The organism is Pseudoalteromonas sp. BSi20429 (genome assembly GCF_000238895.1).
In the GTDB taxonomy this organism is placed as follows: domain Bacteria; phylum Pseudomonadota; class Gammaproteobacteria; order Enterobacterales; family Alteromonadaceae; genus Pseudoalteromonas; species Pseudoalteromonas arctica.
Window position 1 is genome coordinate 1 of sequence record NZ_BADV01000011.1, and the last position, 55,839, is coordinate 55,839.

At 38.5% G+C, this 55,839-nt stretch carries 43 protein-coding genes and 7 tRNA genes; 37 read left to right on the top strand and 13 right to left on the bottom strand.

The window, feature by feature from the left end:
- Positions 1 to 700: 700 nt before the first annotated feature.
- The 5 genes from P20429_RS17480 (at position 701) to ihfA (ending at position 6,497) form a co-directional block, all read left to right on the top strand.
- On the top strand, positions 701 to 1,756 hold the full coding sequence (locus P20429_RS17480) for a DUF2066 domain-containing protein (protein WP_007580341.1): 1,056 nt from the start codon (positions 701 to 703) through the stop codon (positions 1,754 to 1,756).
- Positions 1,756 to 2,466, top strand: a complete 711-nt coding sequence (gene hda, locus P20429_RS17475) for a DnaA regulatory inactivator Hda (RefSeq protein ID WP_007580342.1) — start codon at positions 1,756 to 1,758, stop codon at positions 2,464 to 2,466. The genes P20429_RS17480 and hda overlap by 1 nt, the downstream gene beginning before the upstream one ends.
- Before the next feature lie 345 nt (positions 2,467 to 2,811).
- Entirely contained in the window at positions 2,812 to 3,792 is a 981-nt protein-coding gene (pheS, locus tag P20429_RS17470) for a phenylalanine--tRNA ligase subunit alpha (RefSeq protein WP_002960692.1), read from the top strand.
- 15 nt (positions 3,793 to 3,807) lie between these two features.
- Positions 3,808 to 6,195: a phenylalanine--tRNA ligase subunit beta gene (gene pheT, locus P20429_RS17465; RefSeq protein ID WP_007580344.1), complete on the top strand. Its 2,388-nt coding sequence runs from the start codon at positions 3,808 to 3,810 to the stop codon at positions 6,193 to 6,195.
- A gap of 2 nt (positions 6,196 to 6,197) precedes the next feature.
- Entirely contained in the window at positions 6,198 to 6,497 is a 300-nt protein-coding gene (gene ihfA / locus P20429_RS17460; RefSeq protein ID WP_002960690.1) for an integration host factor subunit alpha, read from the top strand.
- 239 nt (positions 6,498 to 6,736) lie between these two features.
- On the opposite strand, the gene P20429_RS17455 is transcribed toward ihfA, so the two are convergent.
- Entirely contained in the window at positions 6,737 to 7,537 is an 801-nt protein-coding gene (locus tag P20429_RS17455; protein ID WP_007580345.1) for a DUF2989 domain-containing protein, read from the bottom strand.
- Between the two features lie 174 nt (positions 7,538 to 7,711).
- Here P20429_RS17455 and P20429_RS17450 point away from each other — a divergent pair, with 174 nt between their 5' ends.
- The 10 genes from P20429_RS17450 (at position 7,712) to ccoG (ending at position 21,098) form a co-directional block, all read left to right on the top strand.
- Positions 7,712 to 9,154 carry a glyceraldehyde-3-phosphate dehydrogenase gene (locus P20429_RS17450; protein ID WP_007580346.1) on the top strand — a complete coding sequence of 481 codons (1,443 nt, stop codon included), beginning with the start codon at positions 7,712 to 7,714 and terminating at the stop codon, positions 9,152 to 9,154.
- 183 nt (positions 9,155 to 9,337) lie between these two features.
- Positions 9,338 to 10,465 carry a M14-type cytosolic carboxypeptidase gene (locus P20429_RS17445; RefSeq protein ID WP_007580347.1) on the top strand — a complete coding sequence of 376 codons (1,128 nt, stop codon included), beginning with the start codon at positions 9,338 to 9,340 and terminating at the stop codon, positions 10,463 to 10,465.
- A 376-nt stretch (positions 10,466 to 10,841) separates the two neighbouring features.
- The gene (locus P20429_RS17440) at positions 10,842 to 12,344 is read left to right on the top strand and encodes a sodium:alanine symporter family protein (protein WP_007580348.1); all 1,503 of its coding nucleotides are present in this window, start codon (positions 10,842 to 10,844) and stop codon (positions 12,342 to 12,344) included.
- A 139-nt stretch (positions 12,345 to 12,483) separates the two neighbouring features.
- The gene (locus P20429_RS17435) at positions 12,484 to 12,810 is read left to right on the top strand and encodes a hypothetical protein (RefSeq protein ID WP_007580349.1); all 327 of its coding nucleotides are present in this window, start codon (positions 12,484 to 12,486) and stop codon (positions 12,808 to 12,810) included.
- Between the two features lies 1 nt (position 12,811).
- Positions 12,812 to 13,093 (top strand): YeaC family protein, encoded by a 282-nt coding sequence (locus tag P20429_RS17430; RefSeq protein WP_007378333.1) that lies wholly within the window; start codon positions 12,812 to 12,814, stop codon positions 13,091 to 13,093.
- Positions 13,083 to 15,764 (top strand): DUF349 domain-containing protein, encoded by a 2,682-nt coding sequence (locus tag P20429_RS17425; protein WP_007580352.1) that lies wholly within the window; start codon positions 13,083 to 13,085, stop codon positions 15,762 to 15,764. The genes P20429_RS17430 and P20429_RS17425 overlap by 11 nt, the downstream gene beginning before the upstream one ends.
- 366 nt (positions 15,765 to 16,130) lie before the next feature.
- Entirely contained in the window at positions 16,131 to 16,685 is a 555-nt protein-coding gene (locus P20429_RS17420; RefSeq protein WP_007580354.1) for a DUF1439 domain-containing protein, read from the top strand.
- A 68-nt stretch (positions 16,686 to 16,753) separates the two neighbouring features.
- The gene (locus P20429_RS17415; protein WP_007580355.1) at positions 16,754 to 18,058 is read left to right on the top strand and encodes an AarF/ABC1/UbiB kinase family protein; all 1,305 of its coding nucleotides are present in this window, start codon (positions 16,754 to 16,756) and stop codon (positions 18,056 to 18,058) included.
- A gap of 93 nt (positions 18,059 to 18,151) precedes the next feature.
- On the top strand, positions 18,152 to 19,570 hold the full coding sequence (locus P20429_RS17410) for a sigma-54-dependent Fis family transcriptional regulator (RefSeq protein WP_007580357.1): 1,419 nt from the start codon (positions 18,152 to 18,154) through the stop codon (positions 19,568 to 19,570).
- Between the two features lie 145 nt (positions 19,571 to 19,715).
- Positions 19,716 to 21,098, top strand: coding sequence for a cytochrome c oxidase accessory protein CcoG (ccoG, locus tag P20429_RS17405; RefSeq protein ID WP_007580358.1), 1,383 nt, complete (start codon positions 19,716 to 19,718; stop codon positions 21,096 to 21,098).
- A 25-nt stretch (positions 21,099 to 21,123) separates the two neighbouring features.
- On the opposite strand, the gene P20429_RS17400 is transcribed toward ccoG, so the two are convergent.
- From P20429_RS17400 to P20429_RS17390, 3 genes are all read right to left on the bottom strand, one after another.
- On the bottom strand, positions 21,124 to 21,543 hold the full coding sequence (locus P20429_RS17400) for a hypothetical protein (protein WP_007580359.1): 420 nt from the start codon (positions 21,541 to 21,543) through the stop codon (positions 21,124 to 21,126).
- A gap of 145 nt (positions 21,544 to 21,688) precedes the next feature.
- A complete protein-coding gene (locus P20429_RS17395) occupies positions 21,689 to 22,612 on the bottom strand; it encodes a M14 family metallocarboxypeptidase (RefSeq protein ID WP_007580360.1) in 924 nt (307 codons plus the stop codon).
- A 114-nt stretch (positions 22,613 to 22,726) separates the two neighbouring features.
- Complete coding sequence (locus P20429_RS17390; protein ID WP_007580361.1) at positions 22,727 to 23,464, bottom strand: hypothetical protein; 738 nt, start codon at positions 23,462 to 23,464, stop codon at positions 22,727 to 22,729.
- Between the two features lie 282 nt (positions 23,465 to 23,746).
- On the opposite strand from P20429_RS17390, the gene P20429_RS17385 reads away from it, so the two are divergent.
- Both P20429_RS17385 and P20429_RS20740 read left to right on the top strand, forming a co-directional pair.
- Entirely contained in the window at positions 23,747 to 26,596 is a 2,850-nt protein-coding gene (locus P20429_RS17385) for a UvrD-helicase domain-containing protein (protein ID WP_007580362.1), read from the top strand.
- Between the two features lie 126 nt (positions 26,597 to 26,722).
- Positions 26,723 to 28,993, top strand: a complete 2,271-nt coding sequence (locus tag P20429_RS20740) for a bifunctional diguanylate cyclase/phosphodiesterase (RefSeq protein ID WP_081473413.1) — start codon at positions 26,723 to 26,725, stop codon at positions 28,991 to 28,993.
- Between the two features lie 77 nt (positions 28,994 to 29,070).
- On the opposite strand, the gene P20429_RS17380 is transcribed toward P20429_RS20740, so the two are convergent.
- From P20429_RS17380 to P20429_RS17370, 3 genes are all read right to left on the bottom strand, one after another.
- Positions 29,071 to 29,469, bottom strand: coding sequence for a hypothetical protein (locus tag P20429_RS17380; RefSeq protein ID WP_007580364.1), 399 nt, complete (start codon positions 29,467 to 29,469; stop codon positions 29,071 to 29,073).
- A gap of 1 nt (position 29,470) precedes the next feature.
- Positions 29,471 to 30,385, bottom strand: a complete 915-nt coding sequence (locus tag P20429_RS17375) for a zinc dependent phospholipase C family protein (protein ID WP_007580365.1) — start codon at positions 30,383 to 30,385, stop codon at positions 29,471 to 29,473.
- Positions 30,386 to 30,481: 96 nt separating this feature from the next.
- Complete coding sequence (locus tag P20429_RS17370) at positions 30,482 to 31,069, bottom strand: hypothetical protein (RefSeq protein ID WP_007580366.1); 588 nt, start codon at positions 31,067 to 31,069, stop codon at positions 30,482 to 30,484.
- A 262-nt stretch (positions 31,070 to 31,331) separates the two neighbouring features.
- On the opposite strand from P20429_RS17370, the gene P20429_RS17365 reads away from it, so the two are divergent.
- Both P20429_RS17365 and P20429_RS17360 read left to right on the top strand, forming a co-directional pair.
- Complete coding sequence (locus tag P20429_RS17365; RefSeq protein WP_007580367.1) at positions 31,332 to 32,969, top strand: hypothetical protein; 1,638 nt, start codon at positions 31,332 to 31,334, stop codon at positions 32,967 to 32,969.
- Between the two features lie 103 nt (positions 32,970 to 33,072).
- Positions 33,073 to 33,321, top strand: a complete 249-nt coding sequence (locus P20429_RS17360) for a hypothetical protein (RefSeq protein WP_007580368.1) — start codon at positions 33,073 to 33,075, stop codon at positions 33,319 to 33,321.
- A gap of 73 nt (positions 33,322 to 33,394) precedes the next feature.
- On the opposite strand, the gene P20429_RS17355 is transcribed toward P20429_RS17360, so the two are convergent.
- The 5 genes from P20429_RS17355 to P20429_RS17335 form a co-directional block, all read right to left on the bottom strand.
- A complete protein-coding gene (locus P20429_RS17355) occupies positions 33,395 to 34,150 on the bottom strand; it encodes a DUF1266 domain-containing protein (protein WP_007580370.1) in 756 nt (251 codons plus the stop codon).
- Positions 34,134 to 36,245 carry a CDC27 family protein gene (locus P20429_RS17350; RefSeq protein ID WP_007580372.1) on the bottom strand — a complete coding sequence of 704 codons (2,112 nt, stop codon included), beginning with the start codon at positions 36,243 to 36,245 and terminating at the stop codon, positions 34,134 to 34,136. The genes P20429_RS17355 and P20429_RS17350 overlap by 17 nt, the downstream gene beginning before the upstream one ends.
- Positions 36,246 to 36,333: 88 nt before the next feature.
- Positions 36,334 to 37,992 (bottom strand): Hsp70 family protein, encoded by a 1,659-nt coding sequence (locus tag P20429_RS17345; RefSeq protein ID WP_007580374.1) that lies wholly within the window; start codon positions 37,990 to 37,992, stop codon positions 36,334 to 36,336.
- A gap of 358 nt (positions 37,993 to 38,350) precedes the next feature.
- A tRNA-Pro gene (locus P20429_RS17340) sits at positions 38,351 to 38,427 on the bottom strand.
- A 110-nt stretch (positions 38,428 to 38,537) separates the two neighbouring features.
- Positions 38,538 to 39,161, bottom strand: coding sequence for an arylesterase (locus P20429_RS17335; RefSeq protein WP_007580376.1), 624 nt, complete (start codon positions 39,159 to 39,161; stop codon positions 38,538 to 38,540).
- Between P20429_RS17335 and P20429_RS17330 the strand changes: the two genes are divergently transcribed.
- The 18 genes from P20429_RS17330 (at position 39,162) to P20429_RS17245 (ending at position 52,909) form a co-directional block, all read left to right on the top strand.
- A complete protein-coding gene (locus P20429_RS17330; protein WP_007580378.1) occupies positions 39,162 to 39,875 on the top strand; it encodes an ABC transporter ATP-binding protein in 714 nt (237 codons plus the stop codon).
- Entirely contained in the window at positions 39,865 to 42,366 is a 2,502-nt protein-coding gene (locus P20429_RS17325) for an ABC transporter permease (RefSeq protein ID WP_007580380.1), read from the top strand. The genes P20429_RS17330 and P20429_RS17325 overlap by 11 nt, the downstream gene beginning before the upstream one ends.
- A 130-nt stretch (positions 42,367 to 42,496) precedes the next feature.
- On the top strand, positions 42,497 to 43,021 hold the full coding sequence (gene ruvC, locus P20429_RS17320) for a crossover junction endodeoxyribonuclease RuvC (protein WP_002960649.1): 525 nt from the start codon (positions 42,497 to 42,499) through the stop codon (positions 43,019 to 43,021).
- Positions 43,022 to 43,023: 2 nt separating this feature from the next.
- Positions 43,024 to 43,641 carry a Holliday junction branch migration protein RuvA gene (gene ruvA / locus P20429_RS17315; protein WP_002960647.1) on the top strand — a complete coding sequence of 206 codons (618 nt, stop codon included), beginning with the start codon at positions 43,024 to 43,026 and terminating at the stop codon, positions 43,639 to 43,641.
- Positions 43,642 to 43,648: 7 nt separating this feature from the next.
- Positions 43,649 to 44,656 (top strand): Holliday junction branch migration DNA helicase RuvB, encoded by a 1,008-nt coding sequence (gene ruvB / locus P20429_RS17310; RefSeq protein ID WP_007580382.1) that lies wholly within the window; start codon positions 43,649 to 43,651, stop codon positions 44,654 to 44,656.
- Between the two features lie 1,139 nt (positions 44,657 to 45,795).
- Positions 45,796 to 46,500 carry a protein TolQ gene (tolQ, locus tag P20429_RS17305; protein ID WP_007580384.1) on the top strand — a complete coding sequence of 235 codons (705 nt, stop codon included), beginning with the start codon at positions 45,796 to 45,798 and terminating at the stop codon, positions 46,498 to 46,500.
- The gene (gene tolR, locus P20429_RS17300; RefSeq protein WP_007580386.1) at positions 46,487 to 46,915 is read left to right on the top strand and encodes a protein TolR; all 429 of its coding nucleotides are present in this window, start codon (positions 46,487 to 46,489) and stop codon (positions 46,913 to 46,915) included. Before tolQ ends, tolR begins: the two co-directional genes overlap by 14 nt.
- A 4-nt stretch (positions 46,916 to 46,919) precedes the next feature.
- A complete protein-coding gene (gene tolA, locus P20429_RS17295; protein ID WP_007580388.1) occupies positions 46,920 to 47,846 on the top strand; it encodes a cell envelope integrity protein TolA in 927 nt (308 codons plus the stop codon).
- A gap of 9 nt (positions 47,847 to 47,855) precedes the next feature.
- On the top strand, positions 47,856 to 49,214 hold the full coding sequence (tolB, locus tag P20429_RS17290; RefSeq protein WP_007580390.1) for a Tol-Pal system beta propeller repeat protein TolB: 1,359 nt from the start codon (positions 47,856 to 47,858) through the stop codon (positions 49,212 to 49,214).
- A gap of 34 nt (positions 49,215 to 49,248) precedes the next feature.
- Positions 49,249 to 49,791 carry a peptidoglycan-associated lipoprotein Pal gene (gene pal / locus P20429_RS17285; protein WP_007580392.1) on the top strand — a complete coding sequence of 181 codons (543 nt, stop codon included), beginning with the start codon at positions 49,249 to 49,251 and terminating at the stop codon, positions 49,789 to 49,791.
- 13 nt (positions 49,792 to 49,804) lie between these two features.
- Positions 49,805 to 50,554, top strand: coding sequence for a tol-pal system protein YbgF (gene ybgF, locus P20429_RS17280; protein ID WP_024590479.1), 750 nt, complete (start codon positions 49,805 to 49,807; stop codon positions 50,552 to 50,554).
- Positions 50,555 to 50,780: 226 nt separating this feature from the next.
- Positions 50,781 to 50,856, top strand: a tRNA-Lys gene (locus P20429_RS17275).
- 70 nt (positions 50,857 to 50,926) lie between these two features.
- A tRNA-Lys gene (locus tag P20429_RS17270) sits at positions 50,927 to 51,002 on the top strand.
- An 84-nt stretch (positions 51,003 to 51,086) separates the two neighbouring features.
- A tRNA-Lys gene (locus P20429_RS17265) sits at positions 51,087 to 51,162 on the top strand.
- A gap of 85 nt (positions 51,163 to 51,247) precedes the next feature.
- Positions 51,248 to 51,323: transfer RNA gene (locus P20429_RS17260), tRNA-Lys, on the top strand.
- A gap of 63 nt (positions 51,324 to 51,386) precedes the next feature.
- Positions 51,387 to 51,462, top strand: a tRNA-Lys gene (locus P20429_RS17255).
- A gap of 141 nt (positions 51,463 to 51,603) precedes the next feature.
- On the top strand, positions 51,604 to 52,644 hold the full coding sequence (gene nadA, locus P20429_RS17250; protein WP_007580396.1) for a quinolinate synthase NadA: 1,041 nt from the start codon (positions 51,604 to 51,606) through the stop codon (positions 52,642 to 52,644).
- A 175-nt stretch (positions 52,645 to 52,819) separates the two neighbouring features.
- Positions 52,820 to 52,909: transfer RNA gene (locus P20429_RS17245), tRNA-Ser, on the top strand.
- Between the two features lie 70 nt (positions 52,910 to 52,979).
- On the opposite strand, the gene P20429_RS17240 is transcribed toward P20429_RS17245, so the two are convergent.
- Positions 52,980 to 55,658, bottom strand: coding sequence for a CHASE domain-containing protein (locus P20429_RS17240; protein WP_007580398.1), 2,679 nt, complete (start codon positions 55,656 to 55,658; stop codon positions 52,980 to 52,982).
- Positions 55,659 to 55,839 lie beyond the last annotated feature (181 nt).

Consider the following 55,839-nt stretch of genomic DNA (forward strand, 5'->3'; position numbering starts at 1 on the left):
CACCTAGCACGCAGGGCGGGCGCAGCGATTCCTGACGCTAAAATCACAACAAAATCTCTTAATATCTCAGGCGGCCAATACAGTAGCATTTACTACGTGACTCTCTAGCTGTGGGTACTACGACATCACCAGGTTTTAAATTGTAGAAAGCCCGAATCTAACGATTCGGGCTTTTTTACGTCTACAGAAAAGTAAAATACGCACAATTAACACACACTACATCAACACATATCACGTAGGTCGGGCGAGTGCAGCGACTCCCGACGCTAAAATCATGAAAAATATCCGCTCAGCAATGAGTGCGCATCATTTTCACTATGACTCTCCACCGCTGTGGGCACTACGACATCATCAGGTTTTAAATTGTAGAAAGCCCGAATCTAACGATTCGGGCTTTTACGTCTGCAGAAAGTAAAATATGAGCCAATAACGAAAAATATAAACCATAACATTATCAAGTACTTACATTAAATACCTTCATGATCTAACTAAACCCGAAAGGTTCGCGTTTTAAAAGTGTAGTAAAGTTAAATGTAGGTAAATAGCGTACAACTCACTCAACTATCTTATTCATATTTAATCTTTTTTACTTTCTATAAAAGCTAATTACTTTCATTTCCTTAGATAACAAATTTAATTTTGCTTTGTTACTGTCTTTGATTTAGGATCAAATCAGTTTAAAACCAAGAACTAACAGCCTGTGTATAGATTATTAATTAGCGCCATATCCATTTTATTTTGTTTTTCTGCGTCGGCAGTTGAAGTAACTGATCTATATCAAGATATTTTAAAAGTGGATGACAAAACACGAGACACTCGATTAGCTGCGAGTCGTAAAGCTTTGCTCAATGTTTTAGTGAAAGTAAGCGGTGATGAAACCGCGGATCAAAATAAATTAGCACAGCAACGCACTAAAGATATTTCTGATTATATGCTTAAGTTTGAATATGACGAGAGAGCAAATGGACAATTGAAACTTGTTGTTAAATTTGAAGCTCGAAAGATCAATGCGTTAATCAAAGAGTTAAACTTACCTTTATGGGGAGTACAACGCCCATTAGTCGCAATATGGTTAGGTATTGAAGACAATTGGCGCAGAGAATTAGTAACACAAGAAAGTTACCCGCAATTAGAGCAGTTAATTTATGACAAAGCTGGGCGTCGTGGTTTACCTGTCGTTGTTCCATTACTTGATTTGCAAGATCGACGTCTAGTAGGTATTCCTGAGGTATGGGGTAACTTTTCAGAACCAGTAGAAGAGGCCTCTAGACGCTACAGTGCTGAGCGAAGTATTACAGCAAGAATGTATAAAGAAGGGGATAGCGAAAATTGGATTTTAGATTGGCGTTTTACTAATGATGATCAATTTGATTCAAATAGATTAACGGGCGATAAGCAGCAAATAGTGAGTCAAATGATTGATACCTTAGCTCGAGGCCTTGCAAGCGAGTACGCTATTGATCCAAATGCTTATTATGAACAAGCCGCGGCCACGCTAACATTAAAAGGCACGCAAAGTTTTGTTGATGTTGAATTAGCAAAACAAAGATTATTGAACTTAAGCGTTGTTACGCAAGTTAAAATTGTTCGTAAAACACCAGAATTTGTAGAATTTAAACTAAACCACACTGGTAACCTAAGCGATCTTAAAAAAGGGTTAGGGTTAGACTCCTCATTTAAAGATTATGAGGATCCACGCGCTTTTTATCATGTTGTTGATAAAAATAGCTTAGAGTATCAATGGATAACGCCATAATGCTAACTTCTGAGCCGATGCAAATGGCATTACCGGTTACCTTGCCGGATGACGAAACATTTGCATCGTACTTTGGTGGGGAAGATTCGTTAGAGGTTAACCATTTAAAAGATAGCTTTTCGAAGTTAGCTAAAAAGTTTCAGTATACTTATTTATGTGGGTTAGGTGATTCGGGTAAGTCTCACCTTTTGTATGCAACCTGCATTAAAGCACAAGAGCGTGGCTTATCTAATATGCTGCTGTCTATGCGCGAAGTAATTGACTTTGGACCTATGGTATTAGACGGTTTAGAAGCACTTGATGTTCTATGTATTGATGACGTGCATTTAGTTGCAGGCAATGATGCATGGGAAAAAGCACTATTCAACTTTTTTAACCGGTTTAACGAACCCGGAAAAATGTTAGTAGTAACTGCCGATTTACTTCCTAGCATGCTCAATATCTCGCTGCCTGACTTAGAGTCTCGCTTAACGTGGGGAACAACCTTTCAAATTCGTTCTATGAGTGACGACGATAAAGCACAAGCACTTGTTAAGCGCGCTCATATGCGCGGGCTTGAATTAAGTGATGAGTGTGCACGCTTTTTACTAACCCGTTTAAGCCGTGATATGCGTGCTTTATTAGATGTACTCGACAAATTAGATCATGCATCTATGGCAGCACAGCGAAAATTAACTATTCCTTTTATAAAATCAACGTTAAAGCTGTAGTAGGTCTAGAATCTAGACCCTTCTTTCAGTTATCATAAGCTATTATCAGAGCGTGTTTACCTTTCCTGATTGGAATTTGTTTAACTTAAGAGTGCTTTAATCGCGTCGTGAGGGCTTTAGCGTAGTATTTATATGCGAAACTCGAACAACAAAGAACGTAGCCTCCGAGATAAACACTTCAAACTGCATGTGTTTGGTCTTTATTTAGCGTTATTGCATCACTTATGTAGGAAACTACAGTCCAATGCTTAACCTTATTTAATAACCAACCACACTGTTGTAAAGCAATCTTGAAAGGCCAACACGCTCTTAAGCAATCACCTTCTGTGAAAGATCAGGTATCGAATGAACTTAGAAAACATATTAGCGCAAGCACTTGAGGCGGTAGCCAGTGCCAGTGAAATAGCGCAGTTAGAAGATATCAGGGTTAATTACCTTGGTAAAAAAGGCGAAATCACTAGCTTACTTAAAACGTTAGGTAAAATAGCACCTGAAGAACGTAAAGAAGCAGGCCAAGTTATAAACCAAGCTAAACAAGATGTACAAGCTGCTATCAACGAAAAGCGTGAGTTGCTAGCAAGTAAAGCACTTGAAGAAAAACTAGCTGCTGAAACTATAGATGTAACTCTACCAGGGCGTGTTATGCCTACTGGCGGTTTACACCCAGTTACGCGCACTATTGAGCGCATAGAAAGCTTTTTCGGTGAGTTAGGTTTTGAAGTTAAATCTGGTCCCGAAATCGAAGACGATTTTCATAACTTTGATGCGCTAAATATTCCAGAGCACCATCCAGCACGTGCTGATCATGATACCTTTTATTTCAATCCTAAATTAGTACTACGTACACAAACAAGTGGCGTGCAAATTCGTACTATGGAAACTGAGCAGCCGCCACTACGCATTATTTCACCTGGACGTGTATACCGTAACGATTACGACCAAACACATACACCTATGTTCCATCAGGTTGAAGGTTTAATGGTTGATACCGATGTTAGCTTTACTGAGCTAAAAGGTATTTTGCATGATTTTTTACGTAACTTTTTTGAAGAAGATATGGAAATTCGTTTCCGTCCTTCATTCTTCCCATTTACAGAACCTTCGGCTGAAGTAGATGTTATGGGTAAAGACGGTAAGTGGTTAGAAGTACTAGGCTGCGGCATGGTACATCCAAATGTACTTAAGTCTGTGGGCATTGACCCAGAAAAATACACCGGCTTTGCTTTTGGTATGGGTGTAGAGCGTTTAACTATGTTGCGCTATGGCGTAAACGATTTGCGTGCATTTTTCGAAAATGACTTAAAATTCCTGAACCAGTTCCGTTAAGAGTGAAACAATAAAATGAAATTTAGTGAAAAGTGGTTAAGAGAGTGGGTTAATCCTGCTATTGATACGCAAGCTCTTTCGGAACAGCTTTCAATGGCTGGTCTAGAAGTTGATGGCGTTGAGCCTGCTGCTGCCAAATTTAATGGCGTAGTTGTAGGTGAAGTTGTTGAATGTGGACAACACCCAGATGCAGATAAACTGCGTGTTACCAAAATTAACGTAGGTGGCGATGAGCTACTTGATATCGTGTGTGGTGCACCAAATTGTCGTTTAGGTATTAAAGTTGCTGTTGCAACTGTGGGCGCTGTACTGCCTGGTGACTTTAAAATTAAAAAAGCCAAACTACGCGGCCAACCTTCAAACGGAATGCTATGTGCTTTTGTTGAGCTAGGTATTAGCGAAGAAGGCGACGGCATTATGGAATTGCCAAGCGATGCACCAGTAGGCACTGATTTACGTGACTACCTAGGTCTTGATGATAATATTATAGATGTTGATTTAACACCAAACCGTGGTGATTGCTTAGGTATAAAAGGTCTAGCACGCGAAGTAGGCGTTTTAAATAGTATTGACGTAAACGTATTAGATATTCCAGCTGTTACTCCAACAATTGATGACAAAGTATCAATTGAGCTAGTTAATGAAGATGCATGTCCTCGTTACCTTGGTCGTGTGATAAAGGGTATTAACCTTGATGCAGAAACACCGCTTTGGATGGTTGAAAAGCTACGTCGCAGTGGCGTACGTTCAATCGACCCAGTAGTTGATGTTACTAACTATGTATTACTTGAACTTGGTCACCCAATGCACGCGTTTGATTTAAATGCGATTGAAGGTGGTATTAAAGTACGTAGTGCAAACGCAGGTGAAGAACTTGTTTTATTAGACGGTAACACCGCTAAATTAAACGACACAACACTTGTGATAGCCGATCATAACAAAGCACTTGCAATTGCAGGTATTTTTGGTGGTGAGCAATCAGGTGTTACAGATAAAACATCTGATATATTACTTGAAAGCGCATTTTTTAATCCTGTAGCAATTGCAGGGCAAGCACGTAGCTACGGTTTACACACTGATGCTTCACACCGTTATGAACGCGGTGTTGATTTTGCTCTACAACATGATGCAATGGAACGTGCAACAGCACTTCTTCTTGAGATTGTAGGTGGTCAAGCAGGTCCTGTAGTTGAAGCTGTTGCGGCCGACAAACTACCAAAAGTGACTGAAGTACGTCTTCGTCGTGCACGTTTAGACCGTGTTATTGGTCATCATATTGAAGATGCTAAAGTAACAGATATTCTTACGCGTTTAGGTCTTGATGTTAAAGTAGAAAATGAAAGCTGGAGTGCGGACGTACCAAGCTACCGTTTTGATATTCGCATCGAAGAAGATTTAATTGAAGAAGTAGCACGTGTTTACGGTTACAACAGCATTCCAAATGTTGCACCAACTGCAAAACTTAAAATGACGACACATAACGAAGCAACTATTGCGCTTAGCAAGTTCCGCAATACGTTAGTGACTCGTGGTTACCAAGAAGCAATTACATATAGCTTTGTAGACCCTAAAGCACAAGCTATTTTACACCCAGAGTGTAAAGCAATGGTATTACCGCACCCTATTTCAATTGAAATGTCAGCGATGCGTGTAAGTTTAATGCCGGGTTTATTAGCGTCTGTAGCGTATAACCAAAATCGCCAACAGCCTCGTATTCGTTTATTCGAACATGGTCTTAAATTTATAAGCGACGAAAGTGCAGAAAATGGTGTTTACCAAGTACCGGTTATTGGCGGCGTTATTACGGGTCTTGTAAATGGTGAACATTGGGTTGAAGAAAAACGTAACGTTGATTTTTACGATTTAAAGGGTGATGTTGAAGCCTTACTTGCAATTACTAATGACGTTACTCGCTTTGAAATTAAAGCCGAGCAGTCAGATGGACTTCATCCTGGCCAATCAGCTGTAATATATGTTGATGGCAAAAAGGTTGGTTTTTTTGGTGCTTTACATCCTCAAGCTCAAAAGTCGTTAGATATCAACAACGCAACTTTTGTTTTTGAAATTGAAATGTCAGCAATAGAAAAAAGAAATTTACCGCAAGCAGAAGGGGTGTCTAAATTCCCTTCAAATCGCCGCGACATCGCGATTTTAGTGGCAGACAGCGTTAAATCCGGCGACATTTTAAGCGTGATCGAAAAAGTTGGCGGAAATCAATTGGTTGACCTAAACTTATTCGATGTGTATAAGGGCAAAGGTATTGAGCCAAATTATAAGAGTTTGGCGATTGCTCTAACACTGCAAGCGGTTGATAGAACACTCGAAGAGAAAGATATCAATCTAGTAGTTGATAACGTGGTGGCCGAATTGGCCGAACAGTTTAATGCATCGTTGAGGGACTAGATATGGCGCTTACTAAAGCCGACATAGCTGAACACCTATTTGAAAAGCTCGGGATCAATAAAAAAGATGCCAAAGATTTAGTTGAAGCGTTTTTTGAAGAAATCCGCTCAGCGCTAGAAAAAGGCGAGCAGGTTAAGCTCTCTGGATTTGGTAACTTTGATCTTCGAGACAAAAAAGAAAGACCAGGCCGCAACCCGAAAACAGGCGAAGATATTCCTATTTCGGCACGTCGCGTGGTGACTTTTCGACCAGGTCAAAAGCTTAAAACCCGCGTAGAAGTGGGCACAAGCAAAGCAAAATAAAAAAAGGCAGCGTAAGCTGCCTTTTTATTTGCCTGAATAACCTAGTTATTAAATTATACCAACCTGCATAAATCTTTGATCAATTTAACGAATTAAATTGCACTATAACGTCGTTAAAAATGTTTTATTTAGAACAACTAGATACAAAAATTTTTGCCTAGTTCTAGCGTAATTTCCTTAACGTTAAATAGACCCCATATATAAGCAGATTGGTATTAGGTTATTTTTGCGATTATAAATTAAAACTCTCGAGGAGATACAAAATCACCTGCCATTATTTGCTGAAATGTTTGCTCTGCAAGTACATCTAGGCTGTCTAAGCTTTTACCATTCGTTATTAATTGCTGCTCAATGTCAAACACGTCAATATTTTCAATCCCCGACATTTGCGCTACTTTAGAAAATATATATGCATGCTTAAATTTATCATGTTTATAAAAAAGACTAATAAGTGATGTATACACTTCAGGATTCGGTACGTTGTCTTTTTTATTGAGCTCTAAAGTTTTATAAAGCAAATCGATGGTTTTTTCATCGTCGAACTTAATATAGTACGATGCTAAAAAAAATTGCATTTCGGCACTTTGAGTTACACTTTTGTCATTTTCTATCGCCAATAATTTAGTCAGTGCGTTTTGGTTATTATTTCGTGACCATTGGTAGTAGAGCAAACCTGGATGGTTCGTATTTTGGGTATCTTGGTATAACCGAGTCATTTCTTTAATGCTCGTTAATTGACCGTCAATACGTGACGTTTTTTTAGCTTTTAACTTAATATGTTCAATTTTGGCAGCCACAGTTATACATTGGTTATAGGATTCAAAGTCTTTGAGTAATTGGTATTTATTTTCATCAGTAGGGCCTTTGTATTCTATGTAACGTTTGATAATTACATCAGAACGCTCATCCTTGCAGTGGCTGTCTTTGTTTAAGTCGCTACAAAAGCCAGGTGTTTCTTTGCACACTTGTGCGAGTGTTAACGCCTCTTCACACCCTGTCAACGTTAGCAAACCCAATAGTACACTTGCTTTTTTAAGCATCCCTTAACCCCAAATGAATATCTACCTTGTTATTCTAACGCAATCATTTAACGCCTAACAGTAGAGAATAACTTCAGATTAAATTAGAATAGCCCTGCCTGAAGTGCATTACTCTCAAAATATAGTGCATTTTTAAAGGCTATCCGTTCAAAATGATAAACTTAGGTAAATAAAATGACCTCATCTCACGAGTTAGAATACACAAATAGTTGGCAAGAGCGCCAAGATTACGCAGAAAGCATGCAACCAATCATTGGTAAACTTTACCGTAATCGTGGTATCGAAATCGCTGTATATGGCCGTCCTCTCGTAAATGCCAGTACTATCGATATTATCAAATCTCACAAAACTGTTGCTCAGTTTGAAGGCACTAAATTACGTTTGCGTGAAAGCTTCCCATTTTTAGAAGCTATCAGCAAAATGGAATTAAACTCTGCACGTATTGATATTGGTAAGCTTGCATATAGTTATTTGTTCACTGAAGCTGCAAAAGGCCGCTCAGTAGAAGAGTTTGTAAAAGATGAACTTGCAGAAATAGCTGACTTACCAGCGAAAGAACCACGCGATGTTGTATTGTATGGTTTTGGTCGTATTGGTCGTTTACTAGCGCGTTTATTAATTGAAAAATCAGGTCCATATTCAGATTTACGTTTGCGCGCTATTGTTGTGCGTGGCGGTAAAGATGGTGATCTTGAAAAGCGTGCAAGCTTACTGCGTCGTGATTCAATACACGGTCCATTCAATGGCTCAATCACTATTGATAAAGAACGTAACGCAATTAAAGCCAACGGTAGCTACATTCAGGTTATTTACGCTAACTCTCCTAGCGAAATTGATTACACTCAATACGGTATCGACAATGCATTAATTGTTGATAACACCGGTATTTGGAAAGACGAAGCGGGCCTTGGCCAGCATCTAGAGTGTAAGGGCGCTGCAAAAGTATTATTAACAGCTCCTGCAAAAGGTAATATCAAAAACATCGTATATGGTGTTAATAACAAAGATATTTTACCTGAAGATAAAATTGTTTGTGCAGCAAGCTGTACAACCAATGCAATTACACCAACGCTTAAAGCACTAAACGATAAGTTTGGTATTAATAATGGCCATGTTGAAACTGTTCACTCGTACACGAACGATCAAAACCTTATTGATAACTACCACAAAGCAGAGCGCCGTGGCCGTGCCGCAGCACTTAACATGGTAATTACTGAGACAGGGGCTGCAAAAGCGGTTTCAAAAGCATTACCAGAGCTTGAAGGCAAATTAACAGGTAACGCAATCCGCGTACCTACACCTAATGTGTCGCTAGCTATTTTGAACCTTAACTTAGCAACAAGCACATCAGTTGAAGAGCTAAACGCATTTTTACGCGATACTGCACTTCATTCAGACTTACGTGACCAAATTGATTACACAGCATCAACGGAAATTGTTTCTACCGATTTAGTAGGTAGCCGTTACGCAGGTGTTGTTGATTCACAAGCAACGATTGTTGAAGATAACCGTATTGTTTTATATGTATGGTACGACAATGAGTTTGGTTACAGCTGCCAAGTAGTTCGTTGTATGCGCGATATGGCCGAAGTGTCATTCCCAAGCTTACCTCGCTAATTTATTTGCAGTGACTTAAAAGCCAGCATATTGCTGGCTTTTTTGGTCGTGTATTATTTTTAAAGCGTATGCCTTGTGATAGGCTTTAATTAAGAAAATGCACATTCGTTTTACTATTTACAAAATAATGTCAGTTCTGTGAATTAATAAGCAGATAAACTTATTTAACCTAAAGGTTTTTTCATGAAAATCAGCAGCAATTTCGACAGTGGTAATATCAAAGTTATTGAAGCCACCGATCCTTTAAATATTCAATTAGAAATTAATAAAGATCACCAGTCTGAATTTTATCAGTGGTTTCACTTTCGTCTTGAAACAACGCCTTACCAATTGCATAAGTTAAATATTAATGAGCTTGATAAATCAGCTTACCCAGATGGTTGGGAAGGGTATCAAGCCGTTGCATCATATGACCGCCAAACATGGTTTCGTGTACCATCAAGCTATGAAAATGGCACATTAAGCTTTGAAATTGAACCAGAGTGCGGCAGCGTGTATTTTGCTTACTTTGCGCCATACAGTTACGACCGCCATTTAGATTTATTATCTTGGGCACAAAGCCAAGGTGCTTGCCAATTAATAACACTTGGTGAAACACTTGATGGCCGCGATATGAGTGTGCTTAAAATTGGTGAGCCAAGTGAAGATAAGAAAAATATCTGGATCACAGCACGTCAACATCCAGGTGAAACAATGGCAGAGTGGTATGTTGAAGGTCTACTGCACAAACTTCTTGATGACGAAGACCCACATGCAGCTGCGCTTCTATCAAAAGCAGTATTTTACGTTGTGCCAAATATGAATCCAGATGGCAGCGCACGCGGACATCTCCGTACTAATGCTAAAGGCGTTAACTTAAACCGTGAATGGCAGACACCAAGTATGGAAAATAGCCCTGAGGTTTACCTAGTACTAAATAAAATGCGCGAAGCTGGCTTAGATATGCACTTAGATATACACGGAGATGAAGCTATTCCGTATAACTTTGTGGCAGGCAGTGAAGGTATTCCAAGTTATGATGCTCGTCTTAAAGGCCTTGAAGATAGCTTTAAAGCTGCGCTTTTAACTATTACTCCAGAGTTTCAAGATGAGCATGGCTATCCAAAAGATGAGCCCGGCAAAGCTAACCTTACGGTAGGTTCATCAGCTACTGCTGAAGAATTCAAAGCATTAACGTACACAATTGAAATGCCATTTAAAGACAACAACGATTTACCTGATCCAGACTATGGCTGGTCAGACCGTCGTTCGTATCAATTTGGTCAAGATACGTTAGCGGCAATTGTTAATGTTGTTGATAATTTAAGATAAAACATTTATTTGAAGGGTATCAATAGTTTTGATGCCCTTTTTGCTTTTAGTAAAACCCCTTTTACAAAAAATAATAATCATATAGCAACTTCACTCCAAAACGTTTTTAACGTTTCTTCGCCGCGTATCATCACCGTATCGGTACAAATCAATCTACTTTCCTTTAAATACTGCTGATGCAGTGCCTTACAATAGCTACGTAATTAGATATTTTGAAAATTAAGTGTTAACAAAGTTGGGGTACTTAAGTTAAGATTAATTAAATAATGAGTCGGGACGGGAGAGGTAAAACCTTATTTCGTGAAACTTATGTTGCGTAGTAGCTAAAGCAGAGTCTCGTAATTAAAAATAATAAATATAACTATAGAGGATATCCATGGAAGCTTTTGTAAGCGCTGTTAATGATGTTGTTTGGAGTAATGCACTCATCTATTTATGCCTAGGCGCAGGCTTGTTTTATTCAGTATTAACTCGATTTGCTCAAGTTCGACATTTCAAAGAAATGTGTAAGTTATTATTTAGTCCAAACACGTCTGATAAAGGTATCTCATCTTTTCAAGCCCTTGCAGTATCGTTGTCTGGACGAGTCGGTGTTGGTAATATCGCAGGTGTTGCAGCAGCTATCGGTTTTGGTGGACCAGGTGCTATTTTTTGGATGTGGGTTGTTGCTTTTCTAGGTGCAAGTACCGCATATGCAGAATCTACTTTAGGCCAAATTTATAAAACAGAAGAAAACGGGCAATATCGTGGCGGCCCAGCGTATTATTTTGACCGTTGTTTAGGGCAAAAATGGCTAGCTGTTTTATTTGCTGTTTCGGCAATTATTGCATGTGGTGTTTTTCTGCCAGGCGTACAAGCAAATGCGGTAGGTAATGCATTTACTCAAGTGTTTGGCAATGGCAATATGGTTTCTACTAGCTTTGGTGACGTAGGCAGCTTTAAATTGGTCGCTTTGGCAATTATCCTTATTGTTTTGGCGTTTATTATTTTCGGCGGAATAAAGCGTATTGCGAACTTTACGCAAATAGTAGTGCCATTTATGGCGCTTGGTTACATAGTATTGGCACTAATCGTAGTATTTTTAAATTTAGATAAAGTGGGTGATATATTTTATTTAATTATTAGTGATGCGTTTACTGCGCAGGCCGGTTTTGGTGCTGCTATTGGTTGGGGCGTTAAACGCGGTATATATTCTAATGAAGCAGGCCAAGGTACTGGGCCTCATGCAGCAGCCGCTGCAGAAGTTGATCACCCTGCTCAACAGGGGTTAGTACAAGCTTTCTCTGTTTACGTTGATACCATCTTTGTGTGTACTGCAACAGCATTAATGATTTTAATAACGCAGCAATACAATATTGTGGGTGAGTTACCAGCAGGACAATTTATTGTTCAAAATGTTGATGCAGCCACTGAAGTGGGTTCAGCAGCCTTTACGCAAATGGCTCTATTTAGTGTATTTGGTAGCTTTGGGCAGGCATTTGTTGGCATCGCATTGTTCTTCTTTGCTTTTACCACAATACTTGCTTATTACTTTATTGCAGAGACTAATATTGCTTACTTAAATCGTTATTTTAAAGGCAGTATTCCGCTTGTTATCGTGAAGTTTGTGATTATGTTTATGGTTGCATACGGCATGGTAAACAATTCAGGTTATATCTGGACTATTGGTGATATTGGCGTTGGCTTAATGGCCTGGATCAACATACTAGGTATTTTAGCTATTTTCTTCGTAGCTAAGCCTGCTTTGTTATGTTTGAGCGATTATGAAGAACAGAAGAAAAAAGGCGGAAAGATCATATTTGATCCAGTTAAATTAGGCATTAAAAACGCCACGTTCTGGGAAAAACGCTTAGAGAAGCAGTCAAAAGACGCAGAGTAATTAAACTTAGTGGGCAACTTAGAAAATTATCGCCCCAAAATTAGTTATTGGTTTGAATTCAAAAAAGACAACGAGAAATAAAACAAGTACAATAAAGGCGCCGAAAGGCGCTTTTTTTATGCGTAGTATGGAGAGAAGTATGGCGATTATTCGTTGCCCAAAATGTGCAAAATCAATTTCAGATAAACATAAGCAATGTCCGCATTGCGAAAGCAACATTGCAGAGCTAAACGACGAGCAAGTTTTGCAACTTCAGCGCGAACAGCGAATTAAAAAAAAGCAGATGTTTATAAATCACTCCTTTTTGGCGCTTATCTTATTTTTAGGTGGTTTTTTCTGTTTGTACTTTTTACAACCGCAAGAAAAAACGCTTCAGTGGTATGCTTATACTGCGGCTATTGGCGTAGGGTGTATTTGGTATCTTATAAACCGAATTGTTTTAGTGACTCTAAAAAAGAAAAAATGACATGAATATCGACAATCTTGTACAAAATATTACTCCCGAATTATTCGAACGCTTACAATACGGTGCATCAACTGGCAAATGGCCAGACGGTACCGTTTTATCAGACGAGCAAAAGCAACAAACAGTGCAGTTGGTTATGTTGTATCAAGCAAAAGTGGCTCAATCAAACGAGCAATTTACGATTGGTGCTAATGGTGAAATGATCCAAAAGACAAAAGCTCAACTACAAAAAGAATTTAAATCAGACAACGAAATAGCTAGGTTTAGTGAACATGATCTTTAAGCACCTTTTTACACCGAAATGGAAACACCCTAAGCAACAAGTACGTCTTGATGCTATCGAAAAATTAGACATTGAACGTGATGCAACCATATTAAACACGTTAGCACTTGAAGACAGCTCAGCTGAAATACGCCGCAAAGCACTACAAAAAGTAAACGAGTTACCACTTTGGTGGAAAGCATATAAACAAGATCAAGCATTAAAAGATATAGCAGAGCTTCAAATATCTAATGCTGTTTTAAATAGCGAAAGTGCACTAACACCGCAAATTAAAAACGAATACATAGAGCGTTTTGCACCCGTTAAAACACTCGAAAAGTTAGCGTTTGCAGAAAAAGAACTGCAAGTACGCGTTAAATTATTAAAACGTTTAGCAAATCCAAAACTAGTAGAAAAAGCATTTAAAGAAGGTAGCGAAGAGCTACAAACTCAATTAGTTGAACTTGTTATTACCCATCAATTAATTAAGCCATTAGTAAAGCATGCAAAGGATGGTGCAAAAGCAGCACTTGAAACGCATATTGAAAATGAGCGTTTAGCAATAGAAATGCCACTGCAGGTTGAAAGTGCAACACGTGTTATTTTAGCTAAGTTAAATGCTTTACGTGAAAAAACAGATTTTGGTGTTGTAAATCCACAAGCCGGCGAATTAATGGCCCAGTGGCAAGCACTTGAGCTCAAATGGCTAAGTGATGAGCGTGTTAAGCTTCTTGACGAAAAATATATTTCGATTACCACTAAGTTAGATGCACACATTGAACAGCTAAAAGCGATACACGACAAAGAGCAGCAAAAATTAGCGCTACAACAGCGCCAATTGCTAGCGCTTGCAACTGTTGAAGCGTTAAGTGAAGAAATAGAAAACGCCTTACAGCTAGGCCTTGAAACACCAGAGCAAATTCAACAAGATTGGCTTGATGCAAAAGTAGCGCAAGCTAAGCAAGCTATTAGCGAAACAGAACTTGCTAATAATACGCAATCTAAACTGGCTGTAAGCAAGTTAGAAAAGCTATTTACTCAAGTTGCTAAATTACCTGAGCTAACAACGGCTATTAAAGAGTACAAACTCGCTTTTGCAGCATTATGCGAAATTAAGCCAGCAGAAGATTTAGCGCAATACGATGCAACTCTAACTGAATTTAATAATGGTTTTAAAGCAGCGCGTAGTCATTTAAATATTTTAGATGGTGCACTGCAAAGTACCTTTAAAACACAGTTAAATACGCATAAAAAGCAATTTTTAGCACCAATGAGTGAGCTAGTTAAGCCACTTGAAAAAAACCAAAGCCAAGCAAAACGCAAAGCTCGTGATGTTAAACGCCTAATTGAAGAAGGTCGTTTTAATGTTGCCTTTGGCGTGTTTAAAGGGTTTGAAGAGTTATTTAATACACTCACTGAGCAATATCAACAGCCGCTTGTAAATATTAAAGCGGAACTTGAAGCGCAACTTGCAGATGCTAAAGATTGGCAAAAATACGCTGCAGCACCAAAGCGTGAAGCTTTATTAGAAGAAGTAAGTGTATTAGTAAGTGAAGAGTGTACTGACCCACAACAACGTGCAGAGCAAGTAAAAGTGCTACGCAAACGTTGGAATGAGTTAGGTCGCTTAGATACAGATGAAGAAAAGCAACAAGGCGTACAGTTTGATGAAAAAATCGAGCTGTTATTTGCACCTTGTCGTAGTTACTTTGCAGAGCAAGAAGTACAACGCGAAGCGTCAAAAGCACAACGCGAAAGTATTATTAGCGACATGCACGCGCTTCATTTACAGCCTACGGCTGAGGATGACTTTGATTGGAAGCAATATGAAAGCCAATACAATCGTTTAAACAAAGCGTGGCGCAGTGTAGGTAAAGTTGACCCTAAAACATACCGTACACTAAACGATCGTTATAAAAGCGAGCAACAACAAGTACTGGCTTTATTAAACGCATTTCATAAAAGTAATGCCGTACTTAAAAATGAATTAGTAGAAAAAGCGCAGCAATTATCACAAAGCGATGATTTAGCCGCTGCGTGCCAAGAGTTGAAGCAAATGCAGCAGCAATGGCAAACAATTGGTTTTGCAGGTTTAAAAGCTGAAAATGCGTTATGGCAAAAATTTCGTCAATTTAACGATGAAACATTTACTAAACGTAGTAGTGAATTTGAGCAGCAAAAACTTGATCAAAATGAGTCAGATAAACAAGCAGTTGCAGAACTTGCTGAGCTTGAAGCAGCACTTAGCGATGTAAATCAAAGAGCACAGTTGCATGACCTAGAAACAAAAGTGAAAGGGTACACGCAATTTAGATCGTTAGCGCCAAAAGTTACTAAGCTACTAGCAGCTATTGACGATAAACTTGCATTGCTTACAAGCAAATCAGAGCAAGCTAATCTAGATGCGTTAATTACAGCACTTGAAAACAATGAAGCGTTACCAAGTCAGTATCAAGCACCGCTTAAAACAGCATTAAATACAGATCAACTTATTACGCGCATGGAAATATTAGCGAACGTAAGTTCAACCGATAAGTCACTTAGAATGGCAGAACAAGTAGCCATGTTAGATGACAAACATCGTGGCGAACATGCTGATTTAAACTATTATTTAAAACAGTTATTAGCGCTCAGTGCTGGTTCAGTTGAACCTGACACACTAACGCGACTTAAAGCGACACTTGCAGCTTAATGCACTAGGGCGTGTTGACCTTTCGTGGTTGAATTTGCAGCAGACTGTTTGGTATTTAGGCAAGGCAGAGTCTATGTAGTGTGGTTATTCCCCATAAATAGGCGATAACGCAGCATAAATGCCAAACATGCGCTGCCCTTTGGGTTCTTTCTAGGGACGATTAACTCTTTGTTGCTCGGTTTTGACTTAGCCCGCTAGGTTACAAACCTCACGCCGCGATTAAATCGACCCTAGATTGAACGAATTTCAATCCACAAAGGTCAACACGCCCTAGAACCAGCGTAATATATGCTGGTTACTATTTTAATAAGCCGCTTTAATAGCGGCTTTTTTATGTACCACTAATTTATAAACAAAAGGGTTCTCATGAGAATTTTAGTTATTATTGCAGCGTTATTTTTAACTGCCTGTAATACCACGCAAGGCATATCAGTATATTCATTTACTAACTCTGAGCTTGAGTCTGTACTGGGTAAGCAATTACCAAAGTTAAGTGAAAAAGTAAGCTTAATGGGTTTGCCGGTTCAGTTTGATGTAAACGACTTAAGTGTAAATATTGGACCTGATAACCGCGATGTTGTTGTTCTTGGTGCCGATTCAAGCGCTGAAATTAATGCATTCGCACTTAAATACCCAGTGCGTTTAAAGCTACAAATTGAAGGTAGCCCATTCTACGACAGTGAGAAAAAAGCAGTGTTTTTACGTAATATTAAATTACTTGATTCGAGTGTTGATGCCGGTGGTTTCAAAGGTAATTTAGGTGCACTTGATAGCCAAGCTATGGATGTTATTAATGCTTTTTTAGCGGTTAACCCTGTTTATACTCTAAATATGGACGACCCTAAAATGATGCTACTCAGTAAACTTCCACTTGATATGAAAGTGGTTGAAGGTGCAATTAAGCTAGTACCTCGTCTATAAGTAGATCTACCTACTTACAATATACGTATTAATTAGCCTGACTTTCAGGCTAATTAGGTTTTAATATTATGGCGGCTCCTCGTACTGTTCCCACTTCTCGGCTTTCTCGCTTTGCAAAATTAGGCTCACTCGCAACAGGTGTTGCTACCAACATGTTAGTTGATGGCGCTAAGAGCGCGCTAACCGGTAAAGGTTGGGACAATAAAAGCTTGCTACTACAACCTAAAAATATTGAAAAGCTAGCCACACAGCTATCTCATTTACGTGGCGCTGCAATGAAGCTCGGGCAATTACTTTCAATGGATGCCGGTGATTTACTTAGTCCTGAATTGGCTCAGTTACTTGCTTTACTGCGCTCGGACGCGAATCCAATGCCTCATAAGCAGCTTGTTGAGGTGTTAAAAGAGCAATGGGGGGATGAGTGGCTAGCGCGCTTTTCTCATATTGAGTTAAGGCCATTTGCAGCGGCTTCTATAGGGCAAGTTCATTTAGCTTATAGAGAAAATGGCGATCAGCTTGCTGTTAAAATTCAATATCCTGGTATTGCAAAAAGTGTAGTAAGTGATGTAGATAACGTTATTTCTTTATTAACGATTTCTCGATTATTGCCAAAAGATCTTAATATTAAACCACTTATTAGTGAGGCTAAAGCGCAGTTATTAGCCGAGGCTGATTATAAGCGGGAGGCTCAGTACTTAATACGTTATAAAAATGCACTAGCAAGTAATCCCCACTTTAAAGTGCCTAACGTATATCCAGAGCACAGTACACAACAAGTACTTACTATGGAATATATAAAAGCAGAGCCCATTGAGAGCATTACAGAGCTACCTGATAGTCAAAAAAGCTTTGTTGCAGAGCAACTGATTGATTTGTTTTTTAAAGAAATGTTTGAATTTAAATTAATTCAAACCGATCCTAATTTTGCCAATTTTCATTATCAGCTTGATACACAAAAAATTGTTTTATTTGATTTTGGTGCAACGCGAGAAATATCAACCGAGCTTAGCCGCGCTTATTTAGCTTTATTTAAAGCGGGTAGTGAAAACAACAGAGAAGGTGTACTTAGAGCGGCTTCACACATTGGTTATTTTAAAAATGACTTAGTTGATGAGTACAAAAACAACGTCATTGATTTATTTTTAATGGCGTGCGAGCCACTGAGAGCAGAAGGGGAGTTTGATTTTAAAAATAGCGAACTAGCGCTCAAAATTAAAAATGCAGGGCTTGCCCTCAGTGCACAATCTCAGCAATGGCATACACCGCCCGTTGATGCGCTATTTATTCACCGAAAACTTGCAGGACTTTACTTAATAGCCGCAAGGCTAGGTGCAAAAATAGATGTAAAAACGCTATTTCAGCACTATTTATAGCGTTTTAATTTACACGTAAGTGCATTTTAAGTAATGAGTGCACTTAATGTATAAAATTGCCATAATGCTCGCGATATTTCGCGAGGTGCATTTATGATAAAACAATTTTTAAACGATCCTAAATTATTGCTAAACGCAGTAGGTGAGGGCATATACGGTTTTGACCTGTCGGGTAATGCGGTGTTTGTTAATCCTGCCGCTGAGCGCATGACAGGCTGGCGAGCAGACGAGTTATTAGGTAAAAAAATACACCAATATCATCACCATACTCATGCTGATGGCACACCTTATCCCGCTGATGAATGCCAAATTTACTGCACCATGTTTGACGGAAAGCGTCGTGAAGTTAAAAATGAAGTTTTTTGGCGTAAAGACGGTAGCTCATTTGCAGTGGAATACACCTCAACACCTGTTTATAAAAATGATGAGTTAATTGGTGCTGTAGCGGTATTTCGCGACATATCACTGCAACAGCAAACACAAAATGCACTGCAAGAGGCACTTGAGCAAGTAAAGCATTTAAGTGAGCAGCTAAAAGATGAAAACAACTACTTAATTGCAGAACTTAACGAAGATTGGCAAGACTCAGGGCTAGTTGGACAAAGTCATATATTTCAAACCATGTTAGATCAAATAAAACTGGTGAGTGAAACCGACAGCACAGTGCTTATACTTGGCGAAAATGGCACGGGTAAAGAATTAGTAGCTCGTAATTTGTATCGACTAAGCAAGCGTAGCGAACAAGCCTTTATAAAAGTAAATTGCGCCGCATTTACCGCAAGTTTGCTAGAATCGGAACTTTTTGGCCATGAAAAAGGCGCGTTTACAGGTGCCAATGAACGCCGTAAAGGGCGTTTTGAACTTGCTGATAAAGGCACCTTGTTTTTAGATGAAATAGCAGAGCTTCCACTTGAGGCGCAAAGTAAACTACTTAGAGTCCTGCAAGAACAAGAGTTTGAACGTGTGGGTGGCAGCAATACGCTAAAAGTAAATATTAGAGTGATTGCAGCGACTAACCGCGACCTGTGGGAAATGGTACAAAAAGGCACGTTTAGAATTGATTTGTATTATCGGCTTAATGTATTTCCTATAAAAGTACCCGCCCTTAAAGATCGAAAAGAAGATATTCCTTATTTATGCGCTAATTTAATTGCGCAGATAAATAAACGACTGGGTAAACACTTAAAAGGGCTAAGTAAAAAAGCAATTACGCAGCTGCAAGCCTACAATTGGCCAGGCAATATTAGAGAGCTGCAAAATGTACTTGAACGCGAAGCTATTTTATCTAATCAAGCGATACTTCAGCTAAGTCAGCCTTTGCAAGCGGGTGGTGAAGTAGTTATTAACCCTTCACTTACGCTTGATGAAGCGCAAAAACAGCATATAACCTCTGTTCTCGCGTTATCGCACTGGCAAATATCGGGTGATAAAGGGGCAGCAGTTAAATTGGGCTTACCTGAGAGTACACTACGCTCAAAAATGCGAAAGTTAGGAATTGCTAAAAATTCGTGATATATCGCGAAGCGCGTTTAATGTCGCGAATTTTATTTTATTGCGTTGAAATAAACTGTTTAATATCAATGATGTAAATAAAGTTTCAGCTTGGTCTGAAAGTTGCAAATACTTGCATAATACCCGTCATTATGAAGCAAGTACTATGAAGTTTGATATTAAAGAAGAAGACATGATCATTAAGCCCTATAACACCGAAGGGCCAATTTATATCCGCGAGCAAAAAGGATTTTTTCAGCGCATACGCCGTAATTTAGGTTGGCTGTTAATGCTAACTTTTATTGCAATACCGTGGATCCAATATAACGGACAACAAGCTGTGCTGCTTGATGTGGCAACGCAAACCTTTACTATTTTTGGTTTAACACTCCTTCCTCAAGATTTTATGATTTTAGCTCTGCTATTTATGGTGGGGGCTTTTGCATTATTTTTTGTAACTAACTGGCTTGGTCGGGTTTGGTGTGGTTATACGTGCCCGCAAACTATATGGATGCTCATGTTTTCGTGGGTAGAGCAACGCATAGAAGGCACTCGAAATCAGCGAATTAAATTAGATAAATCACAGTGGACGCTAAGCACTTGGCGCAAAAAAATAACTAAGCACAGTGCGTGGATTGTTATTTCAGTTTTAACCGCCACCTCGTTTATGGCATATTTTATTCCGGCAAAAAGTTTGTATATGGAAATGCTTACGTTTGAGTGGTCAGGTATAACGAGCTTTTGGGTGTTTTTATTCGCTTTTTGTACTTATGGCAATGCAGGGTTTTTACGCGAAAAAATGTGCACTATTGCTTGCCCGTATTCTCGTTTTCAGGCTGTTATGTTTGATAAAGATACGTTGCTTGTTACATATGATAGCGAACGTGGTGAAAGCCGAGGACCACGTAAACGCAAAGCCGATCCAAAAGAGCTTAACTTAGGTGACTGTGTAGACTGTAACTTGTGTGTAGAGGTATGCCCTGCAGGAATAGACATTCGAAATGGATTGCAATATGAATGTATAAACTGTGGCTTATGTATTGATGCCTGCGACGATACCATGGAAAAATTTGGTTACGAAAAAGGCTTAATTAAATACGCGAGTGAAAAACAAATGGAAGGTAAAAAAACCAATCCATTTAGGTTAAAACTAGTAGGGTACGGCGCATTAACAGCTTTGTTAATCATTTCGATGTTTGCATGGATGCTGCAACGTACACCAATAGAAGCCTCAGTACTACGCGATAGGAATGCGCTTTATAGAGTGAACTACGAGGGCCTTGTAGAAAACCCTTATACACTTACTATTATTAATAAAACGCAGCAAGCACTGCATTACAGTATTGCCATAGAGGGTTTACCAGGAGCAATGCTCTCAAGTCCGAGATCTACGCTTGTACAACCGGGTGCGATGAAAAGAGTCCCCGTTACTGTAACAGCCGATGGTTACGATATTGAGCGTAAAGTGAGTAAGTTACAATTTATTGTAACAGCGCAAGAAAACGCCAGCATTACGATAACCAAAGATAGTCAGTTTTACAAAAACTAAGATTGATAAAGCAAGGTCAATTATTTTATATCAGTTGGCCTTGCTTACTTTTTAAGTTGTGAGAAATAAACTGTTTAGCGCTATCTAAATCGGTAAATAGGCACTCACTAAAATTAACGTTTCTTTTTGCACACTCTAAAATGCGCTTCATTTGATTTATAGCGATAGCTGATGTGAGTACAAACGCGCTACTTAGGCAGTTGTTTGCTTTCATTAAATGGCTAATATTTATCATTTCTTTTTCTGCCTCAGGCGTTGCAGCCAAAACATCAAAAGAATCACTAATATAGGCCCAAGGCTGATTTTTGAGTGACTGTATTTTTTCGCATAGTTCAATTTTAAACGCACGAAGAAGCCCTGAGGTGATGTATCCCGAAAAGTGAGCGATAACAACGTTATTTTCAGTATAGAGGCTTACCTGTCCATATTTGTTTTTAAACCCCAATGTATACTCCTTGAATTTGAGGGAAGGCTAACCTTATACCTTTAAATTCAATAAAACCAGTTCTTTTGGGTTGTTTTTTGTTATCAGATTGTTTCTTGGTTGGGGCGGGTACTTAATTTAATGAGTACCCGCTCTTGAACAGTGGTTAATCTTTTGTAGAGGTTGTAATGTAATTTAGCGCGCTCGTTATAACGGCTACTTGTGCCAAAATACATTCTTCATCGGTGGCTGTTGGGCTATCTGGGTACACTTCTGTAGTAGTTACATAGGGTGCATCAGTAAAGCCCATACATAAACCTAAATCGCGTGCTGCATAGTTAATCACGCCAAATTGCTCTTGAGGTACGCCTATTAGCTGGTTATTTTCATCGCTCGGTGCAATATGAGTTACCTTTGCAACGCTTTCTATAATGACTTTTTGAAACTCCGGCTCAGGCTTTTTGGTATCTGCAACTAAATAAAACCCGTCAGGTATGTTCCAGTTAGTATTTGTAGTGCCTTCACGCGCAGCGAGTGCGGGTCTAAATTCACTGTTATCGCTATCTGTTGTTTCGTGTAAATCAATATGAGCGATTAAGTCAGTACCTAATGATTTTACAAACGCCATAATAGCGGCTGATTCTTGAGCTGGGCTGCCCTCGTAAAATGAGCGATTAGGATCAATAGCGTCTGGGTTCCAGCGGTTTATAGTCTCATATCCCCAAGGGCTAATGCAGGGGGCAACAATAATATTAAACTGTTCGCAATATTGCATAGCCGATGTTTTAGCAAACCTAAGTGCGCCATGTACGCCACTGGTTTCGTAGCCATGTACACCACCGGTGATTAAAACAGTTGGTTTATTAGCATTAAAGTTAGGCGTTTTTAATATATATAATGGGTAAGTGCCAGCGGTGTAATTAAGCTCGCCGTATTGCTCTATATCTAAGGTGCTCTTAAGGTCATTAATTAGCGTTACGACTTCGTTTTGGTAACTGCGTTTAATGTTTTGGCGTGTTAACCACTGGGCTTTATCGTTGTCATTCCATTTTTTGCCAGGTGTGCCAATAGGGTATGTGCTGTTAGTCATAATAAACCTTTATATCAATTGTTATTAGCTTTCCTATAAATAAGGAGGGCAATTACAATTGGTAGAGTTACTTAATAAAGGCGTAGCTTAACGCTGAGTAAATTAGCGTGCAAATTAAAACGTTAAAGTCATATTTTTTATAGCGCGCGATTGCTGGGATTTAATATAGCTTTGGTTTGCGTATTCACCCGAAATACTACCGAATCGATCGCGTTTCACACTAATTGTTAAATCACACGTTTTACTTTTATCTACTTGCGAGCTGCTAAACATATCTAAACTTTGCAGATCTATTTCAAGGCGCGAAGTGTTAAGCGCAAAAAGCGTTGATTGTAAAAGTGTTTCATTATTATTGTTAGTGCAGCTACTGCTAAGTTCTACTTGGCTAGTACTATTAGGATCAGTGCCATCTAACTGAACTGTAAGGGGACTATTAATATCAAAATTTTGATTGTTACTCGGGGTTAAAATAATAAAATTTAAAGGCAACTCCACGCTCGAATTAGCATTTATGCCATCATCCCGTTTAAATTTTATATCAAACTGTTGGTTATCGTCAGTGGCATTTATATACGCTTGGTAATCAACGTCTAAAAAGTCGGTATCTTTTGTAAGTACAATAGCAGTGCTATTAACAACAGCTTGTAATGAGTCGCTATCGCTTAAAACAATGTTAGAGCCATTAGCATCGCCTGCATTTAGTTCTGCGTTAACACGCGTGCGGTTACCGTCAGAAACTAGTTCAAAACCTGCCCAAATACCTTGTGTTTTTACTAAATCCGACTCTGTTTCTGACGTGCAAGCGCATAATGCTAAAATTAAAGCCGTTGTGGTAATGCATTTTTTAAGCATGTTAGCTCCTTTAAACCACTTAATTAGGCTGTAAATAATTGTTTAATTGGGGATATACCTAACAATTATATGAAGTGTAAGTTTGTATATGTGCATTGTTACACAACAAGCTATCTATAAATGTTTAGATTTGTTAATGGTTGTAAATAAAATATTAATCACCAGGTTTAAAAACTAACTTACCAATTAAATTGTTTACTAAGTAAGCATCGATTTAGCGCTAAATGTATTACAAAAGAGTATGTTACAATCAAGGTAAAGCATATCTTCATATTGAGTATTATGGCGCAGTATATTGCTACTCCAAGTTGGCTAGGCCGTTTTTTTACCCGTATTAAACACGTAGCTATTGAAAAAGAGCGCCTTGTTGTGCATTTTAGAGGTGCTCCCGCACGGACATTTTTAATTAAAGACTTTTATAATTACTCAATACTTAAAAACCGTTTATTTAGCGCCAAAATTAATTTGTGCGACAGTAGCAATACATCAATTAGCTTTTTAAACAAATCACAAGCGAACGCTTTAAATACTGCCCTTAACACGCGGTTTTCAGCCCTGCTTGAGCAAAAGGTAAATAACGCAAAGATTTCGCTCAAGCGCTATGCTTTAGATGAGTTTTTACGTGATAGTTCCATAAAAACACTTAATAATGATGTGTTTTTGCTTACCAAGCAGTACGCTAAAAGTACAAGTGTGTGGCAACAGCACTTATCGCCAAGTAGTATTAAATTTTTAAATATACTAAGCACCACACCCAATACTCACGATGCAATTGTACAGTTGCGCCATAAATATGAAAAAAAACAACTAACTCTTAAAAATGACTTTTTTAATCAAGTAGAGTCAAATCCATTAACAACAGAGCAGCGCTTAGCGGTAATACGCGATAACGATAAAAATTTAGTATTAGCGGCAGCAGGCACAGGTAAAACATCTGTGATGGTAGCAAAGTCTTTAGATTTAATAGCATGCAATATTGCCAAGCCTGAGCAAATTTTGGTGCTGGCCTATAATAAAACAGCAGCAAATGAGCTTAAAGAGCGCTTTATTGAACGCGCCACGCATGCAAAATTGCATACCAAAGCACCCACTATTTTAACATTCCATGCGCTTGGGCTTAAATTACTACAAAGTGCCAAAAAGCCAATCGAGTTGTCAAAATTTGCAACTGACCCAGTTCAATTAAATAGTTGGTTAACTGGGTGGGTAAGTAAAAAAATACAAACCGAGCCACAGTTTTTAAAAGCATTTGTAGATTTACTCCATGAGCCGATTGATATATTTAGCTTTAAAGATAATGCACAGTACGAGCGGTACGTACGCGATAACGAATACCGTAGCCTTGCGGGTCATAAAGTAAAAAGTTATCAGGAAGTGCTTATTTCAAACTGGCTGCATTTGAATTGCGTACCGCACAGTTATGAGGTGAATTATCACTTTAGCCAAGGCGCAGAGTTAAGTGGGCAATACCAACCAGACTTTTATATACCTCAATATGATATTTACCTAGAGCACTTTGGCATTGATAGGCAAGGAAATACACGTGCCGATATAGATAAAAAACACTATAACGAGCAAATTGCATTTAAGCGCAAACTGCATAAACAAAATGGCACCACCTTACTCGAAACCTTTCATTACAACTGGGTAGAAGGAAAGCTAGAGCAAACCCTCGCAAAGCAATTAAAGCAGCATAATGTTGAATTAACACCTTTAAGTAACGACGAAATATTTCATACTTTAAATAACTCAGGGCAGTTACAGCAAGGCATTAATAAGTACATAAAATGTTTACAAGCTATTCGAGTGGAGCAACTAAGTAATAAGCAAATAGCGCAGCGCATCAAGCAAAGTGGTATTAAAAATTACCAGCAATATGCAAACTTGTTAGTGCAAATTCATGATGCTTATATAAATGAACTAAACGCGCAAAGTGCCATTGATTTTGACGACATGATTATTCAAGCAACAAAGGCGATAGTAAGCGGAGATTTTAATATTGTGTGGAGCCACATTTTAGTTGATGAGTTTCAAGATATATCAAGCGCGCGTATGGCTTTCATAAATGCCATATTAAAACATGGTAACGGAATACGCTTTACTGCGGTTGGTGATGACTGGCAAGCAATTTATCGGTTCTCGGGTGGTAATTTAGCGCTTACTACACGCTTTAATGAATTAGTGGGCAGCCACTCACTTACTATGTTGCAAAAAACATTTAGATATAACAATAGTATTAGTGATGTAGCAGGGCGTTTTGTAATGCAAAACCCTGAGCAATATAAAAAGCAGATCAGCACACATACACAAGTAACCACACCACAAGTTATTTTATTAGACGATTTATACCAAGGTACTAAATCGATAGAAATGAAAGTACAACAGAGCATAAGCACTATTCAAAAAAATGATGCATCAGCGAGCATTGCCATACTTAGTCGATATAGATACATGTTAAATAGCGTGCAGCAGCATTTAAAAGATAAAAAGCATACAAACTCTCTTTATTTTTGGACATTGCATAGTGCCAAAGGACTTGAAGCCGATTACTGTATTATTATTGGTTTTGAACAAGGTAAATTAGGGTTTCCTAGCGATAATCAAAATAATGTGCTGGTGGAGGCGTTATTACCAGAGCAAGATGAATTCACTCACTCAGAGGAAAGGCGTTTGCTTTATGTAGGTATTACTCGCGCTAAACATAAAGCGTATTTAATTGCAGACCCTTATGCATGCTCAGCGTTTGTAAAAGAATTAGTAAATGACAATTATCCCATTCAAATCGCTTCAACGTTGTTTAATAAGTCGCAACTAAAGCAAAGAGAGTGTAGTACGTGCAGCGACGGTTTAATAGTGCCAAAAACGGGTCAATATGGTGATTATTATAGTTGTACTAATACGCAAATTTGCGAAACTAAATTACGAGTGTGTAAAAGCTGTAGTGGCCCATCGATTGATAAAAACACGTACTCACAATGTGTGAATACAGAGTGTAAAACGCAGCACCCAATTTGTGAAAAGTGTGGTCGCGAAATGCGTAAACGCAAATCTAAGCACGGTGAATTTTTAGGGTGCAGTGGTTTCGCTCTTAAAGAAGATAACTGTAAAAACACACGAAAAATGATTGTTTAACGGCTAACAGGTAGGTTTACACTTGTCTATTTTATAGAACTATGTAAATAGAAATTACATTCATTAGATTGATTTTAACAAGCTATCAATGTCTAATAGAAGAATGAGCTTTAACTGTTGTTTATTATGCATTTTTTCAATAGATTCTTTTTATTAAATGACCATTATTCAGCCCCTGGTCAGGTTGCTAATTGGCGAATAAGTGCACTGCGCATTATTCTATCATTAGTAATGGTGTTATGTTTTGCTGTGGCGTGCCACACGTACACAAGCGCTATTGAATTTAACTTAATTTATATTGTTGTATTAACAAGCAGCTTTCTTGCTACTGCATGTGGTTTACTTATAGCAAGTAAGCGTTTTTATCACTTTAGCGCTCATGCACTTTTAATAGCCATTGTAGCTGCTAGCGTGTCAATGAACTTATTTTTAACAGACCTAGAGCTTGCTAAAGTGGGCTCTATGTATATGTATTCTTGCCCGATAATCGCACTTATGCTACTTGGTTATAGAACAGCTCTTGCTTATGGCGTATTAAATATTGCGCCGTTTTATATGATCATCAATAACGTTGATGTCTCGGGTTTAACCGGCATAGCTCAACAACTTCCCGACGCTGACTTATACATTACAGGGCTTATATTTTTATTTTTTAACATTTGTATTCCCCTTGCTGTGGCGCGCACAATTGTGGCTGCTAAGCGTTTAAACAAAACAATGATAAGCGCTAATACACACCTTAAAGATAAAAATGAGCTTTATCGAAGCCTGTTCACCGAATCAAATAAAGCTAAAATTATTGTTGACGAAAATCTTGTCATTACTGATTTTAATCAACATGCTATTGATATGTTTGGTATAAAAAAAGAATTAAAAGAAGGAAGCGTTAATCTTTCTCATTTATTTCCGGCCTTAGTTTTTGACGACTCTAATGCTCAAAATAAAATTGTGAAGTACAAAAAAAGTTATTTTAAAGCCAGTTATCAGCAAATAACAATGAGTACAAACTACCGTGTATATGACTTTTACGATTGCACGCAAGAGCAGCTCATTAAACAAAATTTATCGATGATGGAACAAGAAAATAAACGTTTACGCTTTAGAGACTCGCAAACAAAACTACCTAATAGAGAATGGTTTGAGCTGCAATGCGACAGATTAACAAGCAAATACCAAAAAGGTTTTTATATCGTTGTTGCGCAAAGTGCAAATAGTGAATACTTAAATTTGAAGCTCACTAAAGCCGACTCTCAAGCATTACTTATTAACGCGTACAAGCGTTTAAAAGCGATGCCAGATGGGCCGCTGTTGGGTGCTCATATAGGAGTAGGAAAGCTTGCTTTTATAATTGGCGCAAACTCGCAAAACGAGCTAGAAGATAAGCTATTAATGCAAATAAAAAATACATTAGATAAAACATATAATGTATTTGGTACTAAGTGTCAGCAATCATTTTTATTTGGTTTTGCAAAGTATCCTGATCATGGAAAAAACAGCGCAACAGTACTTAGCAATGCATGCGAAGCACTTAAGCTAGCAAATTGTAATATGGCCCTTAGTGGTTATAACGAAAAACAATCACAAGCTTTTATCGAAAAATACGAAATTTCAATGTTATTAGATGAAGCGCTTCAGCAGGGCGATTTGTCGGTGCACTATCAACCTAAAGTAGATGCAACGGGTCAATGTATAGGGCTTGAAGCCTTAGCGCGTTGGAACAGTCCAATACTGGGTAATGTGTCGCCAGTGGTATTTATTCCTATTGCCGAAGAATACAGAATGGTTAGTCGGCTAACCGACCTGATTATTCAAAAGGTGTGCGCTCAAATTGCCGATTGGACCAAGGCGGGTTTACCGAGTGTGCCGGTGGCAATAAATATATCTCTAATTGATTTTAGCCAAACCGATTTTATGTCAAAACTGGTTAAATACCTTGCCGACTTTAACGTAAAGCCACCTCAAATTGAGTTAGAACTGACTGAAACCTCTCTTGAGGCAAACCAAGCGCATTCGCTAAAGCTTATGCAAACGCTGCAATCGTGGGGTTTTACTATTTCGGTCGATGATTTTGGGGTCGGTTATTCTAATATTGCACGCCTTGCCGATTACCCTATTAACAAGCTCAAGTTAGATCGCTCATTAATAAGCCAAGTAACGAGCTCCACGCGTCAAAAAAGTTTAGTTAAAGCGGTGCACGTTATGTGTGAAGAGCTTGATATTAAGTGTGTAGCCGAAGGAGTAGAAACCCAAGAGCAAGTAGCAATAATGACGCAAATGGGGTGTAAAGAATTTCAGGGCTTTTACTTTGCGAAACCAATGCCGGCCGAAAATTTTGCAGAGCATGTTAGTCGCCATGGCTTAGTGTTTAACCCTAAAGAGATGACGGCTCAACTTTAAATGTATTTAGTGGGCACTATATAGAACATATACACCTAAGGTATGTATGTTCTATAAAACTAGTTGGGTTTTATTACCTAATTACAGAGCTGTTGGGCGTTTATGGTTATTTCACAATGATGAATAGCCTCAGCTCCCCAATGCTGTATATCTGATTGAGCAGTGCAGCCTGCATCTTCAATTAAAGCAGTATTGGCATCACATAAGAGTAGCACTGCGTTATCATCTTGTACGTTCACGATAAGCGTGTATTCCCCAAAGGGTGCAAGTTTTCTTAAATCGTTATTAACAGCAGCTTTTAATAACTCATCAGTTGTAGAGTAGGGTGTTTCACTAAATTTTAATGTGCCATCAACGGCTGTAGCAATATCTTTTAATTGCGAGGCTAAGTCGGCCATCACTTCTGGATTGTTATTTTTTGAAGTGTAGCAACCGCTAAGTAATACTATGAGGCTTATACAAAGTAAGTGTTTCATTTTATTTGCTCCATACCGTCATCGTGTTGTGTTCATCGTAGCCTGTATCTAGGTTCCAATTTTTAATTGCACTGCAATCAGTATCTAAAAATACGGCATTGGCAATAACGATTATGTAGTGCTGAATATTACTCACGGCAAAGTCAAAAATATCGTTGTAATGCATAGGCTCGTGCGGCGTTTTTAGTTGTTCAATAAAAGTGGTGTCTACTTCGTTTGGGCGAGGATAAAACAAACCTAAATCAGCAGCAACATGGCGTGCACAGGCAAATAATCGATAGCTTTCTTCAACATTATTTACTACAAGCTGAAAACCGTTATGCCATGAATTAAAGTTAGGAGCGTGTTGTGCAGCGTAGCTTGGGTGAACCGTTAATAAAGCATGTTGCCAAATTTTTGCAATATCGGTATCAAAATTATCGTCTTTGTTAGTACAAGATCCAATGTTTTGTTGCACGCGGTCAGCATAACCTAACTCACCTAAATTTAAACGCTGCCAAATAAATGCATCTTGGTTCATTTCGCAGGTACGGTGCGCCGTTTGATTTTGCTCATACGGGCCTACTTTTAATTCAACAACTGGATGCACCGTTATATCCGCAGCAACATGGGCCATATAACCGCATAACCAAGCAAAACACTTTTCAAATGCTTCACTTTCAAGTGTTTTGCAGTATTCAATCATGGCTTTAAGTAAATCGCCTGTGTGCTCATAGTGCATTAGGTCGGCCCACGCATTTTGGCTAGGCTGCGCTACTGCTAAGTAAGGATAATCGGGGGCTACACAGCCTAGTTCAAGGTATGCTTGGCGTTGGCTTAAAATAAGTTTTGCCTTTTTAGGCATATCCATTTTAGCGAGTGATTTGGTTTGCGTTGCAATATTAACGGCTGTGATGTGCGCAAAAGCACCTGGCATTGTCATATCCTTATGATTTATTAATAGGGGGACAGATTAACATTGAGAGGGGGTTAAATAAAGCCAAGTGAAGTGCTTGTGAGTGTTTAAAAGGGACTAAATTAACTGTTCAATTAGTTGTCCATCTTCGTACAGCTTAGCATATTGGCGTTTATGTTCTTCAAACAGATAGGCGCGTAATTGCTCTTGTCCGCTATGAATCTGAGTGATTTTTGCTGCAATCCCTAGGTTACTTTGCCTAACGGGTTCTACATCTATCGATATACTTTCTTTGTTGGGTAAGGTAAAGCTCATGTGCTGTAATTTTTTTAAGCTCTCTCCACTTTTTAACGGTTTTAAAAATATTCCAGTACTGGAAATCGATTCAATATTAAAACCTTGGCTTTTAATATTTAGCTCACTCCAGCGCCAACTACGTTGAGTGCCCTTTGTATCAATTACTTCTGGTGCGCTCAAAGTGGGGTTAATTACACCTAACTCATCAATTTTTAATTGCAAGGGAAACCAAAGTTGGTAATTAGCAACTTCAGCAAGCAAAGTTAGATTAGCGTGGGTAAAAAGGTGAGCAATACTCGCGGGTATAGAGCTTTTCATTGTAAGCATATGATCGCGAGGGGAACGTTGTTTTGTATTTGGTTTGAATAACTCAGCTAAAAAATTTACCTCTTCATTAGAAAAGTCCATATTTCACCCTAGTTACATAAAACAATGCACCACCGTAATTTAAACAATGAATTTGATCAACAAATGCTCTGTTTAAATTTGTTTAGTTAATATTTACAAGGGCAAGTATGTAAGCTAAACAATTTATTTAAATGAAGTGCTTAACGCTATCGCTTTTCAGGGGCTTGAATTATTTAACATTTATAAAAATATATTTAGGCTCAAGTGGCTAGCTGTTAAACTACAACATATTAGTTTTATAATTTATATTAGAGTTTACATTATGATATGTGCATTTTTACGTGATCAACAGCCAAAGTTACTAGGTATGTTAGTGGCATTGTTTGGTGTTGGATATTCAATAAATGCAGTGGCTCAAGAGCAAAACCAAACTTTAATTTTAGTGGGGTCAGAGCTTACTACCTGTACTAGCGCAAAGCTTAACAATTGCCAAAAAGAGACTGCTATTGATGGTAAGTCACATAATTTATATGCTGTTAGCAACGCTCAAATAAAAAACATCACGCAGCACTGGCCTAATAATAACGTTGAGGCAAAAACGGCTGTATTAAAAACACTTAAAACCTTGCTAGGTAAATCGTCAAATAGCGTATCTAAAACAGATTTATTATGGTTATGGCGCGATATAAATAACCAGCAATTAGAAAGCCTGACTCAGCAAGAATACAACTTTGTATTTGATATGCTAGAAGTGCCGCTACTTGATAAAAACGCTGAGCGCTTAAAAGAGCAAGTAAATACCGATTTTAATATTGAGGTCGCGACTAATAGTATTTTACAATTTGTGTCGGGCAGTTTAAAAGTTAATAACGTAAAACCCACCATGCTTGCTATTACGGCATCGAGCCGCGACCCTTATGAGTCGGCAGATGTAGCGCAGAGTCTTTTAGCACAATCAAATATAAACACTCAATGGTTAGCACTAACGCCAGCACTTGCTAAAGCGATTACGAGTAACTCGTGCGATGAATTACCCGCTCTCAGAAATACATTAATGAATGTGTATAACCGGGAAGCAATTTATCCAGAGTACACAAAGGCCGAATACGCTTTATGCAAAAGTGGCACTAATGCACTTGTATCACTTATTAAAAATAGTACCGGTGTGATGTTTAATAGCGGTAATGCAGCATTAACTCACAAGGTATTATTTGATCAAAACAATAATCCATACCCGTGGACGCAAGCATTGCAAACTCGCCCAGTAATTGTAGGTGAAGGCGCGGGCGCAGCAATCCAAAGTAAAGTGACGGGCATGCTTACAAATACGACAAGCCTTGAGGCACTTCGCAAAAATGAAAATAACACTAATGCTGGTGGACTTGGCAGCTTTAATTTTGGTGTACTAGATACTCAGTTTAGCGAACAAAACCGTACATTTAGGCTCGCAGCGGCGTTAAATAAAAATGAAGTAAAAAAGACTAAAACAGAGATTCAACATGGTTTTGGTATTGATGAAAATACGGCTTTGGTTGTTATTAAATCGCCAGAAGGTAGTTTAATAACCGTAATAGGCAAAAGTGGTGTAGTGCATTTAGCTAACCAAGGTAAAGCACAACCTGAGAGTAAGAGCTATAGCTACTCGTATTGGCCTACAAGCAGTGTAATTGAAATTACCAATAACACGTTTACTCTAAGCAAGCGCACAATAGATGAGGCGTTACCCGCTATAAAAATACCTCCACTGCCAGTGCAGCGTTTTGGCTCAATTTTAACAAATTCAAAACTGCGATCACTTACTCAAGCTATGTGCCTAAGCCAAGAGCAAAGTGCGGTAGCTCAACAAGATGAGTTTATAATTAGCCTTACAGCAACGAGTGACACACAGTATCATCGCGTTAATGCAAAAGAGTTTGGTTGTGCACTAAGCAATTTAGAGTTAGCTATAAAGTCTATTTAGTTACTAACCTGAGCCAAGGGTTTAAGTTTTTGGCTCTTCTCTATAAAATAGCCACCATAATGATTTAAAAGCCTAGCCAAGGCCTTACTAAAAGAGTTTTAAAATGAATAATGAAAATGACGTAATTGATACTTTAGCCGAACTAGAAAGCTTTTTAATAGATGTCGAAAACGGTGGTTTTGGACTTAAAGGTGTTGCCGGTGTTGGCATGGCTACTAATAACAAAGATGGCAGCCGTTTTGTTGCTGTGTTTGACGATAATCAAAAGCTACTTTTAGCACGCATGATTACAGAAGACGTATTCCAAACAGGGCAAGACATGGTACGAAATGGTGTAGGGCGCAAGCACTAACATTAACTTTACTGAATAACGACACTGCAAAATGCGTTATTCAGTAAGTATTTATAAAATCAAAATATTGAAATTAAAAGTCCATTTCCCAATCTAGTTGGCACCATGGGTGCTCGTCATCAGCTAATATACTTTGCAATGTAGCAGCCGTATCATTTATTTTCTCAAATAAATCATGGCTAAAATTAAAGTCAGGGTTTGGCTCGCTGTACGTTTCTTGAGTTGTAATCTTTTGCCATATACACCGACCAACTACATAACTAGTTGCATACTCTTGCCAGCTAATAAATAAGGTTTGTGCCAGTTTTCCAATAGGCTTAAGGTAATGCCATGCTTCTTCTTCGGTTAAAAAATTAACGCTAACACCACAACGACATAAAAAAGCATAGCGGCCAATATCAAAAGCTCTAATACCACAACGAGCCAGTGAGAATTTATGTATTCCTGCCCAGTCCGACATAATACCTATAGGCGTATTTTGATAGGCAGTAGATTTATTCTCAATGTAGTATCTTGCTAATAAATCATTTCTGGTGAGTTCAGCCATACAACTCATGAAAACTTGGCTATTTGATGTGTTATAAAAAACATTTAAAGTTTCAATTAACTCTTCTTTTGTTGTAACGCCATAAGCATTATCTAAAATACTTAAATTACCGTTAGCAACTGACTCGTCAGTGTAGTTTTTATTGTGATGCTTTAAGGTATTCAATGAATAGCCATTTTGCATTGAAAGGTGGCCTGAGAGGCTAATAAGCCATAATTTTTGTTCTGAACTTAAGGTCGCATCATCCGTAATTACACAAGCTACTTCACTTTGATTGTGCATCTACAATCTCCTTTGTTGTTTGCAGTTTGAGGCATATCTCATTGTAATTAGGATGCATTGGTTGTCCATGTTCAACGAGCTTTTCACAACACTCCACTGCAAATTCAAGTGAGTACATCCCAAGCCTCTGATGTCCGTATTTATCTGCGGCTAATATTAATATAGGTATTGCTGCATCATATTGATCTAAGGCAGCTAGCGATCGCCCTTTGTAATAGTAGGTTTGTGGTAAATTAGAAAACTCGCTCATCGTGATGTTTGCGAGCTTAATACAGGTATCAAAATCATCTATATCAAAAGCTATGTGAATAAACTTTAAGCTCCAACTTGGTTGGTGTGTGATTTTTGGCATAGCTTGCTTAATAGCATAAATAGCGGCTTGTTTTATTTGCTTCACAATCGCTTTATCTTCGAAGTTTGCCAATTTAGCCATTAACGCATGTAGCATTGCCCAAGCATATTGCTGTTTATAGTCTAAATCAGCATAGAGGGCGTAACCCATGGGTTTATTGGGTTTTCCATCATGATCAGTCGCTGGAAGATCTAATGTTTTGAGTTCTAATTGTGAGTATATATTCTCTTGTACAGAGCCTAGTACGCGAGGGGTTTTATAAAACTTGTTAGGAGATGGTTGTATTTTTTTTGCGATAGTTTCCATTATCAAATTGAAATCAATTGAGTCTGGGCAATATATAAATAAATCAACCAGTAGAGGCCAAGGATCTATCTGTTTTTGTAAATGTAGATTCATAAAGGCGATAAAAACGTCAAATGATTCATCTAAGCGTTCTAGCTTAGCAAGGCATAAAGCCTGTAAATAATTGCAATCAGCGTGAAAAATTAGAGGGTATGTTTGAGTCGTTATTAAAGCATCTTTGTAGCGACCATTTTCAAATTGTAACGTCGCTATTTTAAGAGCGTTACTTTCCTCATTTTTTTTAAGATCTTTTATGTAGTATCGACGGGCGATAATCAAAGCAGAGCGAAGGTCTATATCCTCAGGGCTAGTATAAAAATAAGAGTTTAAATACGTATATGCTTTTTCATAATTTTTAAGGTGCAAATAACACAGACCAATCTCTTTAGTCATATTCATCGCATAAAAACTTTTCATAAGTTCTCGCTGCGCAAGATAAATAGTGAGTGCTATATCATAGTTTTTAAGCTTAAATTCTGCGTGTGCTTGTAAATCTCGCAGCTGATCTATGCTTGCATCTGTAGGCTCTGGCAATGAGGCAAGTAACTTACTAATTTCTGTGTATGCACCCAATGTCCATAAATAGTTAGCAACATAAAGATAAAGTGACTCGTCATTATAAAATACCAAATTGATTCGCTGCATAAGCGTAATTAGCTGCTCAGCTGTAAGCTTAGAATATATACATTGCTCTTCTATTAAATTACGTAACTGAAGATGCTGCTGCAGTTGTTCAAAGCTAATATTGTGATCAATGTTAGATAGGGCATCGATTCGCAGTGGTAGGCTCTGAATATAATGATGCAGTGCAATAGCAAGTTCACGGTAGTGATTATTTTTATTGGTTACTAACTCACTAGAGATTTTCATACTCTCATCTAAAAATTTAAATACCGTGGCAGATAAAAAGTAATTCTCTGAAAAGAAATCAATTAAAGTAAATGAGACTTGCTGACTTTGATCGACATCCCAAAATAATGGCGACGAAAATAATAACTTCCATTGTTCAACATCGCTGCGAGATATCACATTACAATATAATTCATTGAGTGCTACTTGCAGCTCTGAAATAGAGCGAATACAATTTAACTCGATAGGTTGAGGCTTAACTATTTCAGCTTCTGTAGGTGCGGGAGAGTGCTCTTCTTCATCAAAAAATGACTCGTTAATAACGCCTTTTTTTTCGTGCTCATCTTCAAATATTTGATTGGGTGCTGTGTCTTCATTTTTAGCAGGTCGTTTAGCCTCTTTAATAGCTAACTCATATGCTTTTCGTAAATCTTTAAACTCTTCGGGAAACTCTGTTGGCGATGTTTTTTTTAGAATCTCTGTATAAGCGAGTTTAATAAGGCGTTTATCTGTTGTGGCTTCAATGCCTAATATTTTCCAATGGTTCATTACTTCACTCTTTATTTAATGCATGTAATTTTTTAACTGAAACTATTTTTTATTAGCTAACTTTAATAACTAACTTTAATAGCTAATTTTAATAACTAAGATAGCGCTTTATATTTTCGATCATACGCTCTATTTTGTGGTTATCGTGTGTTTCTAACACTTCCATAAATTGACCAATCGCCTCGCCAATCTCTCGCCTTTTATCGCCTAGATTTTCTTGGAATAAACGCTCTAACTTTGCTTTAAATGCAGTATTTACAAGTTTGTCTTTAGGCAAAACCTTAAGTGCGTTAAGTCGTGAAAAACGTTCACGTAACTCACTTTCACTCAAGCTTTCTTCATTTTCGCCTACATAAGTGCGGTATTTTTTGTCACTTGCAACATTAGTCACTTCAACCTCAAGTACACCATTAAGATCGTAGGTATATGTTAAATATAACTCTTGTATTATATTTAACGGCTCAAGATTTATTTCTAAATCGCCTAAAAACACATTATCTTTAGGGAGGTAATGTTCACCCTGATAAATTTTAATGAGTACTTTTTCTTGTTCAGGGTGAGCTGAATAAACAGAACGAGTTTCGCTTACAGGAATCGTCGCGTTACGTTCTATAATAGGCAAAAACTCAGACTGACCATGTTTGTTGTTTACCTCCACGCCTAAAGTGAATGGGCAAACATCAGTCATTATTACGTCTTTCAATTCTTTAGCACGTGCGCTCATACCTGCCTGAATTGCAGCACCAGTAGCGATAGCATGGTCAGGGTTATATTGAGTTTGCGGTATACGTGAAAACACACGGCTAATTTGCTGTTGAAAAATAGGCATACGCGTAGCGCCGCCAACAAGAATAAGTCCATTAACGTCTTCAAGTGTTAAGTCAGCGTCAGACATCGCACGGTTAATAGGAAACTTAATTCGCTCAATTAACTCGCTACACAATGTACGATAATCTTCCAGAGTGAGGGTATATGAATACGTTTTTTCTTTATATTCAAAATTAAAGCTGGCTGTTGACTCGTTAGTTAATTGGCACTTTAAACGCTCGCACAACGACCAAATATTACGTAGTTCACTATCTGAGAAAAAACCTTTGTACAAATCGTTTTTCTTATAAAGATCTTCTTCAATAACGTTAGTAAAGTCGTTACCGCCTAAGTAGTTATCACCCGATGAGGCGTGTATTTCAAATATGTCGTTAAACACCTCAATAACCGACACATCAAATGTACCGCCACCAAGGTCCAGTACTAAGTAAGTTTGCTCACAGTCTTTATTATCGAGCCCATAAGCGAGTGCTGCGGCTGTGGGTTCATTAAGTAATCGCTCAACTTTAAGGCCTGCAAGTAAAGCCGCTTGTTGCGTTGCTTGGCGTTGTTTATTGTTAAAATAGGCAGGTACCGAAATAACGGCTTCAGTAATAGGCTCTTGTAAATAATGTTCGGCTTGCTCTTTAAGGCTTTTTAATAAAATGGCTGATAGTTCAGTTGCGCTATAATCTTGCTCGCCCAATGAAAAGGTTTTATCAGTGCCCATAAAACGTTTAAATTCACAAATTGTGTGTGCGGGGTGGGTTGCTAATCGATCCCTAGCTGCTTGGCCTACAAGAATATAATTGTCTTCCGACAAGCCAACAATTGAAGGAACGAGCACATTACCCTCCATATCCGGAATCAACTTAACCGCGTTATCTTGCCATATTCCCACTACGCTATGAGTTGTACCGAGATCTATCCCTATTTTCATTTTATTTCCCTTACTGAATGACTTAAATCATCGCTATGCTAAGTTACTTAATACAGAGCCTTAAATTCAACTTAGTTTTGCATCGGTGCCATTGTACAGTTTAATTAAAAACCTATTATTAATATCTGATTGAAAATTATACGCTTAACTTTATTTTATTAAAATAGGTAGCGGTTCTTGATGAGAGCAAAGAGGTCTTTAAAAGAATACATATTGGAGAGGTGCAAGCAGATTAGTATTAAGGTTGATAACAAAAAAATATGGATCTAGATATAGAGTATTATCGAATTGCTGGAAGTAAAGTTTACTGATGGTTAGGTTTAGATTAACGAAGATTGTTATTTTTAAAGGAATTAATTGGTCGGTATGGAGAGATTCGAACTCTCGACCCCTGCCACCCCATGACAGTGCGCTACCAAGCTGCGCCACATACCGATTCGTATGCAATAGTACGTGTATTTTTTTAAAAATCAATAAGCGATTGTTTGTTTGGGTGTTTATTACGCAAGAGGCCTAAAAAGGCGCCCTTGCGGTGTATTAATTAGCTAGTCTTTATTTAACCACTTTTTGATCGAGTCATACATCTCATCTCGTATTAATGGCTGAGCTTTTTTGTTAGGGTGTAAACTATCGTTTTGCATTAGCTCAGGTTGACCAGCAACATCGAGCATAAAAAAGTTCATTAAATGCGCATTTGTTTCTTCGCTAACGCGCGAAAAAGTGTCAGTAAACATTTTACTGTAACGCGGGCCGTAATTAGGGGGAATGTAAATCTCCATTAAGGCGGTCATCGCATTAGCTGCTTGGCTTTTTTGAATAAGAGACGTTAAGTTAGTTTGCATTTTTTTGACTGGAAAACCACGTAAACCGTCGTTAGCACCTAGCTCAATAAGTACATGAGTGGGTTCGTATTGCTCAAGCAGTGCATCTAAACGGCGTAGGGCTCCACCAGATGTTTCGCCACTAATACTGGCGTTGATAAGTTCAATGTCGGCTTGTTCGTCATCGTATTTATCTTGTAATAATTTTACCCAGCCTTCTTCTTGTTGAAGTCCGTAGGCTGCGCTTAAACTGTCACCGAGTATTAAAATCGTGTTGTCGGCTGCTGCGCTCAGCGGTTTGATAACTAAAAATAAAATGAATACTAAACGAAGGATTGAATGAGTCATATGTCAGCGCTTTCTCAATTAAATATAATTCAGGTTAATGGTTTGTCTAAAGTAGTCTCTACCTTTGAAGGCGAGCTGCCCATCCTCAGCGACATCAGCTTTAATGTCAAGCATGGCGAGTCTGTTGCTATTGTTGGCACGTCGGGCTCTGGTAAATCAACGTTACTCAGTTTATTAGCAGGGCTGGATACCGCAAGCAGCGGCGAAATATTTTTAGATGGCGAGCCATTACACAATTTAGATGAAGAAGAGCGTGCTGCACTGCGCGCGGCTAAAATTGGATTTGTGTTTCAATCGTTCATGTTAGTACAAAGCTTAACTGCACTAGAAAACGTTATGCTGCCAGCAGAACTTGCTGGCGAAAGTGATGCAAAAGAGCAAGCAATTGTTTTGCTTGAAAAAGTAGGCTTGAGCCATCGAATTGATCATTACCCGTCGCAACTCTCTGGCGGTGAACAGCAACGTGTTGCTATTGCGCGAGCATTTATTGGTACGCCTAAAATATTGTTTGCTGATGAGCCTTCGGCTAATTTAGACAGCAAAAACGGTAAAATGATTGAATCCTTATTATTTGATTTAAACACGCAACACGGCACCACGCTTATTTTGGTTACTCACGATGAAGGGCTTGCACAAAAATGTGAGCACATTATTCAAATAGAAGCGGGTTTACTGGTAAAAAGCCAAGTAGAGGACGTTGCTAATGTGGGTTAAGTTAGCGCTTAAGTTATTTTCGCGAGAATTTCGCCGTGGTGAGCTAACAGTTATAAGCGCAGCTATCGCCCTTGCTGTTTTAACCGTGCTTACACTGTCTATGGTTACTGAGCGAATAGGGCAAAGTATTGCGCAAAAAAGCAGTGCTTTTATTGCAGCAGACCGTGTACTTGCAAGCGATCATGTTCTCGACACTGCTTTTATTACTAAAGCACAGAGCCAAAATTTAAAAACGGCGCAAATGGTGTACTTCGACACTATGTTGTTTGCCGATGATGAAATGCAGTTTAGCTCAGTAAAAGCGGCATCTAATGCGTACCCGTTAAAAGGGCAGTTAAAAGTTAAAGATACCTTAACCGGTGAAACTAAGGTTGCTAATAGCGGACCAACGCCTGGTAATGTGTGGCTAAGTGAATCAGTATTTTACAGTTTAAACATTGATATAGGCGCGCAAGTAGAGCTTGGCGCTGCATTATTTAATGTTTCAAAAGTTATTGTAGAAGAGCCCGATGCGCCATTTAATGTATTTTCGAGTAGCCGCCGCGTGCTTATTAATATTGACGATGTGGCAAAAACCGAAGTTGTGCAGCCAGGTAGTCGTGTTTATTATCGCCAACTTTATGCAGGTAATGAGGCCGATATAAATAGCTTTTACGAGTGGCTTAAACCACAAATGAAAGAAAACCAACAATGGTACGGCGTTAAAGACCGTCAATCACCTATTTCAAATAGTTTAAACCGTGCAGAGAGCTTTTTATTACTTGCCGGCCTATTAGGTATTATTTTAGCCGCAGTGGCTATAGCCGTTTCAGCAAAACGTTATTGTGAACGCCAATACGATCCAGTAGCGATGATGAAAACGCTAGGCGGTAGCCGTTCAATGATCCGCAAAATATACATGCTCCATTTATTGCTTGTATGTGCAATGGCGGTAAGTATTGGGCTGTTAATTGGTTATGGCTTGCAAGAAATAGCAACAAGTTACTTATCGAAAAGTATGGGCACAGAGCTACCTTTAGGTGGCTTTAAACCTTGGCTGGTGGCTATAAGCACTGGCGTAATTTGTGCCGTTATGTTTTCTATTAAACCGTTATTTGATTTATTTGATATTCCACCGCTTAGAGTGCTGCGCCGTAACTTAGGTGACAAGTTGGCAGTAAGTCGTGTGCATTTAGGCATGAGTGCGCTAACTGTGTTTTTATTAATGTGGTTATTTAGTAACAACATAAAAATAACGCTTATTTTGTTTGCCTCAACGCTTGCGCTAATTGGTGTGTTGTTTTTGATATCTAAATTAATATTTGGTGGCGGTCGAAAATTAGGGCTTAAGCCAGGTAACAGTTGGTCGCTTGCAATTGCATCTATTCAAAAGCGTGCAAATGTGAACGCGGTACAGTTAATTAGTTTTTCATTAGCGATTAAATTACTGCTGTTTTTAGTGGTACTTAAAAACGACATGATATCTGATTGGCAGTCGCAACTTCCAAGCGACGCGCCTAATGCGTTTTTAGTTAATATTACGCAAAATGAGCTTGAGCCAATTAATGAGTATTTAGCACAAAAAGATATTCAGGTATCAGAGTTTTATCCCACTATTCGTGGACGCGTAAATGCGGTAAACGGCGAGTTGGTAGCACGTTCTGTATCGCTGCAAGACAACGAGAAAAAAGACGAAGAAGCACGTGCAGGTATTGGCCGCGAGCTAAACCTTACATGGCTTAAAGATGTGCCTGACCAAAATGAAGTAACACAAGGCACGTGGTTTGGTGAAAATGCGATGGCTGAAGCCTCAGTAGAGGAGTCGATGCTTGAGCGTTTAGATGTTGAGATAGGCGATACGCTCACATTTTTAATTGGTTCGCAGTCGTTCGATGCTAAAATCACCAGTGTGCGCAAAGTTAATTGGGCCACGCTTAAACCTAACTTTTTTATTATTTTAAGCCCAGATGTACTTGCAGATTTTCCGGCAACGTATATTTCGTCGGTACGTATAAACCCAGATCAAAAGCGTGATTTTAGCCAGTTATTGCGTACTTACCCTACTATTACAGCGATTGATATTGATAACTTTGTTAAGCAAATACAAACAACTATTTCGCAAGTATCACTCGCCATTGGCTTTGTACTTGCAATTGTTGTGCTGTGTGGCGCGCTTGTACTTATATCGCAAGTGCAAGCTAGTTTAGGTGAGCGTATGCAAGAAATTGTCATACTGCGAACGCTTGGCGCTAAAAGCCGATTAATTAAAAACGCGACCTTGTACGAGTTTTTATTACTCGGCGGTTTAGCTGGCTTAGTTGCTGCATTTTTTAGTGATATAGCGCTTTTAATTGTGCAGCAACAAATGTTTGATTTAGCAGGTAAGTTACACCCGCATATATGGATTATTGGTCCGGTAGCTGGCGGTGTATTTGTGGCTGGATTAGGCTATTTAATGATTGCACGAACACTTAAACAAAATACCCAAGGATTAGTGCGTGCCCTAGGGTAAGCTTAAACTAACATGCTCCTTCAAATGCCCGCCTAACACGTGGGCATTTTTGTTTTTCTTTGCACTGGTAATTTATACAGTGCTCTGGCATTATTAGCGTAATTTAAAAATAATAACAATGGAGTGCTGTTTGGCCATTATTTTAGGGATCGATCCTGGTTCACGTTTGACCGGATATGGCGTTGTTGCCCACCAAGGTTCTAAATTTACATACTTAGGCAGTGGTTGTATTAAGTTAGCCGATCATCCTTTTCCGGTTAGGCTTAAAATGATCTATCAAGGCATTACACAGCTTATTGAGCAGTTTTCGCCAGAAACCTTTGCCATTGAAAAAGTATTTATGGCGCATAACCCCGATTCTGCTTTAAAGCTTGGCCAAGCTAGAGGCGCTGCTATTGTAGGTGCTGCAATGGCCGACTTGCCCGTATTTGAATATTCAGCTAGGCAAATTAAGCAAGCAGTAGTAGGTAACGGTGGCGCTGATAAAACTCAAGTGCAACACATGGTAAAAAATATTTTAAAACTACCAGGTACGCCACAGGCCGATGCAGCTGATGCACTCGCTATTGCGATTTGCCACGCTCACTCAGAACAAAATTTAATTAAACTAGCGGGTAGCGCAAGCAAAACCGTTAGAGGACGTTTAAGGAAATAACTATGATAGGCCGCTTAAATGGTATTTTAGTCGAAAAACAGCCACCAGAAATATTACTCGAAGTAAGTGGTGTCGGTTACGAAGTACAAATGCCAATGACCTGTTTTTACGATTTACCAAAAATTGGTGAAAACGCGATTGTTTACACCCACTTTGTAGTGCGTGAAGATGCTCAGTTATTATTTGGTTTTAATAATAAAGTAGAACGCGCTTTGTTTAGAGAGCTATTAAAAGCAAACGGCGTTGGGCCAAAACTTGGCTTAGCTATTTTATCGGGCATGTCGGCAAAGCAATTTGTAAGCTGTGTAAATAACGAAGACTCAACGTCGCTAGTTAAATTACCCGGTGTAGGTAAAAAAACAGCCGAGCGTTTAGTACTCGAAATGAAAGACAGATTAAAAGATTGGGGTAATGATTTATTTACGCCATTTAGCGACAGTGCAGTAATAGAGCCAATGAGCGATGCGACAATAGCTAATAACGCAGCCGATGATGCCGTATCGGCACTGCTTGCATTAGGTTATAAATTGCCACAAGCTCAAAAAGCAGTAAAATCGATAAGCAAACCCGATATGTCTACTGAGGTTCTTATTAGAGAATCTTTAAAATCAATGTTGTGAGTAACCCATGATTGAAGCGGATCGCTTAATTGATGCGACTGAAAAAACAAATGAAGACTCTATAGATCGTGCAATAAGACCAAAACTTTTAGCCGACTACAGAGGCCAGCCTCATGTTAAGCAGCAAATGGAAATTTTTATTGAAGCTGCCCGAACCCGTGGTGAAGCGCTCGATCATTTATTAATATTTGGCCCACCAGGGCTTGGTAAAACCACGCTTGCAAATATTGTAGCCAACGAATTACACGTAAGTATTAAAACAACATCCGGCCCTGTACTTGAAAAAGCAGGCGATTTAGCTGCGTTACTTACTAATTTAGAAGAAGGCGATGTACTGTTTATTGATGAAATACACAGGCTAAGCCCGCAAGTTGAAGAAATACTGTATCCAGCAATGGAAGACTACCAGCTTGATATAATGATTGGTGAAGGCCCAGCTGCGCGTTCTATTAAATTAGACTTACCTGCATTTACACTTATTGGTGCCACTACGCGAGCAGGCTCGCTAACATCGCCACTGCGTGACCGTTTTGGTATTGTGCAGCGATTAGAGTTTTATTCTGTAGAAGATTTGTCGCACATAGTAGGGCGCTCTGCACATTATCTTGGTTTAGAAATGTGTGACGACGGCGCAACCGAAATTGCACAACGTTCACGTGGTACACCACGTATTGCAAACCGTTTATTACGGCGTGTACGCGATTACACACAGGTAAAATCTGACGGCACAGTAAACGCCGAAGTAGCTAAGCAAGCGCTTGATATGATTGATGTAGATAAAAGTGGTTTTGATTATATGGATCGCAAATATTTACTCGCAATAATTGAAAAATTCATGGGCGGCCCAGTAGGACTCGACAATGTAGCTGCAGCTATTGGTGAAGAGCGTGAAACAATAGAAGATGTAATAGAGCCGTTTTTAATTCAGCAAGGGTTTATTCAGCGTACTCCGCGTGGGCGAATAGTGTCTGACAGTGCATACCATCACTTTGGTTTACTTCCTAAAAAAGACTAGCCTCATACATATTACTTGCTGTGGTTTATTGCGCAGCAGGTAATTGACTCAGTATCCCTTTCTTTCAAATATTTATACGGCTGGTATTTTACCCAAAACCTCAGCACACTGTTGCAAATGTTATTTCAAAATACTTATACGCTTTATAGTTAACTGTTAATTCACAGGGCGTTAAGACTCGCGAAGCTATCCTGCGTACCATTCAAACTAGTAACCGAATTACTTATTGTAAAATAGGTAGGGCAATTATTAGTTTATAAATAATACCAATCTGCTTATATATGGGGTCTACTTAACGTTAAGAAAATTACGCTAGAACTAGGCAAAAGTTTTTGTATCTAGTTGTTCTAAATAAAAAATTTTTAACGACGTTATAGTGCAATTTAATTCGTTAAATTGATCAAAGATTTATGCAGGTTGGTATAAAACATGTAGCGCACTAAATTGTAGGCAAAAAAAAGCCCGCAAAAAATGCGGGCAAACAACAAGTTGAAGGAAGTAATCCAGGGAACTACGTTTTACTGAATTTGGTTTTATCCAGAAAGAGTAAAACAATGTAATACGATAAAATATCCTATTACTAAGAACTTGGCTTAATGAAACTATCTCATTCGGTGCGCTAGTTCGGTATGGGAGAATAATACGTAAGATCACCTTTTTATTCAAACTAGAAAATTTGTATTTTCAGATTAGAAAAACTAATTCGGTGAATTTTATTGTTGTTTGAATCTTGCGCGTTAATTAATCGTTAAATTTATAAGTTGATGAAATTTCTAGCTTAAGTAATTTCTTTTGATGTGGCTCGGTATTAGTTTTACTGTTACGTGAAGGTAAGGCTTATAGGTTTTGAGTGTTTATGCTCTTATTTTGAATAAACGGCGCATTTTATGACGTTTTACTTATATATTTACGCATATTTATAGTTAGCGAGTTTATTTAAAAGATTAAATAAAATACTGAGGCAAAGGGAAATGCCAACTAAAGCTGTTTTTTAACGTTTTTTGTTGCCTATTCATAGCAATACCGTTGTCAGCTTGAAATGGACTAGATACACTAGATGCAACTTTTGACCGTATAAACGGTCATATTTACACAAATTAACCAATTTGCCGTATTTTGAAATTACTTAGGAGTTTAACGTGGGATCAGGGCTTAATTTTTTAGACCTAATTTTAGAAGCAAGCTTGCTTGTTCAGTTAGTGATGTTAGGGCTAGTTGCCATGTCTGTAATGTCGTGGACAATTATATTTCAGCGTAAAAAAGCAATATCAGATGCACTATCAAATGCTAAGAAATTTGAGCAAAAATTTTGGTCTGGTATTGATCTAAGTAAATTGTATAACGAAATATCGTCACGCAGCGGTCAGTCTCAAGGTATTGAAGCCTTATTTACTTCAGGCTTTAAAGAGTTTGCTCGTCATAAAAAGAATACATTTCAAAGTGCGAGTATTGTTATGGAAGGGACGCATCGTTCTATGCGTGTTGCGCTTTCTCGTGAAATTGAAAAAATTGAATCTAGCTTATCGTTTTTAGCAACGGTAGGTTCTATTAGTCCGTACATCGGTTTGTTTGGTACAGTGTGGGGTATTATGAATGCCTTTATTGCACTAGGTGAAGTTAAGCAAGCTACATTACAAATGGTAGCACCCGGTATAGCAGAGGCACTTATTGCGACTGCTATGGGTTTATTCGCGGCAATTCCGGCCGTTATTGCTTATAACCGCTTTTCAAACAGTGTTGAAAAGCTTGAGTCTCACTATATTAACTTTATGGAAGAGTTTGCTAATATTTTACACCGTCAAGCAGCTACACAAATAGAGGCACAAGCGAATGTATCAGCGTAAAAAGCGCCGTCCGGTCGCAGAAATTAATGTAGTACCTTACATTGATGTAATGTTGGTATTACTTATTATATTTATGGCAACAGCACCGCTTATTACACACGGTGTGAAAGTTGATTTACCTAAAATGGAAGAGTCTGATTTAGTTGATACTAAAGATACTCCGCCCATTATTGCTTCAATTGATGCCGAGGGTAAATATTATGTAAGCGTAGGTACTGATCCTGAAGAGCCTATGGAAGCACTTGATGTTGCTGCGGTTATAAAATTACAGTTAATGAAAAACCCTGACGTGCCAGTTATGATTAAAGGCTCGGGTAAGGTGTCGTATCAAGAAGTATTATTACTAATGGATTTTTTGAAAAATGCAGGCGTACCATCAGTAGGATTAATGACTGAATCCTTTGAGGGGAAGTAGCTGTATGAATAGTTCAGTAGTAAAATCGATAGTACTTCATTTAGGAATTGGTGGTTTTTTGTATGCGTCTGCAAACATTCATCCGCCAGCACCTAAAGTAATGGAAGTAACGCTTAATTCGGCTATACCTACGCCAGATAAAGCAGTATCAGCCGTTACAGTTGATCAAAAACAAGTTGAGCAAAAAATTGCTGAACTTCAAAAGAAAGAAAAAGATAAAAAAAGTGCTGAAGACAAACGTATCCGCGATTTAGAACGCAGAGCGGCCAATGCACGTAAGCAACGCGAATCTGAATCTAGGCATATTAAAAAGCTAGAGCAAGAACGTAAAGCTAAAGAAAAAGAAACAGCCGAGGCGCAAGCACAAGCTAAAAAAGCACGTGCCATTGAGCAAAAAGAGCGCGCTAAAGCTAAGCAAGCTGAAAAGCAAAAGCAAGAAGCTGAAAGTGCAGCAAAAGCTGCTGCTGATAAGCGTAAAACCGAAGAAGACGCACTTAAAAAAGCAGAAGCTGAACGTAAAAAACGTGAAGAAGAAGCAAAAGAGCGTGCAGCCGAGGCCGAACGTAAACGCCAGCAAGCAATGCAAGAGCAAATGTTACAAGAGCAACTTGCCAAAGAGCAGGCTGCCCGTAGTAAAATACGTCAACAACAAGTGGTAAGCGAAGTTGATAAGTACCGTGCATTAATTATGGCGCGTATTCAGCAAAACTTATTGATTGATGAAAAAATGAAAAACCAACAGTGCCGAGTAAATATTCGTTTAGGTTTTAATGGTTTAGTAACGCAAGTTAAATCATTAGGTGGCGATAAGTTGGTATGTGAAGCTGCATTAAGAGCAGTGCGCATGGCCGACACATTACCGGTATCTAAAGATAAAGACGTATTCGAACAACTTAAGAATATTAATTTAACAATCAAGCCAGAATTTTAAAGGAATGATATGTTCAACAAAATAAAAATAGCCTGTTTAGTTTTACTGTTTGGGTTTGTGGGTGTTGCTAATGCAGCACTTGAAATTGTAATAACTGAGGGTGTAGACGGTGCAAGGCCCATTGCTATAGTACCTTTTAAGTACCAAGGTGTTGGCCCAATCCCTGAAAAATTAAGCAGTGTTATTGCTGCCGATTTAATGCGCAGTGGTAAATTTAAACCTGTAGATGTAGCGCAGATGCCACAACAGCCAACCAAAGATAGCGAAATTGATTACGCATCTTGGGTTAATAAAGGTGTGGAAGCGATATTAGTGGGCGAAGTTGAGCAGCAAACTGATGGGCGTTACTTAGTGCGTTATGAGTTAGTTGACGTGATCCGCGGCCAAATTACCGGTGGCAATACACAAATGATGAGTAATGGTAAGCTAGTTAAAAGCCAAGATCATATTTTGGAAGCGCGTGAAAGTGTTATTGGTGAAAGTGGTTTTCGCCGTTACTCTCATCGAATCAGTGACGTTATTTATGAAAGATTGACTGGTGAAAAAGGCGCATTTTTAACTAAAATTGCCTATGTAATAGTACGTGATAATGACCCTAAGCCTTATCAACTCGTTGTTGCAGACTATGATGGATTTAATGAGCAAGTATTACTTCGCTCAAAAGAGCCTTTAATGTCGCCAGCGTGGTCACCAGATGGTACTAAGTTAGCGTATGTAACGTTTGAAAACCGTCAAAGCCAAATTTACATTCAAGATATATACACAGGTAAGCGCGAAATAATAGCAAGCTACCGTGGTATTAACGGTGCACCGCAGTTTTCGCCAGATGGTAAAAAGCTATTATTAGTGCTTTCTAAGGACAAGACGGGTGCAACAGAAATTTACTTGCTTGACCTAGCTACACGTAAAGAAACACGCTTAACAAATCACCGTAGCATAGATACTGAGCCATCTTGGCACCCTAATGGTCAAGATATTGTGTTTACATCTGAAAGGGGTGGTAATGCTCAGATTTATAAGTTAAATTTAAAAACTGGTAGGTCACAGCGACTCACCTTTGATGGTGATATGAATCTTGCTGGTTCAATAACACCAGATGGAAAAGAATTAGTGATGGTTAACCGTACCAACGGGCAGTACCATCTTGCTAAGAAAGAGCTGGCTACAGGCGCGTTCCAAGTATTAACGAGAACACGCCTAGATGAATCACCGAGCATAGCGCCAAATGGTTCGATGATTATATATAGCACGCTTCATAATAATAAACAGGTACTTGCGCTAGTATCGATGGACGGCCGCTTTAAGGCACGGTTACCTGTGCTAGACGGACAAGTAAAGGCACCAGCTTGGTCGCCATACTTACAGTAATATTACTGGTTTACTCAAAATAGGAATCTACTCAATGAAACTTAACAAAATACTTAAAGGCCTGCTAATTGCTGTGCCAGTAATGACATTAGCAGCTTGTAGCTCATCTTCAGATATTGATGAAGGTGCTGCAAACCAATCAAATCAAGGCGTTGTTGAGCAATCAACTAACACTGATACGGTTGAAGTTGCTACAATTTCTCCTGAGCAACAAGCAGAAGAGCAACTTCGTCAAAAGTACGAAGCACTTCGTCAAGAGCAAGTAATCTACTTTGATTTTGATACTGCGACAGTTGAAAGCAAGTACGCAGACTTACTTCGTGCACATGCTGAGTTTTTAGTTCAAAACTCATCAGTTAAAGTACTAATTGAAGGCCATGCAGATGAGCGCGGTACTCCAGAGTACAATATTGCACTAGGTGAGCACCGTGGCCAAGCAGTTGAAAAATACTTATTAAGCCTAGGTGTTTCAGCTAGCCAAATGTCAGTGGTAAGCTACGGTGAAGAGAAGCCAATGGTTAAGTCTCGCACTGAATCAGCTTTCGCTAAAAACCGCCGTGCGGTACTAGTTTACTAAGATAAGAGATATTATGAAGCCGAAAATTATTTTGGCAGCCATGATATTGAGCGGGAGCACCCAGTTAATGGCTGCTCCCGCTCCTGTTTCAGAAGCTGCGAGTTCACAATCAAGTATTGAGAAGCGATTAGCGTCGCTTGAGAATATGATGCAACAGCGTAACTTTTTGCAAGTTGAGTTACAGCAACAGCTTAACTTGTTACAAGACGAAGTAAGCCAAATTCGAGGTGTAACCGAAGAGCAAAGCTACAAGCTTGAAAAAGTACTGCAGCGTCAGCGTGAGTTGTATCAAGAAATTGAAAACCGCGTGAGCCAGGCTTATACACAGCCAGCAGCAGCTCCCGCAACTGATTACACGCAACAAAGCAATGCACAGACCTATAGCAGTGACTTATCTGAAAATGAAGCCTATGAGCGCGCTGTCGCGTTAATAATGAAAGATAAACGCTATGACCAAGCGATTCCTGAATTTCAAACGTTTTTAACTACCTACCCAAACTCTGTCTATGCGTCTAATGCGCATTATTGGTTAGGGCAGTTGCTTACTATTAAAAATGATGGTGTAAAAGCAGTAGAGCACTTTAAAGTCGTTGTGAACGAATTTCCAAATTCTAATAAACGCCCAGATGCGATGCTAAAGTTAGGCACACTTTTACAAGATCAAGGTTCAGCGGCGCAAGCGCAAAAAATATTGAGCGATCTTATCAATCAATACCCAAGTACAACCGCTGCAAAACTAGCAACTGATCGTTTAGGAAACTAAAGTTCACTAGCGATTAAATTTCTAGTTAGGGCGAGCAAACTACATGGAAACCCTCGAAGAATCTTGGATTTGCATGTAGTTTGAGCACAAACGGTTTAATTTTGTGCATCTAGACATAAAAACTTAAAAAAAGAGACAATTTCGGTTGCACTCATTTTATAAATAAGTATTATAAGCGCCCGCAGCAAACGAATGGTTACCCCACTCGAAATGCGACAAAAAGAGCGGGTTATTAGCTCAGTTGGTAGAGCAGTTGACTTTTAATCAATTGGTCGATGGTTCAAATCCATCATAACCCACCATTCTTTGAATGGTCTTTTATCGGCGGATTTACGTAGAATACTAAGTTGTTATAAAACGCAACGTCAGAGCGGGTCATTAGCTCAGTTGGTAGAGCAGTTGACTTTTAATCAATTGGTCGATGGTTCAAATCCATCATGACCCACCATTCTTTATTCCTTGTGAATAGTGTGTGGCATCAATCGGCGGATTTACGCAGGCTTTAACTTAGAAATAAGTTAGCAACTGGAACGGGTTATTAGCTCAGTTGGTAGAGCAGTTGACTTTTAATCAATTGGTCGATGGTTCAAATCCATCATAACCCACCATTCTTTATTCCTTTGAATAGTGATTGGTTCCAATCGACGGATTTACGTAAAGTAGTAAGTTGCATTTAAAACGCAACAATAGAGCGGGTTATTAGCTCAGTTGGTAGAGCAGTTGACTTTTAATCAATTGGTCGATGGTTCAAATCCATCATAACCCACCATTCTATGAAAGTTTTAATCGGCGGATTTACGCAGCTTTTTACAAAGCAGATTTATATTAGAGCGGGTCATTAGCTCAGTTGGTAGAGCAGTTGACTTTTAATCAATTGGTCGATGGTTCAAATCCATCATGACCCACCACTCTCTAATACTTTCCTTTATATTCTTTTTTAAATTCCCATTCTATTTTTTATAAACAGCTTAACTAGTTTGCTGTTATTTATGTTTATATTCTCGTATAATTCGCCCTAATTAATGCACTGTAGATAAGTGGTCGAGAACATGAGTCTAGCTCAAACTATTATGCCTGAAGGTTATATTTTCCCCCCTAAGCCAGCACCGTTAACAAATGACGAGCAAGGCGAATATAAAGCGCGTATAAAACAATTACTAAAAGATAAAAATGCAGTACTTGTTGCACATTATTATACCGATCCTGAAATTCAAGCACTTGCAGAAGAAACCGGCGGCTGCGTTGCCGATTCGCTAGAAATGGCACGTTTTGGTGCACGTCACGATGCAGATATGATCATCGTCGCGGGCGTAAAATTTATGGGCGAAACAGCCAAAATTTTAACGCCAAATAAAACGGTTGTTATGCCAACGCTTGAAGCGACGTGTTCGCTAGATATTGGTTGCCCGATAGACGAGTTCTCAGCGTTTTGTGATGAGCACCCTGACCGTAAAGTGGTTGTGTATGCAAACACCTCTACCGCAGTTAAGGCGCGTGCAGATTGGATTGTAACCTCATCATGTGCACTTGAAATAGTAGAGCACCTTGATGAGCAAGGCGAAAAAATTATTTGGGGCCCAGATAAGCACCTTGGTAGTTATATTCAAAAAAATACCGGTGCTGATATGCTTATGTGGAATGGTGCATGTATCGTACATGACGAATTTAAAACTAAAGCCTTAAAAGATATGAAAGCACTGCACCCAGATGCAGGCGTATTAGTTCATCCTGAGTCACCAGCAGAAATTGTTGCACTTGCCGATTCCGTTGGATCTACGAGCCAATTAATTAAAGCTGCGCAAACAATGGACAATAAAAAGTTTATTGTAGCAACCGATCGCGGCATCTTTTATAAAATGCAGCAACTATGTCCAGATAAAGAGTTTTTTGCGGCTCCAACGGCAGGTGAGGGCGCTTCATGTAAAAGTTGCGCACATTGCCCTTGGATGGCAATGAATGGCTTAAAAGCGATTGAGGAAGCCCTCATAAGCCCTAAAGGTAAAGAAGTATTCGTTGATATGGATTTACGCGAAGGCGCACTTAAGTCACTTAATCGCATGCTTGAATTTACTGCGAGCATGGCTAAGTAATTTTAAAAGTATAAATTAAAACGGTTAGGTCTTAGATTTAGCCGTTTTTTGTGCCTATAGATAAGCTATTGCTTGATAAGTAAGCATTTAAAGGCTCATATTTAAAAATGCCTTGCACCTTAAGGGTCTATTTCATACTATAGCGCGCTGTTGCATTACACAATTGCAGCACTGTGGAGGGATGGCTGAGTGGCTGAAGGCGCACGCCTGGAAAGTGTGTTTAGGTTTATCCCTAACGAGGGTTCGAATCCCTCTCCCTCCACCATTATTCTTAGAACCCAGTTACTAATATCGAAAGGTATTAGTAACTGGGTTTTTTAATGCCTTCGCAATGACTAACTATTAACTAAATAGAGTGTTGATAACATGCCTACAAGTTCATGTTTTTCAATTGGCTTTGAAACGTAACCATCAAATAACTGCCTGTATATTTCTTTTTGCTCTGTAAAAACATTAGCGGTTAATGCGATAACAATTTGTTCGCTATTAAGCGCCTTAATTTTTTTACATGCCTGAAGACCATCCATTTTAGGCATTTGAATGTCCATAAAAATGATGTCTGGCTTGTGTGACTCGTATAATGAGATTGCTTCTAACCCATTGTTAGCAATAATAATGGTTGCTTTTGTAGGCTCAAGCATCGCAGATGCAACAAGCTGATTTATTTTATTATCTTCAGCTAATAAAATAGTTTTTCCAGATAGGTCAGGAAGCTCAACATTTTTTGTTATTAATGTGCTTTCATCAATCTGTGCTTGTTTTAATGGTAAGTACACATAAAACTGACTACCTGAATCTAATTGGCTTGTTACTTTAATTTCGCCATTCATTAAACCTATTAATGATTTAGTAATAGGTAAGCCAAGACCTGTACCGCCATATTCACGCGTAGTTGATTGCTCTGCTTGTTCAAAGCGCTCAAACAATCGCTCTATAGCCTGCTCAGAAATTCCAATTCCGGTGTCTGATATACAACAACATATTTTGTTTTCGTCGGTTAGCCTAAACGTTACTGTAACGCCACCTTGCGACGTAAACTTAATCGCATTAGATATTAGGTTTAAAAATATCTGTCTGAGTCTAACGGGGTCGCCCACCCAGTACTTATGCTCAATATTAATTATAAATTTAAGGTATATATTTTTATCACTGGCTTGCAGGCCAAGATCAGACTCTAAGTGGTGAATAAGTTCAAAAAGGTCGAATGATTTATATTCTAATGAAAGCTTCCCAGCTTCAATTTTAGAAAAGTCGAGGATATCATTAATAATAGTGGTGAGTGAGCGGGTCGAATAAAGTGATTTTTTTAAATACTCTTTTGATTTTTCATTCAATGGCTGCTCTTGCAGTAACTGTAATGTACCTAGTATGCCGTTCATAGGTGTGCGTATTTCGTGACTCATATTTGCTAAAAATTCAGATTTAGCTTGTGATGCTTGTTCAGCTAATTCTTTAGCATGTCCGAGAGCTTGTTCGTGATTAATTTGTTCGGTCAAATCGTATGCTACACCCAAATAGCCAACAATTTCATTTTCGTTATTTAATAAAGAGGTGACACTTATATTAACTTGTATGTGCTCGCCTGTAGAAGAAATGTATGTCCACTGATTGATATCAGGCTCTGTAGCCGTTGCTTTTAAGATAAACACTTCAAAACCAGGGAAAACAGGTTCATTTAACTCTGCACTAAGCTGTTTGGCTTTTTTTATAATTTCTTCTTTTAAATGAAAAATACCCGGGTTTTCAATTCCAATAACGTCTTGCGCTTTATAGCCTAATAACTTTTCAGAGGCGGGATTAAACAAAGTAATTAAGCCATTTATGTCGGTCGCAATAATAGAGTAACTGGCACTGTTTAAAATACTTTGTTGAAGCATACTTATATCGGCAATTTCTTTAGTACGTAATTTTACTTCTTTTTCTAATTTTAAATTTGTTTGCTGCAGCATATGCTTATTTTGTTTAGCTTTGATAATTCTTCGCTGTGTTCTTTGTGCTCTACGGTAAAAAAACAGCTGAATTATTAAAGTTATAAACATACAAATAAGGGTATAAAAAACACCATTGACAATAGCTTGATATTTACTCGGTAAGTGTAGTGATTCAATAAATGTGTCTGAAGCACTAAGTGTGATTTCCCATGTTCTTCCCATCACTTTAATTACTTTATTTAACTGATAATCAGCCGAGTTGCTTTTAATGCCGTAGCTAAAAAAGTCAGTTTTAACGTTGTTACCTATGTCGCTAATGACTAGCTTATTTTCATCCGCTTGGGAAAGAGAGTCTAAAATATTGTTTATTAATAAAGGGGAGTAAGTCCATCCAATTAATTGCTCTAAACGCTGGATTTTATCAGTTGGAATAATAATATTTTTATAAACTGGTAGTAAAATTAAAAAGCCTTGTTTCGATTTGTTATCCGCTTGGATTAACGTAATAGGCGCCGATAATTGAACTTGGTTATTAATTGCAGAATTTAATGCTGCTTTTTTACGTGTACTTTCCGATGCAATATCGAGTCCTAGAGCCCGTGAATTACTTTGCTCAGGAAATATATACTGAATAATAAAGTGCTCATCACTTTCGTTAGCTAGTTTATTTAGTTTGAATATTTGGTTAGGTCGATCGGATTTTGCAGTTTTTAAGAATTGAGCTAAGTTTTCGGCATTCACTTTTCTTATAAAGCCAATACCATTTGCTCCAGGGAATTCTTGGGCGTAATTGCGACTGTTAGAGTAATTGGAAATTGTTTGGTAGCTTAAATTATTAACGCCAATGCCGTGTATAAATCCTTTTAAACCGTATAGCCCATATTTATATAAGTCGAATCTGCTAGTAACGCCTGTTGAGAGTGAAGAAAGGCGGTTGTTGAGGGCTTCATTTATTTTGTTACTAACAGCATCTTGATGTGCAGCGTGGGCAAAGTAAGTTAATACAATACCACCGATGAAAAAAATAGCATGAGTAAGCACCGAGATTAATAACCTTTTACTAACCGGTCGTCCTGAAAACATTAACTCATCCTTTATTATTAATATACTGACAGTATATCTGTTTTATCATCGAAATAAATATAGCACTTATTATTCAGGATACAACTTTGTTATTAATTAGAATATATATATTTTATAAAGGTTTAGAGTGGATGTAATATAAAAAGTTGATTTTACTCACCAAGATAAGACGAACATGCAT

Bases quoted from the DNA above. Each gene is read 5' to 3' on its own strand.
- P20429_RS17450 (WP_007580346.1), top strand. From the start codon at position 7,712: ATGACCTCATCTCACGAGTTAGAATACACAAATAGTTGGCAAGAGCGC.
- P20429_RS17335 (WP_007580376.1), bottom strand. From the start codon at position 39,161: ATGACTCATTCAATCCTTCGTTTAGTATTCATTTTATTTTTAGTTATC.
- ihfA (WP_002960690.1), top strand. From the start codon at position 6,198: ATGGCGCTTACTAAAGCCGACATAGCTGAACACCTATTTGAAAAGCTC.
- P20429_RS17345 (WP_007580374.1), bottom strand. From the start codon at position 37,992: ATGAAAATAGGGATAGATCTCGGTACAACTCATAGCGTAGTGGGAATA.
- P20429_RS17350 (WP_007580372.1), bottom strand. From the start codon at position 36,245: ATGAACCATTGGAAAATATTAGGCATTGAAGCCACAACAGATAAACGC.
- P20429_RS17360 (WP_007580368.1), top strand. From the start codon at position 33,073: ATGAATAATGAAAATGACGTAATTGATACTTTAGCCGAACTAGAAAGC.
- P20429_RS17415 (WP_007580355.1), top strand. From the start codon at position 16,754: ATGGCGGCTCCTCGTACTGTTCCCACTTCTCGGCTTTCTCGCTTTGCA.
- pheT (WP_007580344.1), top strand. From the start codon at position 3,808: ATGAAATTTAGTGAAAAGTGGTTAAGAGAGTGGGTTAATCCTGCTATT.
- P20429_RS17385 (WP_007580362.1), top strand. From the start codon at position 23,747: ATGGCGCAGTATATTGCTACTCCAAGTTGGCTAGGCCGTTTTTTTACC.
- pal (WP_007580392.1), top strand. From the start codon at position 49,249: ATGAAACTTAACAAAATACTTAAAGGCCTGCTAATTGCTGTGCCAGTA.
- P20429_RS17445 (WP_007580347.1), top strand. From the start codon at position 9,338: ATGAAAATCAGCAGCAATTTCGACAGTGGTAATATCAAAGTTATTGAA.
- P20429_RS17430 (WP_007378333.1), top strand. From the start codon at position 12,812: ATGAATATCGACAATCTTGTACAAAATATTACTCCCGAATTATTCGAA.
- ruvB (WP_007580382.1), top strand. From the start codon at position 43,649: ATGATTGAAGCGGATCGCTTAATTGATGCGACTGAAAAAACAAATGAA.
- P20429_RS17365 (WP_007580367.1), top strand. From the start codon at position 31,332: ATGATATGTGCATTTTTACGTGATCAACAGCCAAAGTTACTAGGTATG.
- P20429_RS17455 (WP_007580345.1), bottom strand. From the start codon at position 7,537: ATGCTTAAAAAAGCAAGTGTACTATTGGGTTTGCTAACGTTGACAGGG.
- P20429_RS17435 (WP_007580349.1), top strand. From the start codon at position 12,484: ATGGCGATTATTCGTTGCCCAAAATGTGCAAAATCAATTTCAGATAAA.
- P20429_RS17375 (WP_007580365.1), bottom strand. From the start codon at position 30,385: ATGCCAGGTGCTTTTGCGCACATCACAGCCGTTAATATTGCAACGCAA.
- ccoG (WP_007580358.1), top strand. From the start codon at position 19,716: ATGAAGTTTGATATTAAAGAAGAAGACATGATCATTAAGCCCTATAAC.
- nadA (WP_007580396.1), top strand. From the start codon at position 51,604: ATGAGTCTAGCTCAAACTATTATGCCTGAAGGTTATATTTTCCCCCCT.
- P20429_RS17325 (WP_007580380.1), top strand. From the start codon at position 39,865: ATGTGGGTTAAGTTAGCGCTTAAGTTATTTTCGCGAGAATTTCGCCGT.
- ruvA (WP_002960647.1), top strand. From the start codon at position 43,024: ATGATAGGCCGCTTAAATGGTATTTTAGTCGAAAAACAGCCACCAGAA.
- tolA (WP_007580388.1), top strand. From the start codon at position 46,920: ATGAATAGTTCAGTAGTAAAATCGATAGTACTTCATTTAGGAATTGGT.
- ybgF (WP_024590479.1), top strand. From the start codon at position 49,805: ATGAAGCCGAAAATTATTTTGGCAGCCATGATATTGAGCGGGAGCACC.
- P20429_RS17395 (WP_007580360.1), bottom strand. From the start codon at position 22,612: ATGACTAACAGCACATACCCTATTGGCACACCTGGCAAAAAATGGAAT.
- P20429_RS17440 (WP_007580348.1), top strand. From the start codon at position 10,842: ATGGAAGCTTTTGTAAGCGCTGTTAATGATGTTGTTTGGAGTAATGCA.
- P20429_RS17410 (WP_007580357.1), top strand. From the start codon at position 18,152: ATGATAAAACAATTTTTAAACGATCCTAAATTATTGCTAAACGCAGTA.
- P20429_RS17355 (WP_007580370.1), bottom strand. From the start codon at position 34,150: ATGCACAATCAAAGTGAAGTAGCTTGTGTAATTACGGATGATGCGACC.
- P20429_RS17380 (WP_007580364.1), bottom strand. From the start codon at position 29,469: ATGAAACACTTACTTTGTATAAGCCTCATAGTATTACTTAGCGGTTGC.
- P20429_RS17240 (WP_007580398.1), bottom strand. From the start codon at position 55,658: ATGTTTTCAGGACGACCGGTTAGTAAAAGGTTATTAATCTCGGTGCTT.
- P20429_RS17425 (WP_007580352.1), top strand. From the start codon at position 13,083: ATGATCTTTAAGCACCTTTTTACACCGAAATGGAAACACCCTAAGCAA.
- tolB (WP_007580390.1), top strand. From the start codon at position 47,856: ATGTTCAACAAAATAAAAATAGCCTGTTTAGTTTTACTGTTTGGGTTT.
- pheS (WP_002960692.1), top strand. From the start codon at position 2,812: ATGAACTTAGAAAACATATTAGCGCAAGCACTTGAGGCGGTAGCCAGT.
- tolR (WP_007580386.1), top strand. From the start codon at position 46,487: ATGTATCAGCGTAAAAAGCGCCGTCCGGTCGCAGAAATTAATGTAGTA.
- P20429_RS20740 (WP_081473413.1), top strand. From the start codon at position 26,723: ATGCATTTTTTCAATAGATTCTTTTTATTAAATGACCATTATTCAGCC.
- P20429_RS17370 (WP_007580366.1), bottom strand. From the start codon at position 31,069: ATGGACTTTTCTAATGAAGAGGTAAATTTTTTAGCTGAGTTATTCAAA.
- P20429_RS17330 (WP_007580378.1), top strand. From the start codon at position 39,162: ATGTCAGCGCTTTCTCAATTAAATATAATTCAGGTTAATGGTTTGTCT.
- P20429_RS17390 (WP_007580361.1), bottom strand. From the start codon at position 23,464: ATGCTTAAAAAATGCATTACCACAACGGCTTTAATTTTAGCATTATGC.
- hda (WP_007580342.1), top strand. From the start codon at position 1,756: ATGCTAACTTCTGAGCCGATGCAAATGGCATTACCGGTTACCTTGCCG.
- P20429_RS17420 (WP_007580354.1), top strand. From the start codon at position 16,131: ATGAGAATTTTAGTTATTATTGCAGCGTTATTTTTAACTGCCTGTAAT.